Genomic DNA, 57,671 nt, shown 5'->3' with positions numbered 1-57,671 from the left:
GAAGTTATTTTATCTACTGATTGCAACAATCGTTTTAATTTCCTGTGGTAATGGTTCAAAGAATAAAACAGAAACCAGCATAGCAAAAGAAAATCAAACTAACCGTGTTGAAGTTCTATATTTTCACGGTGCACAACGTTGCATAACCTGCCGGGCAATAGAAGCCAATACGGTAGCTCTTTTAGATAGCCTTTATTCCAAAGAACAGGCGGACGGTAAAATCATCTTCAAGGTGATAGATATATCCAAAAAGGAAAATGAGCAAATTGCAGATAAATACGAAGTTACATGGTCGTCTTTGTTTGTGAATGGCTGGAAAGACAGTAAAGAGAATGTAAATAACATGACGAAGTTTAGTTTCTCCAATGCAAGAAATGAACCGGATAAATTTAAAGAGGGAATAAAAAACAAGATTGACGAATTACTAAAAACATTGTAAGATGGACTTTCTTCAATCACTATTAGACAATAGTTCTATTCCTGCTATTACAGCCTTTATCTTAGGGATTTTAACGGCAGTTAGCCCTTGTCCTTTGGCTACTAATATAACGGCAATAGGATTTATCAGTAAGGATATAGAGAACCATCACCGTATATTTATAAACGGATTGCTTTATACATTCGGCAGAATAGTAACTTATACAGCACTTGGTTTCATTCTTATTCCTATTCTTCGTGAGGGTGCAAGTATGTTCATGGTTCAAAAGGCAGTCAGTAAATACGGTGAAATGTTGATTGCTCCGGTTTTAATTATTATCGGAATATTCATGCTTGATATTATAAAACTGAATATACCAAAAGTCAATATTGGCGGAGAGGGTCTAAAGAAGAAAACAAAAGGCAGTTGGGGAGCTATGTTATTAGGAGTTTTATTTGCTCTCGCCTTTTGTCCTACAAGTGGGGTTTTCTATTTCGGTATGCTTATACCTTTGTCAGCAGCAGAAACAGGCGGGTATCTTTTACCTGTAATTTATGCTATTGCTACGGGGCTACCTGTAATCCTTGTTGCTTGGATATTGGCGTACAGTGTTGCCGGATTAGGCAAGTTTTATAACAGAGTACAAATCTTTGAAAAATGGTTTCGCAAAATTGTTGCTATCCTCTTTATTGCGATAGGAATTTATTATGCGGTCATTCTTTATCTATAAACAAACAATGTATTAATTAAAATAAAAGACAGTATGAAAACAATAGAAATTTTTGACCCGGCAATGTGTTGCCCTACGGGTTTGTGTGGAACTAATATTAATCCTGAATTAATGAGGATAGCCGTTGTTATCGAAACATTGAAAAGACAGGGTGTTGTTGTTACCCGTCATAATTTGCGGGACGAACCGCAAGTTTATGTAAGTAACAAGACTGTAAACCAATATCTTCAAAAGAATGGTGCAGAAGCACTGCCTATTACTTTGGTGGATGGTGAAATTGCAGTTTCTAAAGATTATCCCACAACTAAACAAATGAGTGAATGGACAGGAATTAATTTAGACTTGATGCCCGTTAAATAATCGTTGAACAAATTAATATACAGAATAATGAAAGCATTTAATTTATCCGATATAGAACTAACAAAATACTTATTCTTCACAGGAAAAGGTGGAGTAGGAAAAACCTCTATTGCTTGCGCTACGGCAGTGGGATTAGCTGATAAAGGGGAGAAAATTCTTCTTATCAGTACAGACCCGGCTTCTAACCTGCAAGATGTTTTCAATCAAACCCTAAACGGACATGGTACAGCTATTTCAGAAGTACCGGGGCTGACGGTCGTAAACCTTGACCCTGAACAGGCAGCAGCAGAGTACAGGGAAAGTGTGATTGCACCTTTTAGAGGACAATTACCTGAAAGCGTTATTCAAAATATGGAAGAACAACTTTCAGGCTCTTGTACGGTAGAAATCGCTGCCTTTAATGAGTTTTCAGACTTTATCACCGATGCTGATAAAGCGAAGGAATACGACCACATTATTTTTGATACAGCACCTACCGGACACACATTGCGAATGTTGCAGCTTCCATCGGCATGGAGTACATTTATTAGTGAAAGTACACATGGCGCATCTTGTTTAGGACAATTATCAGGCTTGGAAGAAAGGAAAGGTATCTATAAACAGGCGGTTGATACATTGTCTGATACAAGCGCAACCCGGTTAGTATTGGTAAGCCGTCCTGAAATAGCACCGTTGAAAGAAGCTGCCCGTTCTTCGCATGAATTACAACTATTGGGAATTAAAAATCAGCTATTGGTGATAAATGGTGTTTTACAGCAATTAGATGAAGCAGACAATGTTTCACAACAACTGTATAACAGGCAGCAAAAGGCGTTACAAAGTATGCCTATTGCATTATCTGAATATCCCATGTATAGCGTTCCTCTGCGTTCTTACAATTTATCCAATATTGCCAATATCCGCCGTATGCTATACAGTGATAGTATTACGAATGAAATTCGTTATCAGCCGATAACTGATAGCAAAAGTATAGATGAATTGGTAAATGACCTCTATACTTCCGGTAAACGAGTAGTGTTCACAATGGGAAAAGGTGGCGTAGGAAAAACGACCTTAGCCACAGAAATAGCCTTGAAATTAACAAAGCTCGGTGCAAAGGTTCATCTTACCACTACTGACCCGGCAAATCACCTGAACTATGATTTTGCCATCAAATCAGGTATTACGGTAAGCCATATAGACGAAGCGGAAGTGCTGGAAAAGTACAAGAATGAAGTTCGTAGCAAAGCTGCCGAAACCATGACTGCCGAAGATATGGAATATATAGAGGAAGATTTACGTTCACCATGTACGCAAGAAATCGCCGTATTTAAGGCTTTTGCTGAAATTGTAGATAAAGCGGAGAATGAAATCGTAGTGATTGATACTGCACCAACAGGACATACTTTGTTGCTTTTGGATGCTACCCAAAGCTATCACAAAGAAGTAGAACGTACACAGGGAGAAGTAACCGGAGCAGTAGCCAATTTATTACCCCGTTTACGCAATCCACAGGAAACGGAAGTAGTAATAGTCACTTTACCCGAAGCAACACCTGTTTTTGAAGCAGAACGCCTACAAATGGATTTGCAGCGTGCCGGGATTAACAACAAATGGTGGGTAGTAAATGCCTGTTTGTCATTGACAAATACAGCAAATTCATTTTTGCAAGCAAAAGCGCAAAGTGAATTGACTTGGATTAAGAAAGTAGAAGAATTGTCAAAGGGCAATACTGCCCTGATTGAATGGAAAAACTTATAAGAATATGAAGATTTTAATCCTTTGCACTGGTAACAGTTGCCGTAGCCAAATGGCACACGGTTTCTTACAGTCATTCGATAAAAACATGGATGTCTTTTCAGCAGGAACAAAACCTGCTGAAAAGGTTAATCCGATGGCGGTAAAAGTTATGTCTGAAACAGGAATAGACCTTACCAACCATACCCCTAAAAACGTTAGCCTGTATTTAGGGCACGAATGGGACTATGTGATAACGGTATGTGGCGGCGCAAATGAAAGCTGCCCTATGTTTACAGGCAAGGTAAAAAACAGATTGCACATTGGATTTGACGACCCATCAGAAGCGACCGGGACACCGGAGTTTATAAATAGTGAATTTCTTCGGGTACGGGATGAAATAAGAATGCGTTTCTATGATTTTTACCTGCAAGAATTAAAACCGCAATTAAAATAAAGGGCAGTCATTATGGAAAAGAAACAAGGAATTGGATTTTTTGAAAGATACCTGACTATTTGGGTAGCCTTGTGTATCGTTATCGGGATAGCCATCGGACAATATCTTCCGGCAATACCGCAAACATTGAGCAAATTTGAATATGCCAACGTGTCTATACCTGTGGCTATCCTGATTTGGTTAATGATATATCCCATGATGCTGAAAGTAGATTTTCAGAGCATCAAGAACGTAGGCAAACGTCCGAAAGGGATTGTCATTACTTGTGTGACGAACTGGGTAATAAAGCCATTCACCATGTTTGGAATAGCTTATCTATTCTTCTACGTTATTTTCAAGTCATTAATCCCTGCCGGATTAGCCGAAGAATATTTAGCTGGGGCAGTTCTGTTAGGTGCTGCACCCTGTACGGCGATGGTGTTTGTATGGAGTCATTTAACCAAAGGGGATGCAGCTTACACATTGGTGCAAGTGGCAGTCAATGATTTAATAATATTGGTTGCTTTCGCTCCTATCGTTGCGTTTTTGTTGGGTGTCGGTGGCGTTTCTATCCCGTGGGACACGCTTATACTCTCGGTCGTACTGTTTGTTGTCATTCCACTTTCTGCCGGAATAGTAATCCGTGTAACGGTTATCCGGCGAAAAGGAATAGACTATTTCAATACCGTCTTTGTCCGCAAGTTCGATAACTATACGGTTGGCGGATTGCTATTAACGCTTATCATCCTGTTTTCGTTTCAGGGGGAAACGATACTGAACAATCCGTTACATATTGTCTTGATTGCCGTCCCGCTTGTCCTGCAAACGGTTCTGATATTCTTTGTTGCCTACGGTTGGGCAAAGTGGTGGAAGTTACCCCACAATGTCGCCGCACCTGCCGGAATGATTGGTGCGAGTAACTTCTTTGAGTTGGCGGTGGCGGTGGCTATTTCTCTTTTCGGCTTACAGTCCGGTGCTGCACTGGCTACCGTAGTAGGCGTATTGGTTGAAGTTCCAGTAATGCTTATGTTAGTAAAAATAGCCAATAATACAAGAAGTTGGTTTCCTAAAGTAAAATAAGAATGGGCAAGTCAGGAACAATTTGGTCGATGATAGCAAGTGTAATATCACCATTACTTGCTTTATTAGGTGTAATAAGTTGCTGTGGGCTACCTATATTAGCCGGAATATTAGCAACATTAGGAATTGGAGCGTCACAACTTAGTTTTTTTGCAGAGTATAAAGGTTGGTTTATTGGCTTTGCCATCATCTCCCTACTCTTTGGCTTTTATCAAGTTTATTTCAAAAAAGAAACTTGTGGATGTGGAACGAATGTTTCAGAAACAAATCTGAAAAGACGTTCCAAATCAAAGTCTTTCCAAAAATTCTTCTTGTGGTTAGGTGTGGCAATACTTGTATTCGTTCTGTTTATTGGAAATAAAAATCAAACAGTCCAAAGCAATGAAAGTGGCGGATGCTGCCCGGCAAACACACAATCAGTGCAACCAGAAGAAAAGAAATGTTGCGGAACACAGCCACAACCTGAACAGGAAGAAAGCTGTTGTGACACTACATTTAATTAATAAATAGTTTTTAATTCAATAGATTATGAATACTTTATTAGACACATTACAATACTTCGTATTTATTACGATTGAGTTGATAGCCTTATTTATGTTAATCAGCGCAGCCGTAGAAATTATACTGATGTATATCCCGGAAGAAACGATTCGGAAAAAGCTATCAGGTTCGGGTATTATGGGCAATGTCATAGCTGCCGGATTTGGGGCATTAACCCCTTTCTGCGCTTGCTCTACCATTCCTATGACAGTAGGTTTTCTAAATGCAGGAGTTCCATTTGGTTCTACAATGTCCTTTCTGATAGCTTCTCCATTACTCAATCCTATCATTATAGGTATGTTGGGAGCTTTGGTAGGATTTAAGGCAATGGTTTTCTATTTTGTCATCGCTTTTATCTGTTCCGTTGCATTTGGATATGTTCTCGAAAAAATAGGCGCACAAAAGTATGTGAAAAATGTTCGGGTGAAACCCAGTTGTTGTTCAGGCAGCGAACAGCCTAAAAACAAAAGGTTGCTTCCTTTCCGCCAAAAAATAAAGATTGCTTTTATAAATGCGTGGGGGAGCCTTAGACCTATTATGATATATTTACTGATAGGTGTTGCTCTCGGTGCTGGCATTTATGGCTATATGCCGCAAGATTTTGTGTTGAAAATAGCAGGTGCAGACAATCCTCTCGCTATACCTGTGGCTGCCGTATTGGGTATTCCTCTGTATATCCGTGCAGAAACAGCTATCCCCATCGGCATAGCATTGATGGGCAAAGGTATGAGCATCGGGGCGGTTATTGCCCTCGTTATCGGTGGTGCAGGAATGGCTATTCCCGAAATGAGTATGCTTGCCAGTATATTCAAGAAAAAACTGGTAGGCATGATAGTGGCAGTTATCTTTTTAACGGCAGTTATCGCAGGTTATGTATTTAACCTGTTTTTATAATCACTTAAAAATAAATAGTTCAATTATGGAAGAAAAGGAAGATAAGAAGAAAGGCTTTTTTGCCTCTCTATTTGCTCCGAAACCTTGTAAATGTAGTTGCGGAGTGCAAATAGAGGAAGTAGAAGAAGATGGAAATCCGTCAGAGAATTTGAAAAAGGACGAAACCAAAGTATCAGAAAAGAATGATACGAGTGAAAATCAAGGTAACTCTTGCGGATGCTGTGGCTAAAATCATTCATCAATATTCTGTTTGAAAGGAAACTAACTTAATACAATTTTTTAATTGGCTATCTAATGTAGGAAGTATGCTCACATACTTTCTACATTTATTTATTGTATATTAAAATATAAAAATAAACTTCTATTTGCAATATAAATGACAGAAGAATATATGACATGAATAGCGAAATCGAATATGAGAATTTTATAAAGAACATAGACCTTGTAATCTATGATAAAATAGATATTGATAATTGGAATATTTCAATAGACTTAATATTTGAAGTAGTAGAGTTCCTACAAAAATCACTCGAAGAATTAAGAACAATTATTATTGAGCATCCGTTTGAAAGTAAAGAAGAGGAAATTTATTTTTTCAAATATATAAAACCGGAAGTCTTGGGACGATTATTATACTTCACAGATGTGTATAACGCTGAAATGAGAAAACCGAATGGTAGCATTGAGGTAGTAAAGAAGCACTACAACGACAGATTGGATGAACTGACCTCCTATTTTGAAAGTAATTTAGACTTCTATCAATATTACCGTTCCAAAGCGACACATTTAGATAATCATTATTTTGTAAGGGGGCATATTGATTTTAAACTATGCCCGAATTGTACCCCTTATGACCGTGACCCGGAATTTTCAACTTGCTACGACCACAAAGCAGCACAAATATTAGCAAATGATATGCTTAGCATTTATTTGAATAAAAGGCTACATTATGTAGATAAGCAAATAATCATTGAAGAAAGTCGAGCATTTCTTTCTGAACACCCTTTTCGATGGACTGCTCCAAAGATAGCATTAGTAGAACTTGGATATTCTATTTATGCTGCGTGTGTCTTGAATAATGGTAAAGCAGATATTAAAGAGATTATGACTTATTTAGAAGCATCTTTCAAAGTTGATTTAGGGGATTACTATCGGACTTATATAACAATAAAAGACCGGAAGAAAGACCGGACTTCATTTCTTAGTAACCTAATAAAGTGTTTGCTGAAGAAAATGGATGAAGACGACAACTTATAAAAAACAAAAGCACAAAAACAACCAAGTATCTACCAACTTGGTTGTTTTTGTTTTTACCCGTTTTCACCCATTTTTTCTTACTTTTCAGCTCAAAACAGATGGTTTTTAGGCTAAAATCCTCAAAAAAATAAATCTTCCAACTTGGAAAGAGGTTGGAAGATTTATTTTTTCAAATGCTTCAACTTTGCAGCAAATCAATTAGTTAGCAAAATGGAGATAATAACATTCGAGTCAAAAGCCTACAAGGATTTAGACAACAAAATTACCGCTATCGCCGATTACATATTCAATCACACGGAAGCGGAAAGTACCAATGAAGATGAAATTTGGGTGGATAGTTACGAGGTCTGCACATTTTTGAAAATCAGTGAAAAGACACTGCAACGTTTGCGAGTGGCTGGAACTATTGCCTACTCCAATATTCGGGGGCGTTACTTCTACAAAATAAGCGAAGTAAAACGGATGCTGGAAGAACGACTGATAAAGAGCAATAAAGAGAATATTCAAGACCTGATAACCAACCACCACCTATATGTTAAGGAAAGAAGAAATCTTAGAAAGGACAAGTAACGGGCTATCCGTGTTCAAGCACTATGTACCCGGTAATTGGCGGATAGGTAGAAATTTCTTAAATCCGCTTTATGAAGATAATAAAGCGTCCTGTAACATCTATTTCGACCGCCGAAGTGGTATCTATAAAATGAAAGACTTTGGAAATGACAGTTATAGCGGCGATTGTTTCTTTTTCGTGGGACAACTTAAAGGGCTGGACTGCAATAATTCGATGGATTTTGTGGAGATACTGGAAACCATCGACCGGGATTTGGGATTAGGACTGGCAACAGGTAACCCGATACCTGTTACCCGTAATTCTTGCCGTGTGGTGGATAATATATTGGAAGAAACACCTGAAAAAGAAAGTAAGCCTTATCAGTTCAGGGAACAGAAATTTCAGCTTGCCGAATTAATGTACTGGCAACAGTATGGTATCACACCGGAAATATTGGAACTGTACAAGGTCTGTTCCCTACGGGATTTTCAGAGTGTAACGGCGGATGGAACACCATTCACATATACTTCATCCGTAACAGAACCAATGTACGGATATAAAAGTAAACGATATATAAAACTGTATCGTCCATTCTCAAAAACTCGTTTCCTCTATGGCGGTAATTTCGGAGATAATTATTGTTTCGGTTTGGAACAACTACCCGCAAAAGGTGATACACTGTTTATTACGGGCGGAGAAAAAGATGTCATGTCATTGGCTGCACATGGTTTCCATGCTATTTGCTTCAATAGTGAAACGGTGACTGTTCCCCCTACCCTGATTTATAAACTGACTTTCCGGTTTAAGCACATCATCTTATTGTATGATACCGATAAAACGGGGAAGGAAAGCGCGCGCAAACAGGAAAAGCAATTGGAAGAATTTTCAGTAAAACGGCTGCTTTTACCGCTTTCCGGTACAAAAGAAGAAAAGGATATTTCCGATTATTTTAAAGCGGGTAATACCCGTGAAGATTTCCTGAAACTGTTTATTGAATTTTTAGACAACCTATATAGTGATACATTGATTATGCTTAAATCGTGCGAAATAGACTTCAATAATCCCCCAGTAAAAGCACAAGTGATAATCTCTGCCGGGGACGTTCCACTGGGGACACAAGGAAACCTGTTCGGCATTACGGGTGGCGAGGGAACAGGTAAAAGTAATTATATCGCTGCTATGTTGGCAGGCTGCATCTGCCAGCCGAATAAGGAAGTTGATACTCTCGGCATACAAATTACTGCCAACAGTAACCGCAAAGCGGTATTACTTTACGATACGGAACAATCCGAAGTACAACTGTTCAAGAATGTAAGTAACCTGTTGGCACGTGCGAAGCAACCGGACAAACCGGAAGAACTGAAAGCATTTTGTTTGACGGGGATGTCCCGCAAAGAACGTCTGCACGCCATTGTTCAGAGTATGGATAAGTTCTATTACCAATATGGGGGCATACAGTTAGTAGTGATAGACGGTATCGCCGACCTTGTGAAAAGTGCCAATGATGAAGCGGAAAGTGTGGCGGTGATAGATGAACTATACCGACTGGCAGGAATTTATAATACCTGTATTCTTTGCGTGCTGCATTTCGTACCCAATGGATTGAAGCTCCGGGGGCATTTAGGCTCGGAATTACAGCGCAAAGCGGCAACTATCCTTTCCATCGAAAAGGACGAAGAACCTACACAATCGGTGGTAAAAGCCCTGAAAGTCCGTGACGGTAGTCCTTTGGACGTTCCTTTGATGCTTTTTGCTTGGGACAAAGCAGCCGGGATGCACCTTTATAAAGGGGAAAAGCCACGAGAGGAAAAAGAGAAACGCAAGGAAAAGGAACTGGTATGCGTTGCCCGTGATATTTTTGGACGGCAGACACATATTACCTATATAGACCTGTGCGAACAGTTGCAGCAGGTTTTGGACGTGAAAGAACGTACTGCCAAAAGCTATGTTCGTTTCATGCGGGAACGGGATATTATCATTAAAGACCCGTCCAACCAAAGTTATTTTATGATTGGTTTAATTTAATCAGGTAGCCTTATGTATATAGATAAAGACGATTTTACCGCATGGATGGAGCGTATCATGGATAGGTTCGATATGCAGGACAAGAAAATAGACCGGGTGATAAAAGGACGTAATTGTTTGGATGGTGAAGAACTACTGGATAATCAGGATTTATGCTTGCTTCTGAAAGTAGCCCCTCGAACACTGACCCGTTATCGAAAAAAAGGAATACTCCCTTTCCTTATGTTGGATGGTAGATGTTATTACCGTGCCACGGACGTACACAAGTTAATCCGTGAAAAAACCGACTAATTTTTTCTTTTCTAATAGCTTTTAATCCTGTTTTGTCGTGAGATAAAACAGGATTTTCTTTTTCCTGTTCGGGTATATCCGGGACTTTCAGTATATTTGCAACAGTTTCATAAGACAATAACAGCATAGGTTGAAAAGCCGATTGCTTTTATATATAACATAGCGTTCGCAGAACGTCTCAACGTAGAAAACTGGTAATTTTCAAAGAGAAGAGATTTATGCGCAATGTTCATGCTATACTTCTGTATAGCGTGGGCTTGCCTGTTTCTTCTCTTAGGCGTACCAGTGCCTCTACGTTGGAATAGTGTGAGTTCACGCTTTTTTTAGACGTACTGGCGAACAGTTTATAACTAAAAACTGTTTGATACCAACTTATGAAACATTTAAAAACTTGTATTGCCGTATCTCTCGATGGCTTCATTGCCCGAAAAGATAATGATTTGGACTGGATGCCGGAAAACGTTAAAAAGGAAATTTCGGCAGCTTATGAACAACCCGGTATATTTCTTGCCGGAGTGAATACCTATAACATGATTTTTAAACGTTGGGGCGGATGGCCGTACAAAAGTAAAAAGACTTTTGTAGTGTCCCACTACGACACCAATGTGACGAAAAAGGAGAATGTAACCTTTCTTACCGATATACCCTTACGGGCAATCAATGAACTTAAATCAAGTTCGGAAACCGATATTCAGGTCATTGGCGGCGGTAAGTTTATAACCTCGCTGATTGAAGCGTCCCTGCTGGATGAAATAACGCTGTATATCGTTCCGGTCATGCTTGGGGACGGTATCAAGTTTATAGGAAAGACTTTCGGGTCGAAGTGGGAACTGACCGGACACCGGGTGATAGACAATCAGGTCGTTTACCTGACCTACCAGTATAAAGGAGAATGATTAAAAAAAGCACCCGGTGTCCCTCCGGGTGCTTCAACCACAAAAATTTCAATTATAAATCTATCTATAATGAAACTTTCTGTGGCAAATATAACGATTTCCGTCTTATTTCTTCGGCTTGCCTTTCTTTTCAGGGAACACGAAAGTAACATTAAACTGTTCGTCAAAGGCAAGTGAAGCGTCAAAGACTTTGCCGTTCTTGCTTTTAAAGCCTTTGATTAGCCCGGTTTTCCCGGTAGTCACCAGTTCGGTAATCTGTTTGTCCGTTAGCTGCTTGTCGCTCTTGTTGCGGAAGATGGTAACGGAACAATCCACATTGGAACATTTGGCGACTTTCGGATAGAAAAGGATGCGTCCGGTCTTACATTTCGGGCAGATACAACCACTGCCCGAAGCGAAAGAAAGTTGAACATCCAAAAGTTCAGCCGTGATTTGCCGTGCATACACTTCGATGCCTTTGCGGAACGTGTCGGGGTTCATTTCTCCGCTTTCTATTTTGGCAAGCGTATTTTCCCACATTCCCGTCATTTCAACGTCTGCTATCTTCTTGTCCCGGATGATGTTGTAAACGGCAAGACCTTTCTCGGTCGGGACAAGGTTCTTTTTCTCCCGGACGATATACTGGCGGGAAAACAGCGTTTCGATGATGGCTGCCCGTGTTGCGGGCGTGCCTATACCCGTATCTTTCATGCTGGCTTTCAGGTCGGCGTTTTCCAGTTCCTTACCCGCCGTTTCCATTGAAGAAAGCAAACTGCTTTCCGTGTGTAACGGTTTGGGCTTGGTCTGTTTCTCCAGTAATTCAATATTGGAAAGCGGTAAACTATCTCCGTCCTGCAGGGCGGGCAAAGTGGCGTTATCTTCCCCGTCCTCTTTCTCGCCGAATACGGCACGCCATCCGGCGGACTTGATTACAGACCCTTTGACCGTGAAAATCGACCCTGCACATTCCAGCGTTACACTGGTAACGTCTTTGACGCATTTTTCAGAAAAGGCTTCCAGCATCCGTCCGGCTATCAGTTCATAGATTGCCTGTTCGTCCGTTTCCAGTTTACCGGGCAGGTTTTCCGTTACTATCAGGGCGTGGTGGTCTGTTACCTTGCCATCGTTCACGGAACGGGAATTTAAGGATTTGCCTTTCATCCCGGCTGCATACCCAGCAAAACGAGCGTACTGTTCCAAATTAACAAGACGTTCCGGGATTTCCTCGAACACGTCCTGTGAGATATAACGGCTTCCGGTTCGGGGGTAGCTGATTAGTTTACCCTCGTATAACTTTTGTGCGATGGATAGGGTTTTGTCTGCGGAAAAGTTCAGTTTGGTATTCGCTTCTTTTTGGAGCGTGGTTAAATCATAGAGCAACGGCGGTTCTTGGTTCACTTCCTTACGTTCTACGGTTTTCACCTGTACTGTTTCCGCTTCCTTTATCCTTTGCAGCGTGTCGATGGCGGGCTGCTGCATATCGTACTTTTCTGTGGATAGTGCCGTAAAAGTTACATTGTCCTTAGTAGTCTGTAATTTCAGTTGCCAATACTTTTGCGGGACAAAGTTCTTGTTCTCTAAAAAGCGGGTACATATCATTGCCAACGTGGGCGACTGTACCCGTCCCAAAGAAAAAATGCCTTGTCCGGCTGCCACGCTTAAAGCCTGTGTACCATTAATTCCAATTAAATAATCCGCTTCGCTGCGTGCCTGTGCCGAAAGGAAAAGGTTATCATACAGGCTACCGGCTTTCAGGTTTTGCAGTCCCTCACGGATTGACTTGTCGGTAAGGCTGCTTATCCATAAACGGACAAAAGGCTTGTTGCATCCGATATACTGATAGATGTAGCGAAAGATAAGCTCTCCCTCTCTCCCTGCATCGGTGGCGACAATTATCTTATCCGACTGGTCGAATACGTCTTTGATTACCTTTAGTTGTTTCAATGCGCCGGGGTCAGCCTTGTACCCTTTTTCCGCTTTCACTTGTCGGGGTGTAAGTTGAAAACTATCCGGGATAATAGGCAGACTTTCCCGGCGAAAGCTCTGTATGCCGTAGGCTTCCGGCATTGCCAAACCTACAAGATGGCCGAACGCCCAGGTAACGAGATACCCGTTACCTGAAAGATAGCCATCCTGTTTTTCACTCGCTCCTAAAATACGGGCAATGTCCCTTGCCACACTTGGTTTTTCTCCGATTACTGCAATCATTCTAATTTCGATTTTAATTGTTCCACTTCTTTTTGTCTTAGGATTTTCCGGTCATAATAGATGTGATAGCCATCTATATAATATTGTCGGTTCTGCTCGTCTATGGCTTTCCAGTCTGTTTTGTAACAGGCGAAAAAAAATAGGGCGAAACCGACAACCGGGATAAGGATTAATACCGCTATCATCTTTTGCGTCCCCTGCTCTGTTTGGGTTTGTCCGCTTGCTCCTGCTTCTCCTTTTTATCCTGCTTGGTCTTTTGCTTTTCAGTGGGCTTGTCCTGACCCTTTTTCAAGGGTTCTTTCACTTTCTTGGTGGCTTCGTTGGTCTTGCCTTCTGAATTGACCGCTACCTGTGTGCGGTTCTTGCTGGCGGGGGTAATTTCTTTCACGGCGGAACGGTCAAAGCTGGGATTGTCACTGTAAAAGCCTAACTTCTTCTTATCATGGTTCACCTGAATATAAGCATCGTATTCGACCCCTCGCTTGTCTTTCAGTCCGGCAACAAAGATGGTTTTGTCATTGACTAAATCCTGCTGTTGCTGGCGGGATAACTCTATTCCTGAAATGCTTTTGGGAATGGTTACACCGTCACTGGTGACAAGGCTGTTCTGCTGTGTCTGTTTCTGCCCTTGCTCCTGTGACTGTTTGGCATTGGGATAGATAAATTCCAGACTTTTCTTGTCGGCATTGACCTGAACAGTTGCGGAAAAGGGATTTTTACGGTTGGAAATCATGTTTTCAAGGAATACCCCTTTTCCTTCCCGTAAGGCTTCCTTTTGTTCCTTGTTCAGTTTGACACCTTTTATTTCATCCGGTATTTGGACGCTGCTTGCACGCATGGAAACCAGTTCGTTTGTTACTTTATCCACACTGACGAAAGAGGGTATCATTTCTCCCGTGATATAGTTTTTCAGGTTTACTACCCGTCCCATGTTTCCCGTTTCAAGAAGATTGGCTTTATCTTCTTTGGAAAATTCATGTCCGAAGAACGGGCGTTCGAGTTCCGGCTTTTGTCGGATGCCGTGTATCGCCAAAACTACATTTCCGTCTTTGTCGTGCCGGAAAGATAAACGTGCGTCCAGTTTCATAATGGCTGAATTGTAGTTTCCGGCGATGGTAAACGCTCCGGGCGACTTGTACCCCCTTAGCATGGGTTCTAAAGCCTTTGCCTTTTCAAGCTGTTCTTTGGATAGACCAAAATTCTTCAAGGCTTCCCAGTCCACCTTATCCGGGTCAATCACATACTTGCTTTTGTCGGGTTGCTGCGGTGCTTGCGCCGTTGCTCCCGTTTCTTTGGATGGCTGCTGTGGTTGTTGGGTTTGGGTTTCCTGCTGTTCTTTCTTCGCTTCCTGCTTCACGGTTTCAGGTGTTACCCGGTAACGCTCTATGCCCGCTTCGTTTTCAGGTGTCGGATGATTAAAATTATCCCTGATTATCGGCTCTATTTTGGGAAGTTCAATCTTAGGGATTTTGAAGAAGTTAAAACGGGTCGGGTTCTTCAACTGGTTCATCATGTTAGAAAAGAAGTTGGAAAAGAAATCGCCGTGACGGTCGAATTTCAGAAGTTCGCTGTTGTTCTCCGGCGGTACGGTTTGGAGTTCCCCGTTTTCATCCACGCCTTTTACTGCGCTGATTGTCTTTTTCTCCTTATCCAGTACAAGAAGAATATCCATCATCTGTTCATCAGTGGTGGACTGGTTGGCTGTGTTTACATCCATAATGTTTTGAATTTTAGTGAGTAAATAAAAATTTCGGAAGTAAAAGTAAGGATGAAATAGAGTATATTTAAGGATTTGGGAACGGGTGGCTTCATTAGTCCTCGTTTGGCTTCATTAGTCCACACAAACAGAAACGGCAGCCTGTAAAAAGCTGCCGTTTATCTGAAAAATCTTCTATTCTTCTGTTTTTATTAAGTGCTGCAAATTGGGGTCGTTCTTAATCCGTTCCATTTCGTCCGTGACAATCTGCTGGACTTCCTGCTTGACCCGGTTGTAGTTCGCCTGTATTTCTTCCTGCATCCGGTCGTTCCCGTCCTCGTCCCTGAAATCTATGATTTGGGGCAGTTTCTTGTAACCTGCGGTTTCCCGCTTCACTTGCTCGTTATCCACCACAATTTCCGCATGGAATATTTTCTGTTCTATCCGTTCATCGAAATTGTCACTGACCGCACCCACAAACATACCCTGTGTTAAGTTGGATATTTTACTGGGCGGTATCAAACTATCCATTTGCGTACTGATAGAGGTTGATTTATCATTCCGGTTGATAGTCATGCTTTGGCGTTTCTGCAAGACCTTTCCGAAACGGTCTGAAAGCGTTTTAGCTGTTTCAGAAACCACCTGACCGGAAAAGATGTTACCTACTGTATTTTCGATTACCTTGCTTTCCTTATCCCCATAGTCCCGGCGTAACTGGCTGAAATCCTGAAAGCCCAAACAGACCGCTACCTTGTTGCTTCGTGCTGTTGCTATCAGGTTATCCAGTCCCCGAAAATAGATGGTCGGTAGTTCGTCAATGATTACAGAACTTTTCAGTTGGTGCTTCTTGTTTATCAGCTTCACGATGCGGGAATTGTACAATCCCAAAGCACAGGAATAGATGTTTTGGCGGTCGGGATTGTTGCCTACCACCAATATCTTAGGTGCTTCGGGGTTGTTTATATCCAGTGAAAAATCATCACCTGTCATTACCCAATACAGGGCGGGTGAAATCATCCTTGAAAGTGGGATTTTAGCACTTGCAAGCTGCCCTTGAAGCTGGTCTTGCGCATTACTTTCCCATGCGTCCATGAACGGTGAAAGGTAGTTTTCCAGTTCGGGATAACTGGTTAAAATAGTGAACGTATCGGCATATTTCTTGTTCAAAAATTCAATGGCGTGAGGGAATGTACAATACTTGCCACCCTGATAGATTTTCAAAAACCAAATGATAGAAGCTAGCAGGATAATCGGGCTTTCCACAAAGAAATCTCCCTGCTTGGTTATCCAACTGCGGTTCAAATTTAACATGATTGTATAACTGGCTTCGTATGCGTCCGATATATCTGTCATAAACGCCGGATTTATCGGGTTGCATCGGTGGCTTTTACGTGGGTCGTCAAAGTTAATCATGTAGAATTTCGGTTGTACCTTATACCCGTCTAAATGGTTGATTAAGTGATTGTAAGCTATCTCCGAAAGGTCAGGAAATTTATAGTCATAAATATAAACAGCAAAGCCTTTTTCGATTTGCTGTTTTATGTAATTATTGACTATCGCATACGATTTTCCCGAACCGGGTGTGCCTAATACCATGCTTGCCCTGAACGGGTTTACAACGTTTATCCACCCGTCATTCCATTTCTTTTTGTAGTAGAACCGGGTCGGCAGGTTAATGGAATACTCGTTTTCTATCAGGCGTGTTTCCTGTGCGAAACTTTCATTCTCGGTGTTAAACACATCATCCATCAGATTGTTTTTCAGCAAACGTGAAATCCATACTCCGGCTGCAAGTAGCGAAAGATACCCGGCTGTCATGGTAAAGATATACAAACCTGTATTTGCCGCCAGTGGTAACGGCAGAACCAACAGCCACCAGTTCAGGAAGAACAGGATAAAACCGATTGTCAGGAATACATAAATCCTGTTCCATGTGATTTTTTCCTCTTTCACTCCCTTTGTTCCCAAACAAGAAAGCGCAAGGAATACCACTGAAAAAAGTTTGGTATATAGGATGTTGGAGAACAGCCCGGCGGTACGCTGGAAGTTCAACAGGATTTTATCGACTACCCCGATATTGATACCCCATTCCCGGAACGACTGGTAACAAAACCAATAAATGTTTATCACTACAAATAAAATACTGATTGCCCGCATAAAGTCCATGACCTTTGCAAGTCCTCTTAAATCATCTTCATTCTGCATAATTGAAATTTTTATAGTTATTAAATACGTCTTTGTTTCTTCTTCTTTTTCTTCTTGGGTGGTGGAACTTGGCTGTTGTCGGGTGGCGTATCGTCCCCACCGGATAACAGACTGAACAGTCCCGCAATGGCTTTTCCTGTATTTTCAAGGTGTCCGGTCGGGTTATATTCCGGCTTGTGTTCCTGCGTTTCCTGTTTACTGTTTCCCGTCAAAGTACGGGAGCCGGAAAACAGGTCGTTGAACACATTGGCGGAAAAGTCCTTTCCCAACCGTGAACCGTTCAGGACGGTACGGTTTTCATGGTCGATGAATGTTACACCGTATATCCTACCTGTATCGTTCTGCCGGAAAAGTACATCTATGCCTTTCTTTTTCAGTTCTTGTTCCAGTTCCTTACGGTTATGGGCGGATTTCATTACTGCGCCTACCGTCCGGCGGGTACGCTCTTTCAGGTTCTTGTCCTGAATGTCCTTTGCGGATTTCTTGATGTGTCGCTGGATGGCTTCGTAACCAACCGACTTACCCAAAGAGGAAGATTTGAACGGGTTGCCTTGTTTTTCCCCTTTGTCATTGGTTGCCGAATAGACAATGCCGTTATAGGGTTTACCGTTCACTTCCCCTTTCACTTCTTCCGCCTGTACATTATATATAGATAGCAACGCTTTGTATTCCGTGAAACTTTGGAAACGGTAGCTGCTGGCAAGGGCTTTCACCGTATTGGATAACTGGTGCTTTACGTCCCCTGCCCGGTAGTCCACCTTTTTAAGTTCGGGGCGGTCGGTTGCCTGTTTCTTCTCCGCCGGATGCAGCCCGTACTTCTGTTCCAGTTCACGGGTGATTTGTTTGCTGCGGATATGCTCGAACTTGTCGTTTATCTTTTTGCCCGTTTCATCTACCCGGATGGAAACGATATGTATATGATGCCTTGCAATATCTTCGTGCTTGTAAACCATATACGGCTGGTTGCCGTACCCCAACTTATCCATATACTCTTTGGCAATATCCGCAAGCTGGCTATCGGAAAGTACATCGTCCGGGTGCGGGTTCAGGGAGATATGGATAATCGGCTTTTCCGTTTTCAGGTCTGCGGGCAGGTGCATATCGAAACATTCCATACAACGCCGGATGCTGAAATTTCCGTCCTCACTTTCAAACATACGGTTACTTAAAAGTACCTTTCCCTGTTCTTCGTCCACCTTGTTTTGGTTGTAGGAAAGCGCACCGAACAGGGAACTACCCACACTTATTTTTGCAACCATCTTGTTTCAAACTCACGGGTCAGTTCAATAATTTGGCGGTTCAGGTCGGCAAGTTCTATCGTTGCCTTTTCCAGTTTATAGAGAAATGCGAGTGCTTTCTTCTCTGAAAAATTGGTATTTAGAGCCTTTACCACCTGATTATAATTCACGGCAATACCCCTATACTGGGAATATAAAGCGGTCAGCCGGGTATAATATTCGACCGCCGCCTTGTCTATTTTAATCACTTTGAACGGTTCGCCAAAGATACGGGCGGTGATAAAATGCGCTTTCGTGCGCATACCCGACTGGTCGAATAATGCCAAAAAGCGGGCATGGTCTATCGCATTGAAGCTGATAGAGTACCGGAACACTGCCGGGTCTGCTTTGGGCTTGCGTCCTGCGCCACCCGGACGGGGCGCATTTTCATTTTTCTGTTTCATGCTACATTTTTTTAAAAGGGTTACGACTTCGGAGTGACCCTATCCCGGCTTCGTCCGGGCAAGGCGTTCAAAGCTGCTGAAAGAATTTCAAGCAGCTCTGGACACACCTTGCTATTTGCCAGTGCAAATAAAAATCCGCCTACGGACGGATTGGAGTTAGCGGATATTGGAACGCTCCCGGCGGCGGGGGCTTGGTTAGCCTGACCGATACCTTTCGGTTGCAAAGTAACGGGTATTAAAAATGCTGTGAAATAGCGGGTTATAGGACAAATGAGGACAAACGGGGACATTTGAGGACACCTTTCAAAAGGGGTTGTTTTTCTACGTTTATTTGTCCCGGATTTCAGAAAGAAAGCAATATGGATAGATGGATATATGTAACGGAAAGCGGACGGAAAGAAAGCGGTTTTGAAAACTTGAAAACAAGATTTCAAGATTGCAATCTTTCAAGAAAGCAGGAAAGCAAACCGGATGGAATGATTGAAAGGAAACAGGCTTGCAATCGGGAAAGCAAACGGTCTGCAAAGAAAACAAGCTGTCTTTGTGGAATGAATGAAAACAAAAAAGCAAGGAAGAAAACAACCTGCCTTTGTAGAAAGATAGCAAGAAACAAGGAAAGAGAAAAAGAAGTCATTCCGGCTTTTGAGCTTTCAACATGGCACGAAAGAAAACCATCCGTCAATCTGTACGGATGGAATGAAATAAAGATGTATCACAAAAAAGAATTATTACAATGAAGAAAGAAACCTTGTATGTGGCTTTCTCCACCCAAAAGGGCGGGGTCGGCAAAACAACGTTCACCGTCTTGGTGGCAAGTTACCTATTTTACCTGAAAGGGTATAACGTGGCGGTCGTGGATTGCGACTACCCGCAGCACAGTATCAGTGCCATGCGCAAACGGGATGCCGAACAGGTGAACGGTGATGAGTATTATAAACAGCTTGCTTTCAACCAGTTCAAAGCACTGGGGAAGAAAGCCTACCCGGTGCTTTGCAGTTCACCGGACGAAGCGATTAAAACGGCGGATGAATATCTTGCGTCTGCCGGGATGGATTATGATGTGGTCTTTTTCGACCTGCCCGGAACGGTGAACAGTGAGGGTGTTATAAACTCCCTTTCAGGGGTGGACTACATTTTTACTCCCATTGCCGCCGACCGGGTGGTATTGGAAAGCAGCCTTTCCTTTGCGGTGGCTATCGACAAACTGCTGGTAAGGAATGAAGCGTGCCGACTGAAAGGGCTGCACCTGTTTTGGAACATGGTAGATGGGCGGGAAAAAACAGACCTGTACACCCTGTATGAACAGACCATCGGGGAACTGGAATTACCCCTTATGAAAGTATTTATCCCGGACACCAAAAGGTTTAAAAAGGAACTGGACGCACAGCGTAAAACCGTGTTCCGTTCTACGCTGTTCCCGGCGGACAAACGGCTGGTAAAGGGCAGCAACATGGAAGAACTGATAACCGAAATCGCATACCTTATAAAACTGTAACGATATGGCAAAGCAAAGCGGCGGGAAACCGCAAATAGACGAGGATTTTATGAAAGAGATTATTTCACAGGGCTTGCCCGTGAAAAAACAGGAAACGCCATCGGTGGCGGTGGAAACGGAAATAGAAACACCGGATAAACCGGACGATAAAACGGGTACGGTGGAAACGGCAGATAAACCGGAAATCAAGGCAGAACCAAAGGAAGAAAAGGCGGTGAAAGAACCTGCCCGCCGGAAAAAGAACACTCCGGGCGACTACCGGGAAACCTATTTCATGCGGGTGGACTTGACCGACCGCCAACCGTTATATGTCAGCCGTACCACACACGAAAAGCTAATGAAGATAGTAACCGTTATCGGCGGACGCAAGGCAACCGTGAGCAGCTATGTAGAAAATATCCTGCTCCGCCATTTCGACCAGTTTCAGGACGAGATAAACGAACTGTACGAAAGCAAATTTGAAAAGCCGTTCTGACATGTTGAAGTGGTTTATTATCGGAACGCTCCTGTATTACGCCGTTCTCTTATGGCGATACAGGGATAGCTTGGGAACATGGTTCACGGGTGGGAAAAGAGAGCCGGAACAACCGGAAAGCAAACCGACCGTGAAAGCCGGAAACGGTAATTGTCTTGTAGGTGCAAGCCGTTACCGGATGGGACAAATGAGGACAAACGGGGACATCTTAGGACACCTTTCAAAAGGGGTTGATAATGCTTCTATATTTGTCCCGCAAAGCGAGGGAACGGTAACTGAAACACCTGCTGCGCAAGCGATTGAAACCGAATTTGAAATGGAATTTGAAACGGAAAATACGGAAGAAACGGACGTTTCGGCGGATGAAATCGAAGCGGAAGAAATCGCCTGTTACATGGGTGAGGGTGAACCGGAAATGGCGCAAGGTATCACACTGGGGGAACTGGCGCAAATGGTTCAGGTCATTCAGATAAAACAAGCATCCGACACAGAAGAACGGCAAGCGGTTCAAACCATCTGCCGGACGGAAACAAACCTGTTTCATTCGCTGGTGGAGCAGATAAACGGGGGCAGGTCACGGGTAGCGGAACTTTTACAAAAGCATGAGATACCCGTGCCCGCCACCGTCCCGGTTGCCGGAAGTAATGAAATGGCAGACTTTGACATGAACGATTTTCTTTAATGGTAAACTTTAAATAATAAGATGATGAAACAAAGAGATTACGGTTAAGACAAACCTTTCTGAACACTGGGGAACACTCCCCACAACCACAAAAATTCAATTATTAATCACTCCGCCGGGCGGACTATCCAACCGCCCGGCAATTTAAAAATCAATGTATTTATAATGAAAAAGAAAGTTCTCTTTTCGGCAGTCGCTCTATTGGCTGCATCCGCTACGTTTGCACAAGGTAACGGCATGGCGGGTATTACAGAAGCTACCAACATGGTAACGTCCTATTTCGACCCGGCGACAAAATTAATTTACGCCATCGGTGCGGTGGTGGGCTTGATTGGTGGCGTGAAAGTATATGGCAAATTTTCTTCGGGTGACCCTGACACCAGTAAAACGGCGGCTTCGTGGTTTGGTGCTTGTATCTTTTTGATTGTCGCTGCCACTATCCTACGTTCATTCTTCCTCTAAAGAAATGGACTATGGCAGACTATCCGATTAACAGGGGGATAGGCAAGCCAGTTGAGTTTAAAGGGTTGAAAAGTCAGTATCTTTTCATTTTTGCGGGCGGGCTGTTAGCCCTGTTCGTGCTTTTCATCATCATGTACATGGTAGGCATTAACCAGTGGGTGTGCATCATCTTCGGCGTTACTTCGGCAACGCTGCTTGTATGGCTCACATTCCGGTTAAACGAAAAGTACGGGACACACGGGTTAATGAAATTGTCCGCACGCAAAAGCCACCCTTTCCATATCATCAACCGAAAAGCCATATCCCGATTATTCCATTTAAAACAAGCATCGAAATGAGAAATATATTAAAAGCTACCACGCTGGAAAACAAGTTTCCACTGTTCACGGTGGAAAACGGGTGCATCGTTTCCAAAGACGCCGACATAACGGTGGCGTTCCGGGTGGAACTGCCGGAACTGTTCACCGTCACGGCAGCCGAATACGAAGCGATACATTCCGCTTGGAACAAGGCGGTAAAGGTGCTGCCCGATTATAGCATCGTTCATAAACAGGACTGGTTCATCAAAGAAAACTATGCGCCTGACATCCAAAAGGATGATTTGAGTTTCCTTTCCCGTTCCTTTGAACGGCATTTTAATGAAAGACCGTTCTTAAACCATACCTGCTATTTGTTTCTGACGAAAACGACAAAGGAACGTAGCCGGATGCAGAGTAATTTTTCTACTCTTTGCCGGGGCTTCCTTGTCCCCAAAGAGATAAAGGACAAGGAAACGGTTACAAAGTTCCTCGAAGCGGTGGGGCAGTTTGAAAGCATTATGAATGATAGCGGTTTCATTACCCTTACCCGCCTGACTTCGGACGAAATCACCGGGACAAAGGAAACGGCGGGTATCGTGGAAAAATACTTTTCACTCTCACAAACAGACACTACCACATTGAAAGATATTCAACTGAACGCCGAAGATATGCGGATAGGTGACGATATTCTTTGTTTGCATACTCTTTCGGATGCGGAAGATATGCCGGGCAAGGTGGGAACTGATACCCGCTATGAAAAGCTATCCACCGACCGGAGCGATTGCAGGCTTTCGTTTGCTTCCCCGGTTGGGGTGTTGCTCTCCTGTAACCATATCTATAACCAGTACATCTTCATTGACGACCATACGGAGAACCTGAAACAGTTTGAAAAGATGGCTCGCAATATGCACTCCCTTTCCAAATACAGCCGTGCCAATCAGATTAACAAGTCTTGGATAGAGGAATATTTGAACGAAGCACATTCACAGGGGCTTATCTCCGTGCGATGCCATTGTAATATCATGGCATGGAGTGACGACCGGGACGAACTCAAACACATTAAAAATGATGTGGGGTCACAGCTCGCACTTATGGAGTGCAAGCCACGTCATAACACCACCGACACACCGACCTTGTTTTGGGCGGGCATACCCGGCAATCAGGCGGACTTTCCGGCGGAAGAAAGTTTCTACACCTTTATAGAACAGGCTCTTTGTATGTTCACCGAAGAAACGAACTACAAAAGTTCGCTTTCTCCCTTTGGTATCAAGATGGTGGATAGGGTCACAGGAAAGCCGTTGCACATTGATATTTCAGACCTGCCAATGAAAAAAGGTATCATTACCAATCGCAACAAGTTCATACTTGGGCCGAGTGGTAGCGGCAAGTCATTTTTTACCAATCACATGGTGCGCCAGTATTACGAACAAAATGCGCACGTCCTGTTGGTTGATACCGGAAATAGTTACTTAGGTCTATGTGAAATGATTAACCGGAAAACGCACGGGGAAGATGGGATATATTTTACCTATACCACTGAAAACCCGATAGCGTTTAATCCTTTCTATGTTGAAGATGGGGTATTCGATATTGAAAAGAAAGAGAGTATCAAAACGCTTATCCTGACCCTGTGGAAAAGGGACGATGAAGCCCCCACACGGGCGGAAGAAGTGGCTTTGTCAAACGCCGTAAGTTCCTATATCGAACTGATTACTAAGGACAGTTCGGTTACTCCCTGCTTCAATACATTCTACGAGTATGTGAAAACCGATTACCGGGAACACCTGCAAGAAAAAAACGTCCGGGAAAAGGATTTCGATATAGACAACTTCCTGAATGTATTAGAACCTTACTACAAAGGGGGCGAATATGATTACCTGCTGAACTCCGACAAGGAGCTTGATTTGCTGCATAAACGCTTCATTGTCTTTGAGTTGGATAATATCAAAGACCACAAAATCCTGTTCCCGATTACAACCATTATTATCATGGAAGTATTTATTTCCAAAATGCGTAAACTAAAGGGTATCAGGAAATTAATATTGATAGAAGAAGCGTGGAAAGCGATTGCATCGGCGAATATGGCGGATTACATAAAATATTTATACAAAACCATTAGGAAGTATTTCGGCGAAGCGATTGTAGTTACCCAAGAGGTCGAAGATATTATTTCCTCGCCCATTGTAAAAGAGAGTATTATAAACAATTCTGATTGTAAGATACTGCTCGACCAAAGGAAATACCTTAATAAATTCGATAGCATACAGAACCTTTTGGGACTGACCGATAAGGAACGTTCACAGGTGCTTTCCATCAACCTTGCCAATCATCCGAACCGGAAATACAAGGAAGTTTGGATAGGCTTAGGCGGTACACAATCAGCCGTATATGCTACCGAAGTGAGTTTGGAAGAATATTTTACATACACCACCGAAGAAACGGAAAAGATGGAACTATTCGCCTTGTCCGAAAAGTTGGGCGGTAATCTCGAACTTGCTATCAAACGGCTTGCCGAAAGCAAGCGCAATCCCGAAAAATAATCAATTAACAATTTAAAAATCATTCAGTATGAAACATTTAAAATTCTTGTTTCCGGTGCTGTTATGCACCTTGTTACTGGGGCTTTCTTCCTGTAAGGAAACAAATACCGACCATCTTAGGGCGATGTGTGGTGACTGGGAAAGCGTGAAAAACCGTCCGGCGTTTACTCTCTTTGAGGAAAACGGGCATTATAGGGTAACGACCCGCAAAATGACCTACCGGGGGACTATCCAAACGGAAACCTATCAGATTTCAGAACAGGACGGAAACCTGTTCATCGAAACGGGGTTGTCCGTCCTGCTGACCTATGATAAGGAGAACGACCGGATTCTGCTTTCACCCGGCGGAGAATACAAACGGAGTAAACAACCAATAAAGAAATAAGCGTATGAGAACAAAGATTATAATGCTGCTTGTAATAGGCAGTTTGTTTGCTGTTCGGGCAAACGCACAGTGGGTGGTGAGTGACCCCGGCAACTTGGCGCAAGGGATTATCAATGCGTCAAAGAATATCGTGCAGACATCATCCACAGCCCAAACAATGATAAAGAGCTTTCAGGAAACAGTAAAGATTTACCAACAAGGTAAGGAATACTATGACAGGCTTAAATCAGTGCATAACCTTGTCAAAGATGCCCGAAAGGTGCAAAAGTCTATCCTGCTTATCGGGGAGATTTCAGATATATACGTGAACAGTTTTCAGAAGATGCTTTCGGATGAAAACTATACGCCGGACGAACTTTCAGCCATCGCCTACGGCTACACCCAACTGTTGCAGGAAAGTTCCGATGTACTGGAAGAAATGAAAAGCGTGGTGAACATCAACGGGCTTTCCATGTCGGATAAAGAACGGATGGACGTTATCGACCGGACGTATAACTCCATCAGGAACTACCGGGATTTGGTGAGTTACTATACCCGCAAGAATATTTCTGTTTCCTACCTGCGGGCGAAAAAGAAAAAGGACACCGACCGGGTAATGGCTTTGTATGGTTCGGCGGATGAACGTTACTGGTAACTTCTAAAAATAAGTAGTATGTTATTAGCAATCGAATTTGATAACCTGCATCAGATACTCCGTAGTCTATACACGGATATGATGCCGCTATGCGGGAACATGGCGGGGGTAGCCAAAGGAATAGCGGGACTGGGGGCTTTGTTTTATGTGGCTGCCAAAGTATGGCAGTCGCTCGCCAGTGCCGAACCGATAGACGTTTACCCTTTGCTCCGTCCTTTTGTGATTGGTTTCTGTATTATGTTCTTTCCCACATTCGTACTGGGTACGATTAACAGCGTGATGTCGCCAGTAGTCAAGGGGTGTAACAATATGCTCGAAACGCAAACTTTCGATATGAACGCCTACCGGGAACAAAAGGACAAACTGGAATATGAAGCGATGGTGCGTAATCCGGAAACGGCTTACCTTGTTTCGGATGAAGCATTTGATAAACAGATTGACGAATTGGGATGGTCTGCCAAAGATATTGCCACAATGGGCGGTATGTACATGGATAGGGCAGCCCACAATATCAAGCAATCCGTCCGGGACTGGTTCAGGGAACTTTTGGAACTGCTCTTTCAATCGGCAGCCCTTGTGATAGACACTATCCGAACCTTTTTCTTGATTGTCCTTGCCATACTGGGTCCGATAGCCTTTGCCATCAGTGTATATGATGGCTTTCAGGCGACACTGACCCAATGGATAACAAGGTATATTTCTGTTTACCTGTGGCTACCCGTTTCAGACCTGTTCAGTTCCATTCTTGCCCGAATACAGGTGCTTATGCTCCAAAAGGATATTCAGGAGCTATCAGACCCCAATTTCGTACCCGATAGCAGCAATTCAGTGTACATAATTTTTATGATAATCGGTATCATCGGTTACTTCACAATTCCCACCGTATCGAACTGGATTATTCAGGCGGGCGGAATGGGTAACATGAGCCGGAATATAAACAGTGCAGCTAACAAAACAGGTAGCGGAGTTGGTGCGGTAGCCGGAGCAGCCACCGGGAACGCTGGCGGCAGGGTCGGCGGTAAACTAATCAAAGGTAACCAATAATTAAAAATCAAGATGGAATTTAAAAGTTTAAAGAATATTGAAACCAGTTTCAAACAGATACGGCTTTTCGGTATCGTGTTTGTCGTTATGTGTACCCTGATAACAGGGTATGCCGTTTGGAACTCCTATGCGTTTGCCGAAGCGCAACGGCAAAAGATTTATGTACTGGACGGTGGTAAATCGTTGATGCTTGCGTTATCGCAAGACTTGACACAAAACCGTCCGGTCGAAGCAAGGGAACACGTGAAGCGTTTCCACGAACTCTTTTTCACGCTCTCACCCGATAAGAACGCTATCGAAAGCAATATCAAACGGTCGCTGTTCCTCGCCGATAAGAGCGCATTTAACTATTACCGTGACCTCTCGGAAAAAGGGTATTACAACCGTATCATTTCAGGGAATATCAGCCAGACCATACAGATAGACAGTGTTTCTTGCAATTTCGATGTGTACCCGTATGCGGTGGCTACCTATGCCCGCCAAATGATTATCCGTGAAAGTAGTGTAACTGAAAGAAGCCTTGTCACCCGTTGCCGGTTGCTGAACGCCGTTAGAAGTGATAATAACCCGCACGGCTTTATCATGGAAAGTTTCGAGATAACGGAAAACAAGGACTTGAACACCATAAAGCGGTAAGCCATGATACGGAAAATTCTCTCTCCGGTGAATCAGGCAATTACCCATGTGCAGGACTGGGCGGATGAAAAACTCCGCCGCCTGTGCGGGCGCATGACACCGGAAATAAGGCTGGTGGTAATCCTGCTTATGCTCCTGTTCTTCGGCGGGCTATCCATCTACTTTACGGTATCATCCATTTACCGGATAGGAAAAGAGGATGGCGAAACCATACGGATAGAACACATCAGGTAGTTGCAGTTACAAAGTAAAGACAGTACGAACATTTTTAATCAGTCAGACAATGGAAGAAAAAGAAGTGAAGAATGAAGTTCCCGCACCGGAAACGGACAGGAAGAAAGAACCTGAAAAACAGGTAAAGGAAAAAAAAGAACTGACCCCGCAGCAGATACAGCAGCGAAAGAAATTACTGGTTTACCCGCTTATGGGACTGGTTTTCTTAGGGTCTATGTACCTGATTTTTGCACCGTCCGATAAGGACGAAGCAAAGGTGGAAAACGTGGGCGGATTTAACGCCGATATTCCGCAACCCAAAGGGGACGGGATAATTAGCGATAAAAAGACAGCCTACGAACAGGAGCAAATAGAGAACAAACAGGCGGACAAAATGCGCTCCTTACAGGATTTTGCCTTTTCGCTGGGAGAGGAAAACGGGAACGGGGAAGATTTGACCCTGATAGATGATGCTCCGGCGGAAAAACCGAAAACCAATGTAATAGATTTCGGGGCGGGTGCGCCGAACAATAGCCGTTCCTCTATCCAATCTTCGGCGGCTGCTTACCGGGACATGAACCGTCAGTTAGGCAGTTTCTACGAAACGCCGAAAGAGGACAAGGAAAAAGAGGAACTGAAACGTCAGGTGGAAGAACTCACTCCCCGGCTCGATGCGAAAGAAGGCGGTGCGGGCAACATGGATGAACAGGTGGCTCTTATGGAAAAGTCCTACGAACTGGCGGCAAAGTATATGAACGGCGGACAGCAGGAACAAGTAGCGCAAGCGATACCTACCGCAACCGTTCAGGGCAAAGGAAATGCCACACCTGTAAAATCGGTATCGGACAGGACGGTTTCAGGATTGCAGCAGCCCATGAGCAACGCCGAATTTGTCGCCGAATACAGCAAGCCACGCAATTACGGGTTTAATACGGCGGTCGGCAGTGGTTATTCGATGGGAAAGAACACTATCCGGGCGTGTGTGCATAACGACCAAACACTTATGGACGGGCAGACCGTCAAGCTCCGGCTGTTAGAACCGTTACAGGCGGGGAACGTGATTGTCCCGAAAAACAGCCTTGTTTCAGGAAGTGCCAAAGTGCAGGGGGAACGGCTCGACATACTGGTGTCCTCGCTCGAATATGCGGGTAATATCATTCCGGTGGAACTTGCCGTTTACGACAGTGACGGGCAAAAGGGGCTTTCCGTTCCCTCGTCACTGGAACAGGAAGCAGCAAAAGAAGCGATGGCGAATATCGGTGCGGGACTGGGAACGAGCATTTCCTTTGCGCAAAGTGCCGGGCAGCAGGTCGCAATGGATATTACAAGGGGCTTGATGCAAGGCGGGTCACAATACCTTGCCAAGAAGTTCAGAACGGTAAAAGTACACCTGAAAGCGAACTATCAGGTGATGCTTTACGCCAAACAACAGTAATTTATTTATCAACCATAAAAATTTCAATCCAAAATGAAAAAGTTAATTATCATGTTTGCCCTACTCTTGGGCGTGGTTTCAATGAAAGCACAAAGTAATGATTTGTATCAAGGCATTACAAAGAAGCTCCCTTACCGCCAAATGGTGACACCTTACGGTGTACAGGTGACGTTCTCCAAAACAGTACATATCATTTTCCCGTCTGCCGTTAAATACGTGGACTTAGGCAGTAACTACATTATTGCCGGAAAAGCGGACGGGGCGGAAAATGTTGTCAGGGTCAAGGCTACGACAGAGGGCTTTCCCGGTGAAACCAATTTTTCCGTTATCTGTGAGGATGGTAGCTTTTACAGTTTTAATGCAAAGTACGCACATGAACCGGAAATGCTGAACATCGAAATGAAAGACTTCTTGGAGAATGAGGACACAACGGATTTCAGCCATACCCGGATGAATATCTATTTCCGTGAACTGGGTAACGAAAGCCCGCTTTTGGTAAAGCTGATTATGCAGTCCATCTACAAGAACAATGACCGGGAAATAAAGCATTTGGGATGCAAACGGTTCGGGGTGCAGTTCTTGGTAAAGGGCATTTATTCGCATAACGGGCTGTTCTACTTCCACACACAAACAAGGAACAGTTCAAACGTACCGTTTGATACCGACTTTATCCGTTTCAAGATTGTGGATAAGAAAGTAGCCAAAAGAACGGCGATTCAGGAAACCGTTATCGACCCGGTGCGGAGCTATAACGAGATACTGGTTATCGGCGGCAAAAGTACCGTCCGCACCGTGTACACCGTTCCGCAGTTCACTATCCCGGATGATAAGGTCTTGGTTATCGAACTGGTGGAAAAGAACGGGGGGCAGACACCAAACTATCCGGGTGGAAAATTCGGATGTCGTGGCAGCCAAAGTGATTAACGAACTTAAAATCAAATGAACATGAAAAGGATATGCTGTATTATATCCCTTTTTGTGCTGTGCCTGACTTTCAACCAGGCACACGCACAAAGATGTCTGCCGGGAATGAAAGGCTTGCAGGTTACGGGCGGCATGGCGGACGGTGTTCACTGGAACAGTAAAAGTGATTTCGCTTATTACTTCGGGGCTGCCATGAGTACCTATACCAAAAACGGGAACAGGTGGGTTGTCGGCGGGGAATATCTCGAAAAGCATTACCCCTATAAGGATTTGCAGATACCCGTAAGCCAGTTTACAGGTGAGGGCGGTTACTATCTGAATTTCCTTTCAGACAGAAAGAAAACCTTTTTCCTTTCGCTGGGCTTGTCTGCCCTTGCCGGGTACGAAACAAGCAACTGGGGCGACAAATTGCTGCCCGATGGCTCGACCCTGACCGATAAGGACGGTTTTGTCTATGGCGGTGCGCTGACGCTGGAACTGGAAAGTTACATTACCGACCGGGTGGTGTTCCTGATTAACGCACGGGAAAGATGCCTGTTCGGTTCTTCAGTCGGAAAGTTCCATACACAGTTTGGTATCGGTCTAAAGATAATAATGTGATAAACTAACCTATTATATATAATGTATATGAGAAATGTAATTTATAAGATGCTAACAGGGTGCTACATGGTGGTTGCCTTGTTATTGGTGGGTGCGTGTAGTGACAACGTGGATATACAGCAGTCTTACCCGTTCAGTATCGAAACGATGCCTGTTCCGAAGAAATTAAAGGTAGGTGAAACGGCAGAAATACGCTGCCAGCTTCACCGGGACGGACGGTATGAGGAAACAAAATATTTCATCCGCTATTTCCAGCCGGACGGGGCGGGAACGCTGAAAATGTCCGATGGGACGGTTTTACTGCCGAATGACCAGTACCCGCTTCCAAGTGAAACATTCCGGCTTTACTATACTTCCGCATCGACCGACCAGCAAACGGTAGATGTATATTTTCAGGATAGCTTCGGGACGTTACAGCAATTAACATTTTCATTTAACAATGACAATAACAAGGAAGAAGAAAACAAATAAAGTAAAAAGGACATGGTTAAAATAGAATTGGATATAAACGGTATTTCATTTTTTGTAAATACCACATGGAAAACAGATGCAGTTCCGGTAGTCGGTGATATTGTGATAGTGGATAAAGAAAGCATTTCCCAATTTGACCGGGTGGAATTAAGGAAAACACCGTCTAATCAGGCTTTCAGGTGGGCGGATGAAGAAGATAATGCACCCGTACTGGAACATTTCGATTTTGATACGGAAATGGTTGTCAAAAAGCGGACGTGGAAATTTGATGCCGAAGATGAAGAAATGGTATGTGTTCTGAAAGTAACCTTTCTGCACCATGAGGAATAATATCAGGTTTCAGATATACTATCCTTATGATATGTAATTTCTTTATGGCTTTGGCTGCCTTTTACCTGTTGGTAGGTGGCTGGTGCTGGCATGAAATGAAATACGCACCGACCGATAAGGAACTATGGGGCGAAGAATTGGAATGATACGTTATGCGTAATGTTATGATAGATAATCCGGCGGGTATTTCCCGGCGGGTTATCTTTTTATAGGGAATGGAAACAGGTTTCTTTGCTATCTTTCTTTTTCCGCTTCGGCTCACTGAAAGAAAGTAGCGGCGGCATTTGCCGCCGTTCTTCATTAACCGATTATAATGTCCTTTATGGGTGTGTTATGTTCCAACCACTCTTTCACACACTCCATATTATATTCACTCGTTATAACAGCCTTATCTACGTCTATGGGCGTGAAACGGGTGCTTTCGTAGCTATCTATCCAGCCTTTCAGGGAACAGACACCCCATGTTTTCACATCTTCAAAAATACCGTCCAGTGTGCCGATAGGGTCGCCGAAAGTAACTATCATTGCATCGAATGTCGTTTCGTCGGGCAACAGTTCCAAATATTTCAAAGACCCGAAACCGTCCGTCTTACGTCCGAAAGACCAGTCATAGGAATAAAGTTCATCCCCCCACTGGTGCGGCGTGTCGAAACGTACTTTCACCTGCACGGAATGTTCGTTTTCTTCTACGGCTTCAATAATACCCGTTACCAGTAAGCCCGTAAATATGCACTTGCAACGTCTGCCGATAATCCTTTTATTTACTTCTGTCGTTTTCATAAATGTAACTTTTAAATTGTTATTGTACCTTTTCTTTTTTCGCCATCCATTCATCCCGCCGTTTGCGGCACTCGTCAAGTGTTTTGGCAAGGGTGCTGAACAGTTCGCCGTCTGTATGGCGGTAATCATATTGATAATAGATTTGTCCCCTAAATGCGCCTAAACAGCATTTTACATATTTTTCCTCTCCCGGTGTTTGGGTAATGCTTACCCCGTTTTTGTTTAAAGTTTCCATATTGCTATAATTTAAAATGAGTTATCAGATAATCAGAAGTGAGAGCAGCACAATGAAAATAAATGCCATAAAAAACAGGTAAACGGCAGAGATAAGCAGCCGGAGAACAAAACGGATAATAAAAAAGCCTATGATTAGGGCTATCCACATTCCGGCGGTGCTGGTGGCTGCCTGATAGATGATAAAAGCAAGTATAAACCATCGTAAAAAAGTCGTTATCTTATTATATACTTTCATTGTCTTGGTGTGTTGTGGGTGGATTGCTCCACCCGGTTAATAATCAGGCGCAACGGAAAACAAAGCCGTTATCCATCCAGTAATCAGTTATAAACAGGTCACGGGCAAAAGCCGAATAATCAAAGTAGGTCTTTGCGAACTCCGGCAGGTCGTAACATTCCTCTACGATTTCATAGGCGTAATCTTCCTCGTCTTTATACTCTCCCTGATATTCGTCCTCAAAAGAAGAAATAAGGTCGTCCGCATCTTCTTCGCTTATATCGCTGTTGTGGTGGTCGCACCATACAAAAAACGCTTCCTGCTCGGTTTCGCTTAGTTTCTCGATGGCATCCCGAAACTCAAAGAACTTATCAGAAAGCCAACTTTCGGAAATCAGGGCTTCCGGGATATTCTCGTAATCCTGAAACATCAATTCCGGGTCTTGGTCGTCCTTGTGCAGTTCCCGGCACGCTTCCATAAATTCGTCCTTGTCCGAATAATCGGAAAGGTCTAACCACTTGCCGAAAAGTGAACCACTGTTATACTTGTTGTAAGTACCTACATAAACTCTTGCTTCTGATAAAGTTACTGTTTCCATGACTTTTGAATTTTAATTGTTTGCATCGCTTGTCGCCCACCACATAAATTTTTCCTTTAACTGAATGGGAACATTGTCTTTTCAAAGGTTCGGGACTGGTACAGGGCAAATTATTATTTATGAAATACTACCCGCAGGTGTGGAGATTTCTAAAAAATAATTTGAACAGTAACAGGCACGGATATACCTTTGACAATGTTCCAATCAGTTTTAGGGAAAATTTTTCTCTTGTTTAAGAGGATAGAAGTAAAAGCCATCAGGCTTTTTGTATTGGGTAATGAGAGAGTAAAAAAAGGGCTTATAAAAGCCCCTCGTCTGTAAAACTGTAATAGCTTTCTTCTGTCAGGATGATATGGTCTAACAGGTGTAAATCCAAGACCTTGCAGGCTTCTTTTATTTTTGAGGTGATTTGCTTGTCCGGTTCGCTCGGACGTAGATTGCCCGATGGGTGGTTATGTGAGAGGATTATGCCCGAAGCATGGACTTTTAAGGCTGTTTGCAGGATGATTTTCACGTCCATTACAGTTTCAGCCATGCCGCCTTTAGAGATAAGGGAAACGCCTAAAGCCTTATTAGCCCGATTGAGGAACATTACATAACTTTCTTCGTGGTGTTCCATACATTCGGAATAGAAAGGTTTTAAGTAAGAATAAGAAGTTTGAGAAGAAAGTATTTTCATTCTTTCGGATGCTTTTACATTGTCTTTATAAGAGATAGTGATTTCCGGCATGGTAAATTCTGTTGTTTTCATAACGCTTGAATTTTAAATTAAACAATAAGAAATTTTGCCGGACACCCACAGTTTGGCGGGGACTTCAACCTAATCTTTTCAAAAAATACGACCCGTAGGTGTGGAGATTTTTTAGAAAACCGGAACGGCTCGGATTAGGTATTTGTCCCTGCCGGGCTGTAACTTTGCTAAAATTTGTGATTGAGATACATTACTTTAGGGAACTGAAAAAGGGGTATCACTGATGACACCCCTTAGACAACCGAATACCTTAAACCGTTATTCATCATAGGTTCTATATCCTATCGGTTTGCGTGGCTTTGGGTCAGGTTTACTTAGTAATTGGGTAAGTGCTTGGTAAACCTCGCTGAATTGTGCATCCGTACTCTGTTCCAGTTCTTCGATGCGTTTAAGAAGTTCCTCGTAACCGATTGACATTTGACGCATGAGGACGAAAGCACGCATGATGGAGATATTCACGTCTATGGCAGTCTGACTGCGTAAGACACTACTAAGCATGGCGACACCCTGCTCCAAAAATGCAAGAGGCGGGGTCGGTGTGTGCCGGATATTTTCAGGGAACTTATCACAGTTTGTGATAAGTTCCTGCCATTCATCCTTTGTTAGCTGGAAAGCAAAGTCACTGGGAAAACGGGATAAGTTTCTTTTAACTGCCTGTTTCAAAGCTCTTGTTTCAACTTGATAAAGTTCTGCCAAATGGAAATCGAGCATGACCCGGCAACCTCTGACCTCAAAGATTTTGTTTTGGATGATTTGTAAGTCCATAATGTTATTATTTAATGGTGAGTAATTGAAAGCATAAAGGGACTTATCACAAATTGTGATAAGTTCCCCTATATACCTATTTCATAGATACTTCTTTGTAGATTTTTTCAATGCCGACAAATTTCTTGTCAAGTCCTTGCATATCGTTACTTATCTTGTTATTGGTAATGCGGGCGTATATCTGTGTGGTTTCTATATTGGTGTGTCCCAGCATCTTACTAACAGTTTCAACGGGTACACCTTTTGCAAGCGTAGTTGTCGTAGCAAAAGTATGCCTTGCAAGGTGAAATGTCAAGTTCTTTTTAATCCCGCAAACATCCGCAATTTCTTTCAAATACGCATTTAATTTCTGATTGCTGATTACAGGAAGTATCTTACCATCAGGCAAATTACCTTTATACTTCTTCAATATCATTTTGGGAATATCCAGCAAAGGAACATTTACGTCCGTATTAGTCTTTTGACGTTTGGTGATTATCCATAAATTACCGTCAAAGGATTTACGAATATTGTCTTGCGTAAGATTGGCAACATCTATGTAAGCCAAACCTGTGAAGCAGGAAAAGATAAACAAGTCTCTGACATTTTCCAACCGTTCAGAAACCATCTTCTTTTTAAGGATGATTTTTATTTCATCCTCTGACAAGTAACCCCTATCCACTTTTTCCAAACGTATTTTATAACTGGCGAATGGGTCGCCTATCAAAATGCCATTATTACGGGCAATCAGGATGATACGTTTGAAAAACTGCATGAACTTGGCGGTCGTGTTATAACCACATTTACAGGTAGTACGCAAATATAACTCGAAGTCTGTAATGAACATCGGTGTTATTTCATTTATCGCAAAATCCGATACATTATATTTGCTTTGGATGAACTCGGCAAGATGGCGGCGGGTCACTTCATATTTACGGTAGGTAGCAATCGTTTTAGATATGCCGACCAACTGCTTAACATCATCATTGTGCTTTTTGAAAAGGGTAAGGACGGTTTCGTGTTTCTCACTGTGTCCCAAAAATTCATTCTTCACCTTTTCGGCTGTTACATAATTGTCACGCCGTTGTTGTTCGTGGTAGATATTGTTCAGGGATGCTTTTATATCATCTAATAAAGCATTGATTTTACCTGCATCCTTACCTTTGGCTTTTCCTGCTGCGATATTCCAGCTATCAGGCAAAATGCTTTGTTTTGTGCTGAACTGGCAAAGTTTACCGTCAATGGTAATTCTTGCCATAATCATAACTTCACCGTTCTTTTTTTCAGAGCCTTTCTTTAAATAGAAAAGGACTTTAAATGTACTCTTCATAACCTCACATTTTTAAGTTGCAAAACTACTAATAACTTATTAAATGTGAGATAGATAGATGGTGGACAAATTCGGACTTCCTGTGGTCATTTCGGGACAAATCGTTACCGTTTTTGTCCGGTCGGGAATAGGTAACGATTTAGTAACGAAACTATGTCTTTTACAGTCCTTTTGTTGTCTTGGAAACAAGACTTATAGGCAATAAAAAAACCTACAAATCGCTGATTTGTAGGTTTTTGACCTCTTACTGTCCTATTTTGTCCAGTAGGTTCTGCGGAGAGACAGGGATTCGAACCCCGGGTACCTCGCAGTACAACGGTTTTCAAGACCGCCGCAATCGACCACTCTGCCACCTCTCCAAAACTCCTTTATCAGAAGTGCTTTCCGTTGAAAGCGGTGCAAAGGTACGAATCATTTTTAAATCTGCAAACAATCTGACATTTTTTTCGCGAAATAATCGTATTTTTGCAGCCTATAATAAGTATAAAGACATGATATATCCTCAAAATTTTGAGCAAAAGATAGGATTCGACCAAATAAGGCAGTTACTGAAAGACAAGTGTCTCAGCACTTTAGGCGAAGAACGGGTTTCAGACATGAGCTTTTCCGAGCAATTTGAAGAAGTGGAAGAGAAACTGAACCAGGTAACAGAATTTGTGCGCATCATTCAGGAAGAAGACGGATTTCCCGATCAATTCTTCTTCGATGTCCGCCCATCACTAAAACGGGTACGGATAGAAGGCATGTATTTGGACGAACAAGAACTATTTGACCTACGCCGTTCATTAGAGACTATTCGTGATATCGTACGTTTTCTACACCGGAATGAAGAAGAGGAGGAAAACGATGTACCCTACCCCAGCCTGAAGCGGTTGGCAGGAGACATTGCCGTATTCCCCCAACTGATTGGCAAGATAGACGGTATCCTTAATAAATATGGAAAAATAAAAGACAATGCGTCCAGCGAACTGGCCCGTATCCGTCGGGAACTGTCCAATACGATGGGAAGTATCTCCCGATCATTAAACAGTATCCTACGCAATGCACAGTCTGAAGGCTATGTAGACAAAGACGTAGCTCCGACCATGCGTGACGGTCGTCTCGTTATTCCTGTCGCTCCGGGATTAAAACGAAAGATCAAAGGTATCGTGCACGATGAATCGGCAAGTGGAAAGACCGTATTCATCGAACCGGCAGAGGTGGTAGAAGCCAACAACCGTATTCGTGAACTCGAAGGGGATGAACGACGGGAAATCATTCGTATCCTTACAGAGTTTTCAACTATACTGCGCCCGTCTATTCCGGATATTCTTCAGTCGTATGAGTTTCTGGCAGAAATTGACTTTATCCGTGCGAAAAGTTATTTTGCCATACAGACCAACAGTCTGAAACCGACAGTAGAAAAGAAACAGCTATTGGATTGGACAATGGCAGTGCATCCCTTACTGCAACTGTCTTTAGCCAAACATGGGAAAAAAGTAGTTCCGCTGGATATAGAACTAAACCAAAAGCAGCGTATCCTTATCATTTCCGGTCCGAATGCCGGAGGTAAGTCTGTCTGTCTAAAAACAGTCGGTTTGCTGCAATATATGTTGCAATGCGGTATGCTGATTCCTTTGCACGAACGCAGTCATGCAGGTATGTTCAGCAGTATCTTCATCGATATCGGTGACGAACAGTCCATCGAAGATGACCTGAGTACTTATTCTTCGCACCTGACCAACATGAAAATCATGATGAAAAGCTGCAATGAACGCAGCCTCATCCTGATCGACGAGTTCGGAGGAGGTACGGAACCACAGATCGGAGGAGCCATCGCCGAAGCTGTGCTGAAACGTTTCAATCAGAAAGGAACGTTCGGAGTAATAACGACTCACTATCAGAATCTGAAGCATTTTGCCGAAGATCATGAAGGAGTAGTCAACGGCGCCATGCTCTACGACCGCCATTTGATGCAGGCACTCTTTCAACTACAGATCGGAAATCCGGGCAGTTCATTTGCCGTAGAGATTGCCCGGAAAATCGGATTGCCGGAAGATGTAATTGCAGATGCTTCGGAAATTGTAGGAAGCGAGTACATCAATGCCGATAAATATCTTCAGGACATTGTACGCGACAAGCGCTACTGGGAAGGGAAACGACAAACGATCCGCCAACGGGAAAAACACATGGAAGACACCATCGCCCGTTATCAGACGGAAATGGAAGAGTTGCAAAAATCACGGAAGGAGATTATCAGACAGGCTAAAGAAGAAGCTGAACGAATGTTGCAGGAATCGAACGCCCGCATTGAAAATACCATCCGTACGATTAAAGAAGCTCAGGCCGAAAAAGAAAAGACCCGCCTGGTGCGCCAGGAGCTGAACGATTTCCGTACTTCTCTGGAAACAATGACTTCCAAAGAACAAGAGGAAAAGATTGCCCGCAAAATGGAGAAGCTGAAGGAGAAGCAGGAACGGAAGAAAAACAAGAAAAACGAACCGAAAACTGCCGCATCACAGACAGCCGCTACCCCTAAAGTAATGCCTATCACCGTTGGTGAGAACGTAAAGATCAAGGGACAGACAAGCATCGGGCAGGTCATGGAAATCAATGGTAAAAATGCAACCGTCGCTTTCGGAAGCATTAAAACTACGGTGAAACTGGACCGTCTGGAACGAAGCAACGCTGCCCCCAAGACGGAAGGAATAGCCAAAAGTACGTTTGTCAGCAGTCAGACACATGACCAGATGTACGAGAAGAAGCTTAATTTCAAGCAAGATATTGATGTACGGGGGATGCGTGGTGACGAGGCTCTGCAAGCCATCACTTATTTCGTGGACGATGCCATCCTTGTCGGCATGGACCGCGTTCGTATCCTTCACGGAACAGGAACCGGAATACTCCGTACACTCATCCGCCAATACCTGTCCACCGTACCGGGCGTCAGTCATTATGCAGACGAGCATGTCCAGTTCGGAGGTGCCGGAATTACGGTAGTCGATTTTGACTAATCTGTAAACAAAACGATCGAAGAACTTGTTCTCATTTAGAAAACCACTACCTTTGTGTTACAGTGGTTTTCTAAAACGAGAATAAAGCATGAAGAATAATCTGTTAAGCGAAAAGCTTATTTACACAGGGGACAGCCTTACCCCCACCCATTTACATCTCTGCACATACAATGCAACCGAGATGCAGGAAAGTTCCGGTGACACCTTCCAAAGCGTCAAAGAAACATTGGATAACGAACGAATCAACTGGCTGCAGGTACACGGGCTGAAAGATACGGAAACCATCCGTGAGATTTGCAGTCATTTTGAAATAGACTTCCTCGTTTTACAAGACATATTAAATGCCGACCACCCGACGAAAATAGAAGAGCATGACAAATATATTGTCCTGATCCTGAAAATATTCTATCCCAATGAGCATAAAGAGGATGATGACCTCGACGGATTGCTCCAACAACAAGTCTGCATCATTCTGGGAAATAACTATGTACTTACCTTTCTTGAAAAAGAAACAGATTTCTTTGATGAAATCAACGCCGCATTGAGAAACGATATACTGAAAATCCGTAGCCGTCTGACGGATTATCTGCTCAGTGTATTGCTGAACAGCATCATGGCGAACTACATTTCAACGATATCTTCCATCGACGATGCACTTGAAGACCTGGAAGAAGAACTGCTGATGATTACCAATGAGAATGACATCGGCATTCAGATTCAGGGGCTGCGCCGCCAATATATGCTGATGAAAAAGGCCATCCTCCCGCTTAAAGAGCAATATGTAAAATTGTTGCGGGCAGAAAATCTCCTTATACATAAAGTAAACCGTGCCTTCTACAATGATGTGAACGACCATTTACAATTTGTATTACAAACGATTGAAATCTGCCGTGAAACACTGTCTTCATTAGTCGACCTGTATATCTCGAACAATGATTTACGAATGAACGATATCATGAAGCGGCTGACCATCGTATCCACCATTTTCATCCCGCTAACGTTTCTTGTCGGTGTGTGGGGAATGAATTACAAATGGATGCCCGAACTGGACTGGCGGTACGGATATTTATTTGCCTGGATTATAATGGCGGTTATCGGTATTATTGTATATTTGTACTTCAGAAAAAAGAAATGGTATTAACTAAAGCGCACCCATCCATGAAATCAATAAAAGAATTATACAGAATCGGCACAGGTCCTTCCAGCAGTCATACAATGGGCCCTCGTAAAGCTGCAGAAATGTTTGTTGAACGTCACCCGGATGCCGCATCTTTCAAAGTAACCCTTTATGGAAGTTTGGCAGCTACAGGCAAAGGGCACATGACGGATGTGGCTATCATAGATACTTTACAACCTGCCGCTCCGGTAGAAATCGTATGGCAACCCAAAGTTTTCCTCCCCTTCCATCCGAACGGAATGACGTTTGCCGCTCTGGATGCAGACAACAAGATATTGGAAAACTGGACGGTTTACAGTATCGGCGGCGGAGCTTTGGCAGAGAATAATGACAACCCGACAATCGAAAGCCCGGAAGTATACGGCATGAACAACATGACCGAAATCCTGCAATGGTGTGAACGTACCGGAAAAAGTTATTGGGAGTATGTCAAGGAATGTGAGAACGAGGATATATGGGACTATCTGGCAGAAGTATGGGACACAATGAAAGACGCTATCCACCGAGGTCTGGAAGCGGAAGGTGTATTGCCCGGACCGCTGAACTTACGTAGAAAAGCTTCCACCTATTATATACGTGCTACCGGATACAAACAATCTCTGCAATCCAGAGGACTCGTTTTCTCTTACGCACTGGCAGTCAGCGAAGAAAACGCTTCCGGTGGAAAGATCGTGACTGCCCCTACCTGTGGTTCCTGCGGAGTGATGCCGGCAGTACTTTATCATTTACAAAAAAGCCGTGACTTCAGTGACATGCGGATTCTTCGCGCCTTGGCTACAGCTGGGCTAATTGGAAACATTGTCAAGTTCAATGCGTCCATCTCCGGTGCGGAAGTAGGATGTCAGGGAGAAGTCGGCGTTGCCTGCGCGATGGCATCAGCAGCAGCCAATCAATTATTCGGAGGAAGTCCGGCACAGATTGAATATGCTGCGGAAATGGGGCTGGAACACCACCTGGGGATGACTTGCGACCCCGTATGCGGTCTCGTTCAAATCCCTTGTATCGAGCGGAATGCTTATGCTGCCGCCCGTGCACTGGATGCCAATCTTTATTCAGCCTTTACAGACGGTATGCACCGTGTTTCTTTCGACAAAGTGGTACAGGTAATGAAACAAACCGGACATGACCTGCCCTCACTGTATAAGGAAACCAGCGAAGGAGGACTGGCCAAAGATTATCAACAAATGTAATATAATGACTACAGAGGAGTGTCTGTCCACATTCCTCTGTACATAACTAATTCTACTCCATAACCGGCCAATTCGTATCATCGCCATTGGTGATATCCCTTTCATGCAACAAGCCTCCTTCCTGCGAAAAGTACAGTGCAAATCTCAGATTTCCCTGTTTCACCTGAATCACGGACTCAGTAGGATGCTGCGGATACGTCAATACAAACACATCGGTCACTACCCATGAACTGTAGTTGGAATTACGGAAACCGGTATAAACGGCAGGTACTAACTGATCGATACTATCCAGTTCGTTTTCCGTCATCACCCAGTTGGCATTCGCATCGAACCAGACATCCAGTTCGTCACCAGTCACCCAGCAGTCAGCTACATAATAATCTCCTTTCATCTCCCACTCCACATTCTGGGCATTCGGATATAGTTGCTTCAATGCCTCTGTGATATTGGCAGGCGGATTATACGTTTCATCATCATTATCATCACATGCGCTGAAAGAAAAGGCAGTCAGCATTAAAACGACTGCCCATGCGCCAAACTTAAACTTCAACATAATTAATTCTTAGGATTTAGGTTATATCATATTTTCATTTAATCATCAATCATCCGCTTCCAGGAATTTTCCTTTCTTGTCGAACTTGAAAGAAACGCCGGTACTTAATTCCACTTCATATCCTTTCCGGTCACGCTCCACTTTTGTCACAGGCTCTGTGAAGTTATGCTCTTTCAGATAACTGACAGCAAACGAAGGAACAACACTTGCCGGAACTGCATGCCCTTTACTAGCACTTACTTCCTCCCAGTTACCTTTGCTATCAAAATCTATTTCCGTACCGTCCGTCAATAACACTTCATACTTGGCAGACTCCAACAGATCTTTATCAATCTTGATATGAGCCACCTGAGGTTTGGTAAAATGACGGTTGATAAAGTTGCGTGCCGGAAGCGGTAGCTGATTCATATCCTTTGTAATCACATCGCCGGCAAATGAGAACTGTATAGCTACAATAGCCATCACAAGCAAAGATAAAATTTTCTTCATAATCGTTATTCTTTTTAGTTAATACTATATCTGATAAGTTTTATACTGCAAATAACGATACAGATTTAGGAAAGATTTGGGAATAACCAGAGATCACATTCTTTTTTGTGTTCTTTAACTTTCAGTCTTGAATTTACCCCATAAAAAAGATCCGGATGCCCACTCAGGAACATCCGGATCGCTCTCTCTTCACCTTAACTTTTAACCTTAACTATTTACCTATTTATCTTTCCGAATATCCTGCGAGATTGTAGCAAACGGGAACGGTACTATCACCTACGCGGTAAATTCCGAACTTAAAGTAATACCCGTCTTCGTCGTTACGTCCAATCAGAATCTTCTCATTATCGACAATGTGTTTGCTCACTTTCTTACCTTGCTCCTGATAATCCATCCGTACATCCAGCATCCCCGGTTTCACAATCGTTTCCGCTTCCTTGCCATAGACCGTCCAGTCGATATGGACACGGAAAGTAATCCAGCAGTCTTTCGGGAAATCGGCAAAAGGTAATTTGTAGGCAATGGTGGATGCCTTGTATTCAGAAGTCAGCGGTTTCATAACGGGCGTCTTTCCCGGGTTTGCATTGCAACGGTCATCTTTGTCTGTCAGCCATTTACGGTCGGAGTTTGCTTTGATATAAAACAGTCCTCCGGAAAATCCGAATGCCAATGGCGGGTATCCTCCCTGTTCAACCAACCATCCGTTGGGTTTTCCTGCCTTATATACAGGTTTTCCATTTTTATCTTTCACAGGATTGCCTTGTTTATCCAGTCTGGCCACTTTTTCGTGTCCGACATTCTTTTTGAAGAAGGTCGTTTTTTCCAGTTCTACAAATTCGTCAACAGTCAGTTTCTTCACCTCGCCCTGAGGAGTCTGGACCAGCGTCCGGTCGGGCATTCCGTGCCATTGGGCAAAGATGGTGGAGACATTGCTGTCTAAAGAAGAAGGAATAAAAACCGAAAACTCATAGTCGCGGGAACTTCCTTGCGGACAAGCTCCCTTCCCGTGATGATAAACTGTCTTTGTGATCTGTGCTTTCTGATAAACGTCGGCAGGTAATCCCCTGAAATCGTCGGAAGTTGCATAGCAATATGAAAACTCGGCACGTCCTTTCGTTTCTCCTTTCGCATAACCTTCCAGTGTATTGTCTTCGGTTTTGAGTTCAAAGCGATAGGAGGGCTTGCCATCAAACAGGTTGGTAAAATCACGCTGAATGGCATGAGGTTTATTCGTCCCGACAGCTACCCAGCAACCGTCAATAATCTGGTTGATACGTGCAGAGTCAGCCTGTACGTTTACCCGTTCGGTGAGTGGCATCAGTGTTTGCGTATTTTTAGTCTGAGCAGTCAGCATCGTGCATCCTGCCGCCATCATATAAATAACCAAAATGTATTTTTTCATTCTATCCGGTATTAAGTTTATCGACGGTGCAAAAATACGAAAGGCAACCCTTACGGCTGCCTTTCGTTTGTCTCAAATGCTTTCACATTTGTGCAATTCTTCTGTCAGAAACGTCTTATATCCCCATTCACAAGTCTATTCAGGTGTTTCTTCCGTATAATCGTCTTCCAACATATCTACTTTCTTTATGCTCATTTTTCCATCGGCCGTTACAGTGATGGAAAGCGGAACATACAAATCGGTCTGCGGATAGCACACACTGGCGGCGTAGACAATTCCCTCCGGTGTGGTCTTGTCATATACGATTCCTTCAAGTATGGATTTTGAAAGGAATTTCGCGTCGACTACCGATGAAAAGTCGTTCTTCGTAAATGTCTTGTTGAGTACGTTTTCACTTCCCCGGGTGATGCGCAACACTATTTTATTGTCTACATACGTATCCCCCATCTCATTGGAGACGTGAGGCAGACTTTCGTCAGGAGTACGCGAAACCAGCGAATGATAGTCTCTTCCCTTAAACTTAATATCAGTTTCAGCTTTTGAACTTTGCATACGCTGCAACCCGTGAGCATCTACACTGTCTTGCCTTGCCAATACCGATTCTTTATTTGAACTTCCGTTCTTACCGCCACAGGCTGCCACTGCCAGAGCCAATGGTAACAAAAGCAGATAAATTAGTTTTTTCATTCCGAACTATTCTGTTTTATAAATATAGAGCAAAGGAACAAAAAGACGGGGAGATTTACAAGTGTAACCGACATTTTTCCTACATTTGTAATCCAATCCTTATTTATATACCCGAAAAGTGAGAATGAACATGAAACACCAGAAACAGTTGTTTACTGTACTTTTGATGAGCGCAGCCTGTATGCTACAGGCACAGCGCAGCGAGACGCTGCTCGAAAAGAACTGGAAATTCAGTAAAGGAGATTTTCCGGAAGCTGTGCAGACTGACTACAATGATACTAAATGGGAATCGGTCGTTATCCCGCATGACTGGGCCATCTTCGGACCTTTCGACATGAACAACGACCTGCAAAACGTAGCAGTCACACAGAACTTTGAGAAGAAGGCATCACTGAAAACCGGACGTACCGGAGGACTGCCTTATGTCGGAACCGGATGGTATCGCACCAGCTTCGACGTTCCCGCCGACAAAGAAGTCACTCTCCTGTTCGACGGAGCAATGAGTGAAGCGCGTGTATACGTCAACGGACAGGAGGCTTGCTTCTGGCCCTTCGGCTACAACTCTTTCCATTGCAACGTCACCCCTTTCCTGAATAAAGACGGAAAGAACAATACACTGGCGGTACGCCTCGAAAACCGCCCCCAGTCTTCACGCTGGTATCCGGGAGCAGGTCTGTACCGCAACGTCCACTTGATCGTGACGGAAAAAGTACACATTCCGGTATGGGGCACGCAGATTACTACCCCGCATGTCAGTGATGAATTTGCCGCCGTACGCCTGCAAACCAAGATAGAGAATGCCAGCGAAAAGACAGAAATCCGTATAGAGACAGAAATCCTGTCACCGGATGGAAAGGTAGTGACCCGCAAAGAAAACAAAGGCCGCATCAATCACGGGCAGCCGTTTGAACAAAACTTCATCGTCAACGCGCCTCAACTCTGGTCGCCGGAAAGCCCCGCTCTTTACAAGGCTGTATCGAAAGTGTACGCAGACAACCAACTGGTAGATACATACTCTACCCGCTTCGGTATCCGCAGCATTGAATACATTGCCGACAAAGGTTTCTACCTGAACGGAAAACACCGCAAATTCCAAGGTGTATGCAACCACCATGACTTAGGTCCGCTGGGTGCGGCCATCAACGTAGCGGCACTTCGCCACCAGCTCACACTCTTAAAGGATATGGGATGCGACGCCATTCGTACTTCCCATAATATGCCGGCTCCCGAACTCGTGGAATTGTGCGACGAAATGGGATTCATGATGATGATCGAACCGTTCGACGAATGGGACATCGCCAAGTGTGAAAACGGATATCACCGTTACTTCAACGAATGGGCAGAACGCGATATGGTGAATATGCTGCACAACTATCGTAACAATCCCTGTGTAGTGATGTGGAGTATCGGTAATGAAGTCCCCACGCAATGCAGCCCTGTAGGATATAAAGTAGCCAAGTTCCTGCAAGATATCTGCCACCGTGAAGACCCTACCCGCCCCGTTACCTGCGGCATGGACCAAGTGACTTGTGTTCTAGCCAACGGATTTGCTGCCATGATCGATATCCCCGGTCTGAACTACCGCGCCAATCGCTATCAGGAGGCGTATGACAAACTTCCGCAAAATCTTATTCTGGGTAGTGAAACTGCGTCCACCGTCAGCTCACGCGGTGTCTACAAGTTTCCCGTAAAAGATAAGAAAAGTGCCCAGTACGATGATCATCAATGTTCTTCTTATGACGTAGAGGCATGTTCATGGTCCAACATCCCCGATGAGGACTTCGCTTTGGCGGACGATCATCACTGGACCATCGGACAGTTTGTATGGACCGGCTTCGATTATCTGGGTGAGCCTTCCCCTTATGATACTGATGCCTGGCCCAATCATAGTTCCATGTTCGGTATTATCGACCTTGCCAGTCTCCCCAAAGACCGCTATTACTTGTATCGCAGCATATGGAATAAGGAAGCGGAAACACTGCATATCCTGCCGCATTGGACATGGCCGGGACGCGAAGGTGAAGTAACTCCGGTATTTGTTTACACCAACTACCCTGCTGCCGAACTGTTTATCAACGGAAAAAGCTACGGTAAACAAAGCAAGAACAACAGTTCACTGAAAAGCCGCTACCGTCTGATGTGGATGGATGCCATATATGAACCGGGTGAAGTGAAAGTAGTAGCCTACGATAAAGACGGAAAAGCAGTAGCAGAAAAGAGTGTACGCACCGCAGGCAAGCCTCATCACATCGAACTGGTCAGCAACCGGAACGAACTGACGGCAGACGGCAAAGACCTCGCTTATGTGACAGTGAAAGTGGTGGACAAAGACGGCAACCTCTGCCCTGCCGACAGTCGTCTGATCAACTTCTCCGTCAAAGGTGCCGGAAAATACCGTGCCGGAGCCAACGGTGACCCCACGAGTCTCGACCTGTTCCATCTTCCGAAGATGCACGCTTTCAACGGAATGCTTACAGCTATCGTACAAACAAATGAAACAGCCGGAGAAATTATTCTGACTGCCAAAGCCGGCGGAGTGAAAGCAGGAAGTATCCGTCTTCTGACGAAATAATCGGTCTACATAAAGAAATATATTTGAAAAATTGCTGTCACCTGTCACCAAACGAGTGATAATAGTCTGATAATTAAATCATAAGACCGTGACAGCAACGTGTGACAGCAGTGTGATGGCAAGTATTGTCGTCACACTGCTGTCACACGTTGCTATTTCATTTTAGCTACCCTCTGCACTTCTACTGATAGTAAGCCAAGTTCGTTTCCCTATTTGAAACTATAGTTCCCATTGCTTGAAACTTTGGTTTCATACGCTCGAAACTTTTAGTTTCAAGCCTTTGGAACTATGGTTTCTTACTAATGAAACTGCAGTTTCTCACCGATGGAACTCTAGTTTCAAGCAGTGGAAACTTATCAAGCGGTTTCTTACTGATGCTGTATATAATGGATGGAACCAGTTTATACCCCTATGCCATAACTTCAGGGTGGAAGATACAGATATGTAAATAATATTATCAAAAAAGGAAGAAAATTGGGATCTGCACAAAAAAATGAAGAGAAAAGTCTCTAAAAATTAATACTCCTCTCTCCATTTATAGAAAATAAGGACATTTACTGAATATCCCTAAGTAGAACTGTATTATACTGCTGGCCATTATGAAGACTGTATCCTCTTTGATTATCCTTATTTTTTTGAGTCTATATTTGCCACCAATAAGTGACAACAGTCATTTTCTTAGTGGCATATATATTATCATTTGTTTAGCAAGACAAATCCCTTACTTTCTAACACATCATATACCACTTGTTTGTATGGCTCTAAATAAACGTTTCCTGGTATATGCTGCCGAATAAATATTCGTGGAAATACATTTTTGATTAACCATTTTAATAAATAGTGATTTGACCAAAATCCATAATATATATCTTCCACAAATGCTCCAGACAGTACTTTGGGATAGTAACTTGTCTGGCCTAAATCTACATAATCTTTATGTCTAATTTCCGCTTCCTCTACCATTCTTCCTAATGCAGTTATGTATAATACCCTAGTATCATCTGTTTTATATTTAATCCCCATGTAAAGAGGAATAAGGCTTTTTGCATCTTCAAGAATTAAGGTCATCAATCTTACTTCCCCTAACTTGTCTTTAGCTATCAATAAAAAAGATTTGGAAGAGAACAGCATATTTAGGTTTTCAAAGAAGGTTACATTTAAAAATTCAAATTTGTTTTCTGCTTTGTTTAACACATTGTTATATAACTCCGTAAACAATAATGTTTGATTTGCAAAATCGGTCGATATCTCCCACATGAAATTCTCATTAAATGCTTTTTGCGAATCCTGAAATCTTTTCCTGTATTTGCTTTTTAACATCTCTGGGTATTTATGGCTACTTAATACTGGAATAACATTTGTTGGAAACGATGAAAAAAAGTAAAAATCATGACCTAATATTTTTTTTATTGAATCAATATTACGCCCTCTGATATCTTTAATGAAGACAAACTTCGATTTTGTCTGTCTACACTTATTTTTCAATTGCTTCCTTACTAAATCAAAGACAATCTGCCTTTTTTCTGCAGACAAAGTTGTTTTATACTCTATAAAATGTTCACAGCTAGAAGCATATGTTCCTGTAACAAAGGCTCTAATCTTGAAAAAATCAATATAGACTTTTCTTATCTTTTTTACCACAGCCTTTACCATTGGAGATGTGGTAAGATTTAAGATGTCTATTTCATAACTAAAGCATGGAACTATTGCAACGACAGTCCCATGTTCAAATATTTGTAAATAATAAATTGTAATTTGCTGAAAATCGGATTTTTCAATAGATATGAAAAACCGTTGACTTTTAATTATACTTTTGCCGAATATATCTTCCCAATCAGATAAAGTAATATCATTAACAGATGTACTCCATTTTATAGAGTAGTTATTTGACAAATCTTGAAATGTCATACTTTTCAAACAGTTTAATGATTAATTCAACCAACATATCCATATCTTTCTGTGTATGACTTGCCATTACACTTATTCTAAACCTCGTCAAATTCGCTGGTACAGCCGGTGGAAAAATTGGATTTATAATGAATCCACTATCAAAAGCATCCTTTGCCAATTGAGTTAGTATAGCTTGGTCTCCTACGACCAAAGGAATAATGGGAGTCTCAGTATTCATTATATTAAACCCTTCGCTTTTCAATTTATTTTGTAGATATTCAGCATTTTGTTTTAAGTGCTCTACAATTTCTGTACTTTGCATCACTTTTATTACCTCAATAGCTGCTGCACATACACTTGGCGGCAATGAAGTTGAGAACATATTACTTCTTGCATATATCCGTAGATAATCAATAACATCTTGTGAAGCCGTTATATACCCCCCCACCGTTCCGATTGCCTTACTTAATGTTCCGGTTAAAATTATATTTTTTCTATCAGTAATCCCATAGTGTGACAATGTACCAGCACCTTTGTCCCCTATTACCCCTGTTGCATGCGCTTCATCGACAAGCAAGATAGCATCATATTTCCTTGTTATCTCCAGAATTTGTGGAAGTTTTGCTATATCGCCATCCATACTAAATACCCCATCTGTAACAACCAGTATACCATTGGGATATTGAGGACTATTATCTTTTAACAGTCTTTCCAAATCATTGATATCACCATGTTTGTATCTTATCATTTTTGCACCGGACATAACAGTGCCATCAAGCAAGCTGGCGTGATCAAGTTTATCATGTATGATAAGATTATTTGGACGTATTAGTCCTGAAATAACTCCTAAGTTAGCTGTATATCCAGAAGAAAAAAGGATAGTATCATCCATTCCTGATATTTTAGCAATAAGTTTTTCCAATTCTTCTTGATATATGGATGTTCCAGTTAATAAAGGAACACCACCTGATCCTATGCCAAACTCTTTAGTTACTTCGATGGCCTTCTGAATTGCTTCAGGAAAGATAGTTGCACCCAAGTAACTGTTTGATCCGAACATAATAGCTTGCACTTTTTGTTGAGTATGGCGATTATAAACTGTTACACGTCTATCACAAGCAGTCAATTGTGGATGTTTTCTATAAACATTCAACTCGCTTTGCTCATGCAATGCCATTTCTTCCTTGAAATCATGGACTTTACCCATGATAGATCCATCTTTGCTGGTTCTATTTCCCGTTAAATTTACAATGTAGCTCATATCTCAGTGTATTGTTTCGTGCGTTATACAGTATATACGGTACAAATATATAACTTTTTTCTATAAATGTTGTTATCAAGGTTGTTTATATTAAAAAGTATATATTTTCTTAGTTGTTTTCTATTAATTATCAGTATATTTGCAAACAGAACATACTGATAATTAAAAAATATGCGAGACGGAAAACCAACAAAAAATAGGCTACTAATCGAAGCTTTCAAATTATTCGCCCATAAGCCATATGATAGAGTAACATTTGCCGATTTAGAGGAAGTAACAGGATTAAGTCGTGGTGCAATATTATATCATATTAAAACAAAAGAAAATTTATTTTTAAATGTTGTTAATAAGTTTATCTTTGATCGCAACAGCGTTTCCAATCTCTCAGAGAAATTTCACTCAAACTTAAGCCTTTTTATCACTCAATTTATTGAAACTTGCCAAAAAGAAAAGGATGAGATGCTAGAGATTGGAATATCAAATGTCAATAATGCAATGTTAAACATTGAAATATCCGCTTTCTATATATTGCCCAAAATGAGAGAAATCGCCAATGAATGGCTGTGCAAGGAAAAGAACACTTGGGAAATCGTTTTAAAAAATGCTATTTCTAAAAAAGAAATCAAAGATGATATCAACATAGAGCTATTTGTTGATTTATTTCAGAATATATATTTGGGAACATCTTTTGCAGGAGTCGTTCATGAAGACGGATACAAAATTGATCAGTTGAAGAGGGAATTTATGCAGATTTATCAATTAATAAAAAAATAACGCAACTATATACTTTATTGTACCAACGGTTGTGTATAACTCTTTAATGTGCCAATCGTTATTACATCTATTATTCTCATTACAAATAATATAATCACATAGTATTTATTGGCTTTACACCAATACAATGTCTCTTGATTTAGCTGAGAAAACACAAAGTACGCCACAATGACTGCCAGTTTGGCAGATATTGTGGCGTTAAAGATTATTTGTATTAATTGGTACTGTTTTTGAAAGTTATTATCAGTGTCATCGGCATTCCGTTTTGCTTAAAATTCATTTTTTTGGATATAACGGCAGTTTACACCTATCTTTCTGAAATCAAGATGGCGGAGTTCCTTCCGTTGAAAAGGGAAATTCACATGTTTAACTAAGGAAAATATTATTATGGGTATTAAAACAGGCCCAAAAAGAATTGCTATTTCCACAGGAAAACCTGACCGTCGTCAAAGAGACAACAAGCAAACTCCAGGAAATACACCATCTTTGAAACCCCATATTCATAAGAAGGGGGATTAAACTCCAAATAAAAACGGATGCCTTTGGCTGACATCCGTGGAGTAAAATGTTAAAGTTCATCCTTATCGTGTAGCAACACGATTTTGAGGTCTATCAAAGCCTTTGTCATTTTGGCACTATGACGATGGCTTTTTTCATAATGGTGCAAATATAACTCATCAAGATGAAATAGGTTTTGTTACTATGAAAAAAATAAGATTTATTATTATTACAATTATACTATCCTACAACATTTGGTTTCAACCAATTTTCGAGTAAACTTAATCATTTTCTTCATTTGTTGTTTCTTTTTGTTTCTCTTCTGATTGACTATCTGCCATTTTAGCAATTTCTATTTGCAACGTATTCTCCAACGTTTCATTCAGGGTTTCTATAAGTGTTTTCATTTCGATACAATTTTGATTTGATAAAATATGTATTTACTCTCATAAAGCAAATAAAAACCTACGTTTTAATGCTACTAACAACTTAATAATCAGTTGCTATTAAATTTTATTGTGAAAATTCTTAAGATTCTTCTCCAGAACTGAAATTATCCTCCCATTGCATGTACAATTTCTCTATTAATCAATAATTGTACACATGAAAACATTCAAATCGTCCCACCGAATGCTACAAAGTTTGAATACTGAAGAGAAATGTAGAGAGTATCTTGAAGAGTTGAGGTGGCATGGTGAGCCTATTTGCCCACATTGTGGTTCTATTTCTAAGCATCATTATAAACTAACTCAAAACGGAGAGTTTAAAGGTTTGTATAAGTGCAAGGATTGCCGTAAAAGATTTACAATTACAATAGGAACTATGTTTGAAGGTTCTCATGTACCTTTAGACCAATGGTTCTATGCTATTTCTATTTTCCTTTCATTCAAGAAAGGTCTTAGCAGTGCCCAATTAGCAAGATCTATCAACGTAACTCAGAAAACAGCATGGTTTATGTTACAACGTATTCGTAAAAACATGAAGGATGATGATGCAACCTTTGATGATATGACACAAATGGACGAAACCTATATGGGTGGCAAAACCAGTGCAAAGCACCAAGGACGTAGAAAATGTAAAGTTTCTAAAACTGGCAAAAAGAATATAGGACGCTCCGTAGCAACTAATGGAAGAAAGTATCATTAGTCCCAATTATGTAATAATAGTGGGAAATGCTGGTTACATAGAAAAAGTAGAAATCTAAAATAGAAGGAGAAAATGCCCAAAGGTGCAACTCGTTTTCTTCATATAATCTCATCCCAGTAGTTGTGGGATAATTCATTAAAATATGAAAATAAAAACTTTTTATGTGATGGTAATTTGCACCAGTTTATCGTTAATTGGATGTGACAAGGAGGAAATAGATGCACCAATAACACCTCCCATTGAAAAACCAGATGAACCTATTGCTTCACCATCTACCAATGACATTATTAAAATTAAAACAGGAGATATAGATATGATAATAGGACACAAATGATTGGCAAGGCGTTACTTATGGTAATGGAAGATATGTAGCCGTAGGATATGGTGGATATATTGCATACTCCATCGATGGAGTGAACTGGACATCTAAGCAAGTAACTATGCATGGAATGATATTACTTATGGTAATGGGAAATATGTAGCAGTCAGTGGTGGTGTGATTGGTTATTCTTCTGATGGCGTAAACTGGACAGCCAAACAAGTAACAGGCATGTGGTTATATGGAGTGGCTTATGGTAACGGAAAGTATATAGCAGTAGGTGGTAATGAAAGCATTAGTTATATTTGTTATTCCACAGATGATGTAAACTGGACGACCAAACAAGTCTCCTGTCGTTACTTATATGGTGCTACTTATGGCAATGGTAAATATATAGTAATGGGTGATGGAGGATATATTGCATACTCCACTGATGGAATTAATTGGACATCTAAAATCGTAGGATTAATTACTTGGGCAGGTGGTGCTTATGGCAATGGCAAATACGTAGTGATTGGTAATAATGGCTATATTGCATATTCTACAGATGACATAAATTGGATAATGAAAGGGTGACCAGGTAATAGTGAATTGCGGCAGAGTATTGTTTATGGTAATGGCAAATATATTGCTGTAGGCTATGGCGGTTATATTACTAATTCTACAGATGCTGTAAACTGGACAATAAATAAAATAGAAAGCGTACGCTTGAATGGAGCCTGCATTTATCAATAGAATGTTTGCGCTATGCCATAGGTAATTGAACTTCATATCAAAATATTAGTAGGGCATGCTGGGAAACTGGCATGCCCTATTTTTGTCATATTAATCGCTATTGGGGGGAATAAGAAAATAAAAGGAATTGTTAATCAAAAAGGGCATTGTAATAAAAGGGAGCTATCACTTTATTAAATTATCAATCGTTTGAATTGTTTTTAGTAACTTTGTTCTTTGTATTTAATAACTCATTAACAATCTAATATTTATGTATTATGGAATTAAAAACACTTCAATACTTTTCTCACAACTTAACAGATCCAATTCATGAAGTATTTCAAGTTTTGGATAACCCTAATCATTCAGAATATAATAAGCTACTCCATGATATGAAATCTATAAATGCAGAAGAACTCTCTTTATTTGTTATTGAAAAACAAATTGATTTCTACATTAAAGATAGTTTTAATATTGATATAGAGAGAAGGGCTTGGTTTCTAATCAATCGTTTGCATAGGGATATTGCGAGTAAAAGACTAGATGAATTATCAGGAAATGGAGTGAGACTTAAACCCTATAACTCGCTCAATCTGAAAGAGATTTTAATCAATGATGAAAATCTTGTTGACATTTCTTTTTTTGATTTGAAGCCTATTGGAATTGTTCATAATAACTTTGGTTATCGTTTATGTCCATCAACTAATTTAGATAATTCTACTTATTGGCTATTCCTTGAAATCATTAAGCTTGTACTTAAAAACAAAAAGAAATTCTATATCAGATTAGATCCGTTCATTGAGATACCTATCAAAGATTATACTCCCATGGCATATAAAATGACAATTCATGGAAAGCCACTAAATTGGGACCGAATTAGAAATCTGCAAAATGATGATTTTGGACAGTTTATAAATGAAAAAGAGGATAGTGATTATAGTATAACCGACTATGTTTGGAATGTGAAGAAAAACGAAATACACTTTACATGTGAAGAGTTACCTGCAATTGGAAATTGCACAATTAGAGGAAGCCGATATTTCCATGCGATTTTTAATAAGGATACGGGCTCTATTATACATTGTGATGGAGCTATTAGAATTTATAGTGAAAGTGAGCTTGCTGATAGAATGAGATTTCATGTTAGAAGTTCAGATGTGAGAAAGGTAGGAAAGAGAGTGAAGATATTTCAAACAAATGATTCTTTAACTCAGGAGGAGTTTTCTCATTTAGTAATGAGTTTTTTCGTCTGGAATCAAGATGTCGTTTCGTACTTTAATACATGATAATACAAAAGTTATATTGTAAATGCATGATATTTATATCTCATTATATTGATGTAAAGCCAACAAATACTATGTGATTATATTATTTGTAATGAGAATAATAGATGTAATAACGATTGGTACAATAAAGTATATAGTTGCGTTTTGATTGGTGATACGATGAAGACGACTATATCAACTCCTTGTTCTGATATAGTCTTTTCCATCGAAGGGAACTTGGCATTCACTTCAGAGGACATATTTAATCAACAAGCACGTAATTTCTAATTTTTTTTTTAAAGTATTGATCAGAAGATTATTGAGTAGCAATAAAGTCGTAACTATTCAGCCAAAAGAATGTGTAAATTCACTCCTTTTTATTCTTACTATTGCAACGATATTGCACTAATTATTGCGAAAAATGAGCAAAACATAAATTGATGTTTTCGCCACAATGCCCCTATAAGTTATAGATGTATGCAAGCTATTGATAATCAATGGCTTTTCCGATTGGATAATTATTACAATGCCATGCATTAGTTAATATTATATAAAACAAACCAAAATCATACAGTACATACTGTAAGTTTCATATATTTGCAAACAAACAGTCTATTCTGTCAATTAAATACATTTTTAGTAAAACGCATCTGAATGAGAACAGACTGATGGTAAACACATTGAAGCAATGTTTGTAGAATGTCTAAAATTATTTTTTGTATTCTAGGAACACAAAAATATAAGTAGTGTATTCAAAAAACATCTTGTGCATAATGAGATGATTGTAAGATTGTTGAAGAATTAAAGAGTAAAAATTGTAAGTCCAATTGAATCAATATTTCAATGAATATAATAGAATATTAGTTATCGGTATCAATATTACAGACCTAACTTTATAAAAAAGAATCAGCTGCATAAATGTTTATGGAATAGGTCTGATAAAGAGATTTTTGAATTTAAGTTTATTTGATTAAAAAAATTAATGTTATGAAAAAATTAAGTTCTTCAAAGCTGGTATTAGCTATGCTTTTTGCTGTAATTAGCATTTCTGCTAATGCCCAACTTAAAATGTCCTCTAATGGATATTTAACTTTTGGTCCTACAAGTACATATAATGATGGAACCAAAGATTATAACATTACACTGAGAGGAAATATTTGGTTGGCTGGACCCAATGTAGGACATTTCTTACAGATAGACACCAATCCTGCTGCAACTCGAATAGCAAGTCACTATGACCAAATTATATTTTATAATACAGGTACGAATACATATAATAGTATTCAAGTGAAGAATGTATACAACTACTCCGACTTAGCAGCAAAAAAGAATATCCAACCATTAGGACGTAGTATAAATAGTGTATCTAAACTGCTACAACTCAAACCTGTTAAGTATGATTTTCAAGACAGTTCAGATCGCAGTACTTTTAAAGTCGGTGGCGATGGGAAAGAAATTGGATTAATTGCTCAAGAAGTGGAATTAGTTTTTCCAAATCTCGTTTTAACCGATCCGGATGGAAAAAAATTAATTAACTACACAGCACTAATTCCAGTTTTAATTGATGCTGTCAAAACATTAACCGAAGAAATTAATACGCTGAAGAGTATGCAGAAATGATCTGCTGTACATTTTTTTATTGACAATGCGAAATCTTTATCTAAGTGCCCTAAACACTAAAGGCTCCATTTTATTTCATTAACAATTTTGTTCAAGGGACGGAATGGTGCCTTTAGTTATTTTACATCCATTACAATATGAAAGAAAGAGTTGTGGAATTGGATTATCTGAAATGCATCCTTATTTTATTAATGGTTTTATTTCATCTAGCTTATTTTAGTGAGAAATATCCATTGCTGAAACAATTCGTTTATGCATTTCATATGCCGGTCTTCTTGATATTGTCAGGTTATCTAACAAATATCAATAAAGGAACTAAAAAAAAAATCCGGGAAATTTTATGGCTCTTCATTCCATATTCATTAATGGAAGCGAGCTATGTGGTTACAGCATCAGTCTTACCTATTCGAGAACATTTTGATGGACTCAGCATAGAACTTTTAATTAGAAAGGTACTAATGGAACCCATGGGGCCATATTGGTACTTGCATACCCTATTGGTTTGTGAAGTAATGTACTATGTGGTGTTTCTATTTAAGAAGATAAAGCCCATATCAAGATTTTTTATTCTAGCAGTTTGCTTGTTCTTGTTATCTCAGGAAGATTTCAAATTGTTGATATTTATAAATGCAATATACTTTTTAGTTGGGGTGTGGATGAGACAAAGCAATTTTTCTTTTCTGATTATATTTCAAGCATCATTCTGGGCAATTTTACCGTTATGTATTATTTGTTATAATACGGATAACTTTAGTAGATCAGAGATGAGTGGGATAGCCATAATTTATTTGGCAACATGTATAATCTTGGAAACACACAAATATATTTCCGGGATTCTAAAGAAAGTCACTTATTTTATAGGAAAGAATACGCTTGTGAT

At 41.6% G+C, this 57,671-nt stretch carries 61 protein-coding genes, 1 tRNA gene and 2 pseudogenes (2 of these 64 only partly in view); 42 read left to right on the top strand and 22 right to left on the bottom strand.

The window, feature by feature from the left end:
• From KTR07_RS01065 to KTR07_RS01000, 14 genes are all read left to right on the top strand, one after another.
• Positions 1-439: the 3' portion of a nitrophenyl compound nitroreductase subunit ArsF family protein gene (locus tag KTR07_RS01065; RefSeq protein ID WP_117981722.1), read on the top strand. 5 nt of this gene lie to the left of the window's left edge; 439 of the gene's 444 nt are visible here — the last part of the coding sequence; its start codon lies beyond the left edge, outside the window; it ends in the stop codon at positions 437-439.
• 1 nt (position 440) lies between these two features.
• A complete protein-coding gene (locus tag KTR07_RS01060; protein ID WP_117981721.1) occupies positions 441-1,148 on the top strand; it encodes an aromatic aminobenezylarsenical efflux permease ArsG family transporter in 708 nt (235 codons plus the stop codon).
• Between the two features lie 33 nt (positions 1,149-1,181).
• The gene (gene arsD, locus KTR07_RS01055) at positions 1,182-1,508 is read left to right on the top strand and encodes an arsenite efflux transporter metallochaperone ArsD (RefSeq protein ID WP_011107125.1); all 327 of its coding nucleotides are present in this window, start codon (positions 1,182-1,184) and stop codon (positions 1,506-1,508) included.
• Between the two features lie 27 nt (positions 1,509-1,535).
• A complete protein-coding gene (arsA, locus tag KTR07_RS01050; protein ID WP_011107124.1) occupies positions 1,536-3,248 on the top strand; it encodes an arsenical pump-driving ATPase in 1,713 nt (570 codons plus the stop codon).
• A 4-nt stretch (positions 3,249-3,252) separates the two neighbouring features.
• Positions 3,253-3,681, top strand: coding sequence for an arsenate reductase ArsC (locus KTR07_RS01045; protein WP_011107123.1), 429 nt, complete (start codon positions 3,253-3,255; stop codon positions 3,679-3,681).
• Between the two features lie 12 nt (positions 3,682-3,693).
• Positions 3,694-4,740 (top strand): ACR3 family arsenite efflux transporter, encoded by a 1,047-nt coding sequence (gene arsB, locus KTR07_RS01040; protein WP_117981720.1) that lies wholly within the window; start codon positions 3,694-3,696, stop codon positions 4,738-4,740.
• A 2-nt stretch (positions 4,741-4,742) separates the two neighbouring features.
• Positions 4,743-5,243 carry a hypothetical protein gene (locus KTR07_RS01035; RefSeq protein WP_011107121.1) on the top strand — a complete coding sequence of 167 codons (501 nt, stop codon included), beginning with the start codon at positions 4,743-4,745 and terminating at the stop codon, positions 5,241-5,243.
• Between the two features lie 25 nt (positions 5,244-5,268).
• Positions 5,269-6,174, top strand: a complete 906-nt coding sequence (locus tag KTR07_RS01030) for a permease (RefSeq protein ID WP_117981719.1) — start codon at positions 5,269-5,271, stop codon at positions 6,172-6,174.
• 25 nt (positions 6,175-6,199) lie between these two features.
• Positions 6,200-6,403, top strand: coding sequence for a hypothetical protein (locus tag KTR07_RS01025; protein WP_015532707.1), 204 nt, complete (start codon positions 6,200-6,202; stop codon positions 6,401-6,403).
• A gap of 167 nt (positions 6,404-6,570) precedes the next feature.
• The gene (locus tag KTR07_RS01020) at positions 6,571-7,431 is read left to right on the top strand and encodes an RteC domain-containing protein (protein WP_011107118.1); all 861 of its coding nucleotides are present in this window, start codon (positions 6,571-6,573) and stop codon (positions 7,429-7,431) included.
• Between the two features lie 210 nt (positions 7,432-7,641).
• Positions 7,642-8,001, top strand: a complete 360-nt coding sequence (locus KTR07_RS01015) for a helix-turn-helix domain-containing protein (RefSeq protein ID WP_117981727.1) — start codon at positions 7,642-7,644, stop codon at positions 7,999-8,001.
• On the top strand, positions 7,964-10,006 hold the full coding sequence (locus tag KTR07_RS01010) for a bifunctional DNA primase/helicase (protein WP_117981718.1): 2,043 nt from the start codon (positions 7,964-7,966) through the stop codon (positions 10,004-10,006). The genes KTR07_RS01015 and KTR07_RS01010 overlap by 38 nt, the downstream gene beginning before the upstream one ends.
• A gap of 12 nt (positions 10,007-10,018) precedes the next feature.
• Positions 10,019-10,297 (top strand): helix-turn-helix domain-containing protein, encoded by a 279-nt coding sequence (locus tag KTR07_RS01005; protein WP_005926255.1) that lies wholly within the window; start codon positions 10,019-10,021, stop codon positions 10,295-10,297.
• 374 nt (positions 10,298-10,671) lie between these two features.
• Positions 10,672-11,193 (top strand): dihydrofolate reductase family protein, encoded by a 522-nt coding sequence (locus KTR07_RS01000; RefSeq protein ID WP_015532708.1) that lies wholly within the window; start codon positions 10,672-10,674, stop codon positions 11,191-11,193.
• Positions 11,194-11,298: 105 nt separating this feature from the next.
• Here KTR07_RS01000 and KTR07_RS00995 read toward each other — a convergent pair whose 3' ends face one another.
• The 7 genes from KTR07_RS00995 to KTR07_RS00965 form a co-directional block, all read right to left on the bottom strand.
• Positions 11,299-13,380, bottom strand: a complete 2,082-nt coding sequence (locus KTR07_RS00995) for a type IA DNA topoisomerase (RefSeq protein ID WP_117981717.1) — start codon at positions 13,378-13,380, stop codon at positions 11,299-11,301.
• On the bottom strand, positions 13,377-13,565 hold the full coding sequence (locus KTR07_RS00990; RefSeq protein ID WP_115484108.1) for a hypothetical protein: 189 nt from the start codon (positions 13,563-13,565) through the stop codon (positions 13,377-13,379). The genes KTR07_RS00995 and KTR07_RS00990 overlap by 4 nt, the downstream gene beginning before the upstream one ends.
• A complete protein-coding gene (locus tag KTR07_RS00985; RefSeq protein WP_117981716.1) occupies positions 13,562-15,097 on the bottom strand; it encodes a DUF3945 domain-containing protein in 1,536 nt (511 codons plus the stop codon). The genes KTR07_RS00990 and KTR07_RS00985 overlap by 4 nt, the downstream gene beginning before the upstream one ends.
• 174 nt (positions 15,098-15,271) lie before the next feature.
• Positions 15,272-17,281, bottom strand: a complete 2,010-nt coding sequence (gene mobC / locus KTR07_RS00980; protein WP_117981715.1) for a conjugal transfer protein MobC — start codon at positions 17,279-17,281, stop codon at positions 15,272-15,274.
• A 20-nt stretch (positions 17,282-17,301) separates the two neighbouring features.
• Positions 17,302-18,540, bottom strand: coding sequence for a conjugal transfer protein MobB (gene mobB, locus KTR07_RS00975; protein WP_117981714.1), 1,239 nt, complete (start codon positions 18,538-18,540; stop codon positions 17,302-17,304).
• Positions 18,525-18,962: a conjugal transfer protein MobA gene (mobA, locus tag KTR07_RS00970; protein ID WP_117981713.1), complete on the bottom strand. Its 438-nt coding sequence runs from the start codon at positions 18,960-18,962 to the stop codon at positions 18,525-18,527. The genes mobB and mobA overlap by 16 nt, the downstream gene beginning before the upstream one ends.
• A 20-nt stretch (positions 18,963-18,982) precedes the next feature.
• Entirely contained in the window at positions 18,983-19,252 is a 270-nt protein-coding gene (locus KTR07_RS00965) for a hypothetical protein (protein WP_117981712.1), read from the bottom strand.
• 69 nt (positions 19,253-19,321) lie between these two features.
• On the opposite strand from KTR07_RS00965, the gene KTR07_RS00960 reads away from it, so the two are divergent.
• From KTR07_RS00960 to KTR07_RS00880, 17 genes and pseudogenes are all read left to right on the top strand, one after another.
• Positions 19,322-19,699, top strand: coding sequence for a hypothetical protein (locus KTR07_RS00960; RefSeq protein WP_117981711.1), 378 nt, complete (start codon positions 19,322-19,324; stop codon positions 19,697-19,699).
• Positions 19,696-20,457 (top strand): ParA family protein, encoded by a 762-nt coding sequence (locus KTR07_RS00955; protein WP_117981710.1) that lies wholly within the window; start codon positions 19,696-19,698, stop codon positions 20,455-20,457. The genes KTR07_RS00960 and KTR07_RS00955 overlap by 4 nt, the downstream gene beginning before the upstream one ends.
• Positions 20,458-20,461: 4 nt before the next feature.
• Positions 20,462-20,932: a DUF3408 domain-containing protein gene (locus tag KTR07_RS00950; protein WP_117981709.1), complete on the top strand. Its 471-nt coding sequence runs from the start codon at positions 20,462-20,464 to the stop codon at positions 20,930-20,932.
• Between the two features lies 1 nt (position 20,933).
• Positions 20,934-21,614, top strand: a complete 681-nt coding sequence (locus tag KTR07_RS00945; protein ID WP_117981708.1) for a hypothetical protein — start codon at positions 20,934-20,936, stop codon at positions 21,612-21,614.
• 165 nt (positions 21,615-21,779) lie between these two features.
• The gene (locus KTR07_RS00940) at positions 21,780-22,076 is read left to right on the top strand and encodes a DUF4134 domain-containing protein (RefSeq protein WP_011107106.1); all 297 of its coding nucleotides are present in this window, start codon (positions 21,780-21,782) and stop codon (positions 22,074-22,076) included.
• 11 nt (positions 22,077-22,087) lie between these two features.
• Positions 22,088-22,414, top strand: coding sequence for a DUF4133 domain-containing protein (locus tag KTR07_RS00935; RefSeq protein ID WP_032529744.1), 327 nt, complete (start codon positions 22,088-22,090; stop codon positions 22,412-22,414).
• Entirely contained in the window at positions 22,411-24,915 is a 2,505-nt protein-coding gene (locus KTR07_RS00930; protein ID WP_217315018.1) for a TraG family conjugative transposon ATPase, read from the top strand. Before KTR07_RS00935 ends, KTR07_RS00930 begins: the two co-directional genes overlap by 4 nt.
• Before the next feature lie 28 nt (positions 24,916-24,943).
• Complete coding sequence (locus tag KTR07_RS00925; RefSeq protein ID WP_117981706.1) at positions 24,944-25,300, top strand: DUF3876 domain-containing protein; 357 nt, start codon at positions 24,944-24,946, stop codon at positions 25,298-25,300.
• Positions 25,301-25,304: 4 nt separating this feature from the next.
• Positions 25,305-25,934: a DUF4141 domain-containing protein gene (locus tag KTR07_RS00920; protein ID WP_117981705.1), complete on the top strand. Its 630-nt coding sequence runs from the start codon at positions 25,305-25,307 to the stop codon at positions 25,932-25,934.
• A gap of 18 nt (positions 25,935-25,952) precedes the next feature.
• A complete protein-coding gene (gene traJ / locus KTR07_RS00915) occupies positions 25,953-26,978 on the top strand; it encodes a conjugative transposon protein TraJ (RefSeq protein ID WP_011107101.1) in 1,026 nt (341 codons plus the stop codon).
• 12 nt (positions 26,979-26,990) lie between these two features.
• Positions 26,991-27,614, top strand: a complete 624-nt coding sequence (gene traK / locus KTR07_RS00910; protein WP_117981704.1) for a conjugative transposon protein TraK — start codon at positions 26,991-26,993, stop codon at positions 27,612-27,614.
• A gap of 3 nt (positions 27,615-27,617) precedes the next feature.
• A pseudogene (locus KTR07_RS00905) lies at positions 27,618-27,923 on the top strand (TraL conjugative transposon family protein).
• Positions 27,898-29,262, top strand: a complete 1,365-nt coding sequence (gene traM / locus KTR07_RS00900) for a conjugative transposon protein TraM (RefSeq protein ID WP_117981703.1) — start codon at positions 27,898-27,900, stop codon at positions 29,260-29,262. Before KTR07_RS00905 ends, traM begins: the two are co-directional and overlap by 26 nt.
• A 33-nt stretch (positions 29,263-29,295) precedes the next feature.
• Positions 29,296-30,205, top strand: a pseudogene (gene traN / locus KTR07_RS00895) (conjugative transposon protein TraN).
• A 2-nt stretch (positions 30,206-30,207) separates the two neighbouring features.
• Complete coding sequence (locus tag KTR07_RS00890; RefSeq protein ID WP_117981726.1) at positions 30,208-30,786, top strand: conjugal transfer protein TraO; 579 nt, start codon at positions 30,208-30,210, stop codon at positions 30,784-30,786.
• Positions 30,787-30,807: 21 nt separating this feature from the next.
• Positions 30,808-31,257, top strand: coding sequence for a DUF3872 domain-containing protein (locus KTR07_RS00885; RefSeq protein WP_117981701.1), 450 nt, complete (start codon positions 30,808-30,810; stop codon positions 31,255-31,257).
• A gap of 12 nt (positions 31,258-31,269) precedes the next feature.
• Positions 31,270-31,587, top strand: a complete 318-nt coding sequence (locus tag KTR07_RS00880) for a hypothetical protein (protein ID WP_117981700.1) — start codon at positions 31,270-31,272, stop codon at positions 31,585-31,587.
• A gap of 300 nt (positions 31,588-31,887) precedes the next feature.
• Here KTR07_RS00880 and KTR07_RS00875 read toward each other — a convergent pair whose 3' ends face one another.
• From KTR07_RS00875 to KTR07_RS00840, 8 genes are all read right to left on the bottom strand, one after another.
• On the bottom strand, positions 31,888-32,367 hold the full coding sequence (locus tag KTR07_RS00875) for a hypothetical protein (RefSeq protein WP_117981699.1): 480 nt from the start codon (positions 32,365-32,367) through the stop codon (positions 31,888-31,890).
• Between the two features lie 19 nt (positions 32,368-32,386).
• Positions 32,387-32,602, bottom strand: coding sequence for a DUF3873 domain-containing protein (locus tag KTR07_RS00870; protein WP_117981698.1), 216 nt, complete (start codon positions 32,600-32,602; stop codon positions 32,387-32,389).
• A gap of 24 nt (positions 32,603-32,626) precedes the next feature.
• Entirely contained in the window at positions 32,627-32,839 is a 213-nt protein-coding gene (locus KTR07_RS00865) for a hypothetical protein (RefSeq protein ID WP_044166134.1), read from the bottom strand.
• 43 nt (positions 32,840-32,882) lie between these two features.
• Complete coding sequence (locus KTR07_RS00860; RefSeq protein WP_117981697.1) at positions 32,883-33,416, bottom strand: antirestriction protein ArdA; 534 nt, start codon at positions 33,414-33,416, stop codon at positions 32,883-32,885.
• A 298-nt stretch (positions 33,417-33,714) separates the two neighbouring features.
• Complete coding sequence (locus KTR07_RS00855; RefSeq protein WP_117981696.1) at positions 33,715-34,167, bottom strand: RadC family protein; 453 nt, start codon at positions 34,165-34,167, stop codon at positions 33,715-33,717.
• A 258-nt stretch (positions 34,168-34,425) separates the two neighbouring features.
• Positions 34,426-34,932, bottom strand: coding sequence for an ORF6N domain-containing protein (locus KTR07_RS00850; RefSeq protein WP_117981695.1), 507 nt, complete (start codon positions 34,930-34,932; stop codon positions 34,426-34,428).
• A 76-nt stretch (positions 34,933-35,008) separates the two neighbouring features.
• A complete protein-coding gene (locus KTR07_RS00845) occupies positions 35,009-36,241 on the bottom strand; it encodes a site-specific integrase (RefSeq protein ID WP_011107088.1) in 1,233 nt (410 codons plus the stop codon).
• Between the two features lie 274 nt (positions 36,242-36,515).
• A tRNA-Ser gene (locus KTR07_RS00840) sits at positions 36,516-36,600 on the bottom strand.
• Positions 36,601-36,732: 132 nt separating this feature from the next.
• Here KTR07_RS00840 and KTR07_RS00835 point away from each other — a divergent pair.
• The 3 genes from KTR07_RS00835 to KTR07_RS00825 all read left to right on the top strand — a co-directional run bounded on the left by KTR07_RS00835 (position 36,733) and on the right by KTR07_RS00825 (position 41,601).
• On the top strand, positions 36,733-39,234 hold the full coding sequence (locus KTR07_RS00835) for an endonuclease MutS2 (protein WP_070750361.1): 2,502 nt from the start codon (positions 36,733-36,735) through the stop codon (positions 39,232-39,234).
• A gap of 88 nt (positions 39,235-39,322) precedes the next feature.
• Positions 39,323-40,375 (top strand): magnesium/cobalt transporter CorA, encoded by a 1,053-nt coding sequence (gene corA, locus KTR07_RS00830; protein ID WP_008760394.1) that lies wholly within the window; start codon positions 39,323-39,325, stop codon positions 40,373-40,375.
• A 17-nt stretch (positions 40,376-40,392) separates the two neighbouring features.
• A complete protein-coding gene (locus tag KTR07_RS00825) occupies positions 40,393-41,601 on the top strand; it encodes an L-serine ammonia-lyase (RefSeq protein WP_022470187.1) in 1,209 nt (402 codons plus the stop codon).
• A 52-nt stretch (positions 41,602-41,653) separates the two neighbouring features.
• On the opposite strand, the gene KTR07_RS00820 is transcribed toward KTR07_RS00825, so the two are convergent.
• The 4 genes from KTR07_RS00820 to KTR07_RS00805 form a co-directional block, all read right to left on the bottom strand.
• Positions 41,654-42,154 (bottom strand): PepSY-like domain-containing protein, encoded by a 501-nt coding sequence (locus KTR07_RS00820; protein WP_008760392.1) that lies wholly within the window; start codon positions 42,152-42,154, stop codon positions 41,654-41,656.
• Between the two features lie 45 nt (positions 42,155-42,199).
• Positions 42,200-42,643 carry a PepSY-like domain-containing protein gene (locus tag KTR07_RS00815; protein WP_062695288.1) on the bottom strand — a complete coding sequence of 148 codons (444 nt, stop codon included), beginning with the start codon at positions 42,641-42,643 and terminating at the stop codon, positions 42,200-42,202.
• A gap of 223 nt (positions 42,644-42,866) precedes the next feature.
• Positions 42,867-44,045 carry a heparin lyase I family protein gene (locus KTR07_RS00810; RefSeq protein WP_016268175.1) on the bottom strand — a complete coding sequence of 393 codons (1,179 nt, stop codon included), beginning with the start codon at positions 44,043-44,045 and terminating at the stop codon, positions 42,867-42,869.
• A 135-nt stretch (positions 44,046-44,180) separates the two neighbouring features.
• A complete protein-coding gene (locus KTR07_RS00805) occupies positions 44,181-44,732 on the bottom strand; it encodes a DUF4738 domain-containing protein (RefSeq protein WP_008760389.1) in 552 nt (183 codons plus the stop codon).
• Positions 44,733-44,856: 124 nt separating this feature from the next.
• Between KTR07_RS00805 and galB the strand changes: the two genes are divergently transcribed.
• Entirely contained in the window at positions 44,857-47,304 is a 2,448-nt protein-coding gene (galB, locus tag KTR07_RS00800; RefSeq protein WP_008766868.1) for a beta-galactosidase GalB, read from the top strand.
• Positions 47,305-48,000: 696 nt separating this feature from the next.
• Here galB and KTR07_RS00795 read toward each other — a convergent pair.
• Together KTR07_RS00795 and KTR07_RS00790 are read right to left on the bottom strand one after the other, a co-directional pair.
• Positions 48,001-49,212, bottom strand: a complete 1,212-nt coding sequence (locus KTR07_RS00795; protein WP_070750357.1) for a hypothetical protein — start codon at positions 49,210-49,212, stop codon at positions 48,001-48,003.
• Entirely contained in the window at positions 49,187-50,455 is a 1,269-nt protein-coding gene (locus KTR07_RS00790; protein ID WP_072066545.1) for a pyridoxal phosphate-dependent aminotransferase family protein, read from the bottom strand. The genes KTR07_RS00795 and KTR07_RS00790 overlap by 26 nt, the downstream gene beginning before the upstream one ends.
• A 171-nt stretch (positions 50,456-50,626) precedes the next feature.
• Between KTR07_RS00790 and KTR07_RS00785 the strand changes: the two genes are divergently transcribed.
• Positions 50,627-51,229 carry a TetR/AcrR family transcriptional regulator gene (locus KTR07_RS00785; protein WP_061473439.1) on the top strand — a complete coding sequence of 201 codons (603 nt, stop codon included), beginning with the start codon at positions 50,627-50,629 and terminating at the stop codon, positions 51,227-51,229.
• Positions 51,230-52,008: 779 nt separating this feature from the next.
• Here the strand turns inward: KTR07_RS00785 and KTR07_RS28600 are convergent.
• A complete protein-coding gene (locus KTR07_RS28600; RefSeq protein ID WP_255309791.1) occupies positions 52,009-52,134 on the bottom strand; it encodes a hypothetical protein in 126 nt (41 codons plus the stop codon).
• A 196-nt stretch (positions 52,135-52,330) separates the two neighbouring features.
• On the opposite strand from KTR07_RS28600, the gene KTR07_RS00780 reads away from it, so the two are divergent.
• The 6 genes from KTR07_RS00780 to KTR07_RS00755 all read left to right on the top strand — a co-directional run.
• Positions 52,331-52,873 carry an IS1595 family transposase gene (locus KTR07_RS00780; protein ID WP_255309790.1) on the top strand — a complete coding sequence of 181 codons (543 nt, stop codon included), beginning with the start codon at positions 52,331-52,333 and terminating at the stop codon, positions 52,871-52,873.
• Between the two features lie 142 nt (positions 52,874-53,015).
• Positions 53,016-53,207 (top strand): hypothetical protein, encoded by a 192-nt coding sequence (locus KTR07_RS00775; protein ID WP_113748676.1) that lies wholly within the window; start codon positions 53,016-53,018, stop codon positions 53,205-53,207.
• Positions 53,208-53,423: 216 nt separating this feature from the next.
• Positions 53,424-53,768, top strand: a complete 345-nt coding sequence (locus KTR07_RS00770; protein WP_131911994.1) for a hypothetical protein — start codon at positions 53,424-53,426, stop codon at positions 53,766-53,768.
• A 416-nt stretch (positions 53,769-54,184) separates the two neighbouring features.
• A complete protein-coding gene (locus KTR07_RS00765; protein WP_061473437.1) occupies positions 54,185-55,192 on the top strand; it encodes a hypothetical protein in 1,008 nt (335 codons plus the stop codon).
• Positions 55,193-56,158: 966 nt separating this feature from the next.
• The gene (locus KTR07_RS00760) at positions 56,159-56,791 is read left to right on the top strand and encodes a tail fiber domain-containing protein (RefSeq protein WP_070750355.1); all 633 of its coding nucleotides are present in this window, start codon (positions 56,159-56,161) and stop codon (positions 56,789-56,791) included.
• A 137-nt stretch (positions 56,792-56,928) separates the two neighbouring features.
• Positions 56,929-57,671, top strand: partial view of an acyltransferase family protein gene (locus KTR07_RS00755; protein ID WP_070750354.1) — the 5' portion only. Its footprint extends 205 nt past the window's final position; the window shows 743 of its 948 coding nt (coding positions 1-743); its start codon is at positions 56,929-56,931; its stop codon lies beyond the right edge, outside the window.

The organism is Bacteroides sp. MSK.20.82 (assembly GCF_019052485.1).
In the GTDB taxonomy this organism is placed as follows: Bacteria; Bacteroidota; Bacteroidia; order Bacteroidales; family Bacteroidaceae; genus Bacteroides; species Bacteroides thetaiotaomicron.
Note: the sequence above shows the minus strand (reverse complement) of the source record. Positions and strands in the feature narration are given on the sequence as shown.

Coding starts and splice junctions, on each gene's coding strand:
- KTR07_RS01060 (WP_117981721.1), top strand. CDS start 441: ATGGACTTTCTTCAATCACTATTAGACAATAGTTCTATTCCTGCTATT.
- arsD (WP_011107125.1), top strand. CDS start 1,182: ATGAAAACAATAGAAATTTTTGACCCGGCAATGTGTTGCCCTACGGGT.
- arsA (WP_011107124.1), top strand. CDS start 1,536: ATGAAAGCATTTAATTTATCCGATATAGAACTAACAAAATACTTATTC.
- KTR07_RS01045 (WP_011107123.1), top strand. CDS start 3,253: ATGAAGATTTTAATCCTTTGCACTGGTAACAGTTGCCGTAGCCAAATG.
- arsB (WP_117981720.1), top strand. CDS start 3,694: ATGGAAAAGAAACAAGGAATTGGATTTTTTGAAAGATACCTGACTATT.
- KTR07_RS01035 (WP_011107121.1), top strand. CDS start 4,743: ATGGGCAAGTCAGGAACAATTTGGTCGATGATAGCAAGTGTAATATCA.
- KTR07_RS01030 (WP_117981719.1), top strand. CDS start 5,269: ATGAATACTTTATTAGACACATTACAATACTTCGTATTTATTACGATT.
- KTR07_RS01025 (WP_015532707.1), top strand. CDS start 6,200: ATGGAAGAAAAGGAAGATAAGAAGAAAGGCTTTTTTGCCTCTCTATTT.
- KTR07_RS01020 (WP_011107118.1), top strand. CDS start 6,571: ATGAATAGCGAAATCGAATATGAGAATTTTATAAAGAACATAGACCTT.
- KTR07_RS01015 (WP_117981727.1), top strand. CDS start 7,642: ATGGAGATAATAACATTCGAGTCAAAAGCCTACAAGGATTTAGACAAC.
- KTR07_RS01010 (WP_117981718.1), top strand. CDS start 7,964: ATGTTAAGGAAAGAAGAAATCTTAGAAAGGACAAGTAACGGGCTATCC.
- KTR07_RS01005 (WP_005926255.1), top strand. CDS start 10,019: ATGTATATAGATAAAGACGATTTTACCGCATGGATGGAGCGTATCATG.
- KTR07_RS01000 (WP_015532708.1), top strand. CDS start 10,672: ATGAAACATTTAAAAACTTGTATTGCCGTATCTCTCGATGGCTTCATT.
- KTR07_RS00995 (WP_117981717.1), bottom strand. CDS start 13,380: ATGATTGCAGTAATCGGAGAAAAACCAAGTGTGGCAAGGGACATTGCC.
- KTR07_RS00990 (WP_115484108.1), bottom strand. CDS start 13,565: ATGATAGCGGTATTAATCCTTATCCCGGTTGTCGGTTTCGCCCTATTT.
- KTR07_RS00985 (WP_117981716.1), bottom strand. CDS start 15,097: ATGGATGTAAACACAGCCAACCAGTCCACCACTGATGAACAGATGATG.
- mobC (WP_117981715.1), bottom strand. CDS start 17,281: ATGCAGAATGAAGATGATTTAAGAGGACTTGCAAAGGTCATGGACTTT.
- mobB (WP_117981714.1), bottom strand. CDS start 18,540: ATGGTTGCAAAAATAAGTGTGGGTAGTTCCCTGTTCGGTGCGCTTTCC.
- mobA (WP_117981713.1), bottom strand. CDS start 18,962: ATGAAACAGAAAAATGAAAATGCGCCCCGTCCGGGTGGCGCAGGACGC.
- KTR07_RS00965 (WP_117981712.1), bottom strand. CDS start 19,252: ATGTCCCCGTTTGTCCTCATTTGTCCTATAACCCGCTATTTCACAGCA.
- KTR07_RS00960 (WP_117981711.1), top strand. CDS start 19,322: ATGGATAGATGGATATATGTAACGGAAAGCGGACGGAAAGAAAGCGGT.
- KTR07_RS00955 (WP_117981710.1), top strand. CDS start 19,696: ATGAAGAAAGAAACCTTGTATGTGGCTTTCTCCACCCAAAAGGGCGGG.
- KTR07_RS00950 (WP_117981709.1), top strand. CDS start 20,462: ATGGCAAAGCAAAGCGGCGGGAAACCGCAAATAGACGAGGATTTTATG.
- KTR07_RS00945 (WP_117981708.1), top strand. CDS start 20,934: ATGTTGAAGTGGTTTATTATCGGAACGCTCCTGTATTACGCCGTTCTC.
- KTR07_RS00940 (WP_011107106.1), top strand. CDS start 21,780: ATGAAAAAGAAAGTTCTCTTTTCGGCAGTCGCTCTATTGGCTGCATCC.
- KTR07_RS00935 (WP_032529744.1), top strand. CDS start 22,088: ATGGCAGACTATCCGATTAACAGGGGGATAGGCAAGCCAGTTGAGTTT.
- KTR07_RS00930 (WP_217315018.1), top strand. CDS start 22,411: ATGAGAAATATATTAAAAGCTACCACGCTGGAAAACAAGTTTCCACTG.
- KTR07_RS00925 (WP_117981706.1), top strand. CDS start 24,944: ATGAAACATTTAAAATTCTTGTTTCCGGTGCTGTTATGCACCTTGTTA.
- KTR07_RS00920 (WP_117981705.1), top strand. CDS start 25,305: ATGAGAACAAAGATTATAATGCTGCTTGTAATAGGCAGTTTGTTTGCT.
- traJ (WP_011107101.1), top strand. CDS start 25,953: ATGTTATTAGCAATCGAATTTGATAACCTGCATCAGATACTCCGTAGT.
- traK (WP_117981704.1), top strand. CDS start 26,991: ATGGAATTTAAAAGTTTAAAGAATATTGAAACCAGTTTCAAACAGATA.
- traM (WP_117981703.1), top strand. CDS start 27,898: ATGGAAGAAAAAGAAGTGAAGAATGAAGTTCCCGCACCGGAAACGGAC.
- KTR07_RS00890 (WP_117981726.1), top strand. CDS start 30,208: ATGAAAAGGATATGCTGTATTATATCCCTTTTTGTGCTGTGCCTGACT.
- KTR07_RS00885 (WP_117981701.1), top strand. CDS start 30,808: ATGTATATGAGAAATGTAATTTATAAGATGCTAACAGGGTGCTACATG.
- KTR07_RS00880 (WP_117981700.1), top strand. CDS start 31,270: ATGGTTAAAATAGAATTGGATATAAACGGTATTTCATTTTTTGTAAAT.
- KTR07_RS00875 (WP_117981699.1), bottom strand. CDS start 32,367: ATGAAAACGACAGAAGTAAATAAAAGGATTATCGGCAGACGTTGCAAG.
- KTR07_RS00870 (WP_117981698.1), bottom strand. CDS start 32,602: ATGGAAACTTTAAACAAAAACGGGGTAAGCATTACCCAAACACCGGGA.
- KTR07_RS00865 (WP_044166134.1), bottom strand. CDS start 32,839: ATGAAAGTATATAATAAGATAACGACTTTTTTACGATGGTTTATACTT.
- KTR07_RS00860 (WP_117981697.1), bottom strand. CDS start 33,416: ATGGAAACAGTAACTTTATCAGAAGCAAGAGTTTATGTAGGTACTTAC.
- KTR07_RS00855 (WP_117981696.1), bottom strand. CDS start 34,167: ATGAAAACAACAGAATTTACCATGCCGGAAATCACTATCTCTTATAAA.
- KTR07_RS00850 (WP_117981695.1), bottom strand. CDS start 34,932: ATGGACTTACAAATCATCCAAAACAAAATCTTTGAGGTCAGAGGTTGC.
- KTR07_RS00845 (WP_011107088.1), bottom strand. CDS start 36,241: ATGAAGAGTACATTTAAAGTCCTTTTCTATTTAAAGAAAGGCTCTGAA.
- KTR07_RS00835 (WP_070750361.1), top strand. CDS start 36,733: ATGATATATCCTCAAAATTTTGAGCAAAAGATAGGATTCGACCAAATA.
- corA (WP_008760394.1), top strand. CDS start 39,323: ATGAAGAATAATCTGTTAAGCGAAAAGCTTATTTACACAGGGGACAGC.
- KTR07_RS00825 (WP_022470187.1), top strand. CDS start 40,393: ATGAAATCAATAAAAGAATTATACAGAATCGGCACAGGTCCTTCCAGC.
- KTR07_RS00820 (WP_008760392.1), bottom strand. CDS start 42,154: ATGTTGAAGTTTAAGTTTGGCGCATGGGCAGTCGTTTTAATGCTGACT.
- KTR07_RS00815 (WP_062695288.1), bottom strand. CDS start 42,643: ATGAAGAAAATTTTATCTTTGCTTGTGATGGCTATTGTAGCTATACAG.
- KTR07_RS00810 (WP_016268175.1), bottom strand. CDS start 44,045: ATGAAAAAATACATTTTGGTTATTTATATGATGGCGGCAGGATGCACG.
- KTR07_RS00805 (WP_008760389.1), bottom strand. CDS start 44,732: ATGAAAAAACTAATTTATCTGCTTTTGTTACCATTGGCTCTGGCAGTG.
- galB (WP_008766868.1), top strand. CDS start 44,857: ATGAACATGAAACACCAGAAACAGTTGTTTACTGTACTTTTGATGAGC.
- KTR07_RS00795 (WP_070750357.1), bottom strand. CDS start 49,212: ATGACATTTCAAGATTTGTCAAATAACTACTCTATAAAATGGAGTACA.
- KTR07_RS00790 (WP_072066545.1), bottom strand. CDS start 50,455: ATGAGCTACATTGTAAATTTAACGGGAAATAGAACCAGCAAAGATGGA.
- KTR07_RS00785 (WP_061473439.1), top strand. CDS start 50,627: ATGCGAGACGGAAAACCAACAAAAAATAGGCTACTAATCGAAGCTTTC.
- KTR07_RS28600 (WP_255309791.1), bottom strand. CDS start 52,134: ATGAAAACACTTATAGAAACCCTGAATGAAACGTTGGAGAATACGTTG.
- KTR07_RS00780 (WP_255309790.1), top strand. CDS start 52,331: ATGAAAACATTCAAATCGTCCCACCGAATGCTACAAAGTTTGAATACT.
- KTR07_RS00775 (WP_113748676.1), top strand. CDS start 53,016: ATGAAAATAAAAACTTTTTATGTGATGGTAATTTGCACCAGTTTATCG.
- KTR07_RS00770 (WP_131911994.1), top strand. CDS start 53,424: ATGTGGTTATATGGAGTGGCTTATGGTAACGGAAAGTATATAGCAGTA.
- KTR07_RS00765 (WP_061473437.1), top strand. CDS start 54,185: ATGGAATTAAAAACACTTCAATACTTTTCTCACAACTTAACAGATCCA.
- KTR07_RS00760 (WP_070750355.1), top strand. CDS start 56,159: ATGAAAAAATTAAGTTCTTCAAAGCTGGTATTAGCTATGCTTTTTGCT.